This is a genomic window from Streptomyces sp. NBC_01288 (assembly GCF_035982055.1).
Classification (GTDB): domain Bacteria; phylum Actinomycetota; class Actinomycetes; order Streptomycetales; family Streptomycetaceae; genus Streptomyces.
This window is the reverse complement of sequence record NZ_CP108427.1, coordinates 6,117,560-6,173,217: the sequence shown is the minus strand read 5'-3', so window position 1 is coordinate 6,173,217 and position 55,658 is coordinate 6,117,560. Positions and strand designations below refer to the sequence as shown.

The 55,658-nt window shown below is 70.2% G+C and carries 56 protein-coding genes, 1 tRNA gene and 1 riboswitch (1 of these 58 cut by a window edge); of the genes, 29 read left to right on the top strand and 28 right to left on the bottom strand.

The genetic code is table 11. From position 1 onward, the window contains the following. Positions 1–185: 185 nt before the first annotated feature. Together OG194_RS27895 and OG194_RS27890 are read right to left on the bottom strand one after the other, a co-directional pair. Positions 186–713, bottom strand: a complete 528-nt coding sequence (locus OG194_RS27895; RefSeq protein ID WP_327403536.1) for an ATP-binding protein — start codon at positions 711–713, stop codon at positions 186–188. A gap of 208 nt (positions 714–921) precedes the next feature. Continuing rightward, the gene (locus OG194_RS27890) at positions 922–1,299 is read right to left on the bottom strand and encodes an STAS domain-containing protein (RefSeq protein ID WP_318016726.1); all 378 of its coding nucleotides are present in this window, start codon (positions 1,297–1,299) and stop codon (positions 922–924) included. A gap of 347 nt (positions 1,300–1,646) precedes the next feature. On the opposite strand from OG194_RS27890, the gene OG194_RS27885 reads away from it, so the two are divergent. Next, positions 1,647–2,528: an RNA polymerase sigma factor SigF gene (locus OG194_RS27885; protein WP_327403535.1), complete on the top strand. Its 882-nt coding sequence runs from the start codon at positions 1,647–1,649 to the stop codon at positions 2,526–2,528. Positions 2,529–2,695: 167 nt separating this feature from the next. Then, positions 2,696–3,655 carry an aminoglycoside phosphotransferase family protein gene (locus OG194_RS27880; protein WP_327403534.1) on the top strand — a complete coding sequence of 320 codons (960 nt, stop codon included), beginning with the start codon at positions 2,696–2,698 and terminating at the stop codon, positions 3,653–3,655. Positions 3,656–3,761: 106 nt separating this feature from the next. Here the strand turns inward: OG194_RS27880 and OG194_RS27875 are convergent, their stop codons facing one another. Together OG194_RS27875 and OG194_RS27870 are read right to left on the bottom strand one after the other, a co-directional pair. Then, on the bottom strand, positions 3,762–4,673 hold the full coding sequence (locus OG194_RS27875) for a hypothetical protein (protein WP_327403533.1): 912 nt from the start codon (positions 4,671–4,673) through the stop codon (positions 3,762–3,764). Between the two features lie 42 nt (positions 4,674–4,715). Next, the gene (locus OG194_RS27870; RefSeq protein ID WP_327403532.1) at positions 4,716–5,129 is read right to left on the bottom strand and encodes an ATP-binding protein; all 414 of its coding nucleotides are present in this window, start codon (positions 5,127–5,129) and stop codon (positions 4,716–4,718) included. Positions 5,130–5,326: 197 nt separating this feature from the next. Between OG194_RS27870 and OG194_RS27865 the strand changes: the two genes are divergently transcribed. The 4 genes from OG194_RS27865 to OG194_RS27850 all read left to right on the top strand — a co-directional run bounded on the left by OG194_RS27865 (position 5,327) and on the right by OG194_RS27850 (position 7,894). Then, positions 5,327–6,178: a helix-turn-helix domain-containing protein gene (locus OG194_RS27865; RefSeq protein ID WP_327403531.1), complete on the top strand. Its 852-nt coding sequence runs from the start codon at positions 5,327–5,329 to the stop codon at positions 6,176–6,178. A gap of 9 nt (positions 6,179–6,187) precedes the next feature. Then, entirely contained in the window at positions 6,188–6,388 is a 201-nt protein-coding gene (locus OG194_RS27860) for a DUF397 domain-containing protein (protein WP_327403530.1), read from the top strand. Between the two features lie 38 nt (positions 6,389–6,426). Then, complete coding sequence (locus OG194_RS27855) at positions 6,427–6,624, top strand: DUF397 domain-containing protein (protein ID WP_327403529.1); 198 nt, start codon at positions 6,427–6,429, stop codon at positions 6,622–6,624. 88 nt (positions 6,625–6,712) lie between these two features. Beyond that, positions 6,713–7,894, top strand: coding sequence for a serine hydrolase domain-containing protein (locus OG194_RS27850; protein WP_327403528.1), 1,182 nt, complete (start codon positions 6,713–6,715; stop codon positions 7,892–7,894). Here the strand turns inward: OG194_RS27850 and OG194_RS27845 are convergent, their stop codons facing one another. The 5 genes from OG194_RS27845 to hutU all read right to left on the bottom strand — a co-directional run bounded on the left by OG194_RS27845 (position 7,895) and on the right by hutU (position 14,721). Beyond that, positions 7,895–8,860, bottom strand: coding sequence for a CehA/McbA family metallohydrolase (locus tag OG194_RS27845; RefSeq protein ID WP_327403527.1), 966 nt, complete (start codon positions 8,858–8,860; stop codon positions 7,895–7,897). 35 nt (positions 8,861–8,895) lie between these two features. Further along, the gene (gene hutI, locus OG194_RS27840; protein WP_327403526.1) at positions 8,896–10,083 is read right to left on the bottom strand and encodes an imidazolonepropionase; all 1,188 of its coding nucleotides are present in this window, start codon (positions 10,081–10,083) and stop codon (positions 8,896–8,898) included. A 59-nt stretch (positions 10,084–10,142) separates the two neighbouring features. Continuing rightward, a complete protein-coding gene (locus tag OG194_RS27835; RefSeq protein ID WP_327403525.1) occupies positions 10,143–11,489 on the bottom strand; it encodes a formimidoylglutamate deiminase in 1,347 nt (448 codons plus the stop codon). Next, positions 11,486–12,697 carry an allantoate amidohydrolase gene (locus OG194_RS27830; RefSeq protein WP_327407229.1) on the bottom strand — a complete coding sequence of 404 codons (1,212 nt, stop codon included), beginning with the start codon at positions 12,695–12,697 and terminating at the stop codon, positions 11,486–11,488. Before OG194_RS27830 ends, OG194_RS27835 begins: the two co-directional genes overlap by 4 nt. Positions 12,698–13,056: 359 nt before the next feature. Continuing rightward, positions 13,057–14,721 (bottom strand): urocanate hydratase, encoded by a 1,665-nt coding sequence (gene hutU / locus OG194_RS27825; protein ID WP_327403524.1) that lies wholly within the window; start codon positions 14,719–14,721, stop codon positions 13,057–13,059. 233 nt (positions 14,722–14,954) lie between these two features. On the opposite strand from hutU, the gene OG194_RS27820 reads away from it, so the two are divergent. The 5 genes from OG194_RS27820 (at position 14,955) to OG194_RS27800 (ending at position 18,681) form a co-directional block, all read left to right on the top strand. Then, positions 14,955–16,313 carry a diaminopimelate decarboxylase gene (locus OG194_RS27820; protein WP_327407228.1) on the top strand — a complete coding sequence of 453 codons (1,359 nt, stop codon included), beginning with the start codon at positions 14,955–14,957 and terminating at the stop codon, positions 16,311–16,313. Positions 16,314–16,496: 183 nt separating this feature from the next. Beyond that, entirely contained in the window at positions 16,497–16,895 is a 399-nt protein-coding gene (locus tag OG194_RS27815) for a hypothetical protein (protein WP_327403523.1), read from the top strand. Further along, positions 16,892–17,710, top strand: coding sequence for a transcriptional regulator (locus tag OG194_RS27810; RefSeq protein WP_327403522.1), 819 nt, complete (start codon positions 16,892–16,894; stop codon positions 17,708–17,710). Before OG194_RS27815 ends, OG194_RS27810 begins: the two co-directional genes overlap by 4 nt. A 34-nt stretch (positions 17,711–17,744) precedes the next feature. Continuing rightward, positions 17,745–18,284: a roadblock/LC7 domain-containing protein gene (locus tag OG194_RS27805; RefSeq protein ID WP_327403521.1), complete on the top strand. Its 540-nt coding sequence runs from the start codon at positions 17,745–17,747 to the stop codon at positions 18,282–18,284. 22 nt (positions 18,285–18,306) lie between these two features. Next, a complete protein-coding gene (locus OG194_RS27800) occupies positions 18,307–18,681 on the top strand; it encodes a hypothetical protein (protein WP_327403520.1) in 375 nt (124 codons plus the stop codon). Positions 18,682–18,689: 8 nt separating this feature from the next. Here the strand turns inward: OG194_RS27800 and OG194_RS27795 are convergent, their stop codons facing one another. The 3 genes from OG194_RS27795 to OG194_RS27785 all read right to left on the bottom strand — a co-directional run bounded on the left by OG194_RS27795 (position 18,690) and on the right by OG194_RS27785 (position 21,851). After that, a complete protein-coding gene (locus OG194_RS27795) occupies positions 18,690–19,283 on the bottom strand; it encodes a hypothetical protein (RefSeq protein WP_327403519.1) in 594 nt (197 codons plus the stop codon). A gap of 100 nt (positions 19,284–19,383) precedes the next feature. After that, on the bottom strand, positions 19,384–20,262 hold the full coding sequence (locus OG194_RS27790; protein ID WP_327407227.1) for a MurR/RpiR family transcriptional regulator: 879 nt from the start codon (positions 20,260–20,262) through the stop codon (positions 19,384–19,386). 50 nt (positions 20,263–20,312) lie between these two features. Further along, complete coding sequence (locus OG194_RS27785; protein WP_327403518.1) at positions 20,313–21,851, bottom strand: aromatic amino acid ammonia-lyase; 1,539 nt, start codon at positions 21,849–21,851, stop codon at positions 20,313–20,315. Between the two features lie 142 nt (positions 21,852–21,993). Between OG194_RS27785 and OG194_RS27780 the strand changes: the two genes are divergently transcribed. From OG194_RS27780 to OG194_RS27750, 7 genes are all read left to right on the top strand, one after another. Continuing rightward, positions 21,994–23,028, top strand: a complete 1,035-nt coding sequence (locus OG194_RS27780) for an ABC transporter ATP-binding protein (protein WP_327403517.1) — start codon at positions 21,994–21,996, stop codon at positions 23,026–23,028. Beyond that, positions 23,025–23,666 (top strand): ABC transporter permease, encoded by a 642-nt coding sequence (locus OG194_RS27775; protein WP_327403516.1) that lies wholly within the window; start codon positions 23,025–23,027, stop codon positions 23,664–23,666. Before OG194_RS27780 ends, OG194_RS27775 begins: the two co-directional genes overlap by 4 nt. Next, positions 23,666–24,328, top strand: a complete 663-nt coding sequence (locus OG194_RS27770) for an ABC transporter permease (RefSeq protein WP_327403515.1) — start codon at positions 23,666–23,668, stop codon at positions 24,326–24,328. The genes OG194_RS27775 and OG194_RS27770 overlap by 1 nt, the downstream gene beginning before the upstream one ends. A gap of 19 nt (positions 24,329–24,347) precedes the next feature. Next, on the top strand, positions 24,348–25,283 hold the full coding sequence (locus OG194_RS27765) for an ABC transporter substrate-binding protein (RefSeq protein WP_327403514.1): 936 nt from the start codon (positions 24,348–24,350) through the stop codon (positions 25,281–25,283). Positions 25,284–25,408: 125 nt separating this feature from the next. After that, complete coding sequence (locus OG194_RS27760) at positions 25,409–26,089, top strand: carbonic anhydrase (RefSeq protein WP_327403513.1); 681 nt, start codon at positions 25,409–25,411, stop codon at positions 26,087–26,089. A gap of 58 nt (positions 26,090–26,147) precedes the next feature. After that, positions 26,148–27,746, top strand: coding sequence for a SulP family inorganic anion transporter (locus tag OG194_RS27755; RefSeq protein ID WP_327403512.1), 1,599 nt, complete (start codon positions 26,148–26,150; stop codon positions 27,744–27,746). Between the two features lie 19 nt (positions 27,747–27,765). Beyond that, positions 27,766–28,203 (top strand): hypothetical protein, encoded by a 438-nt coding sequence (locus tag OG194_RS27750; protein WP_327407226.1) that lies wholly within the window; start codon positions 27,766–27,768, stop codon positions 28,201–28,203. A 9-nt stretch (positions 28,204–28,212) separates the two neighbouring features. Here OG194_RS27750 and OG194_RS27745 read toward each other — a convergent pair whose 3' ends face one another. Then, positions 28,213–28,971 (bottom strand): SDR family oxidoreductase, encoded by a 759-nt coding sequence (locus OG194_RS27745; RefSeq protein WP_327403511.1) that lies wholly within the window; start codon positions 28,969–28,971, stop codon positions 28,213–28,215. A 142-nt stretch (positions 28,972–29,113) separates the two neighbouring features. Here OG194_RS27745 and OG194_RS27740 point away from each other — a divergent pair, with 142 nt between their 5' ends. Then, positions 29,114–29,335, top strand: a complete 222-nt coding sequence (locus tag OG194_RS27740) for a hypothetical protein (RefSeq protein WP_327403510.1) — start codon at positions 29,114–29,116, stop codon at positions 29,333–29,335. 10 nt (positions 29,336–29,345) lie between these two features. Beyond that, on the top strand, positions 29,346–30,224 hold the full coding sequence (locus OG194_RS27735) for a helix-turn-helix transcriptional regulator (protein WP_327403509.1): 879 nt from the start codon (positions 29,346–29,348) through the stop codon (positions 30,222–30,224). A 348-nt stretch (positions 30,225–30,572) separates the two neighbouring features. On the opposite strand, the gene OG194_RS27730 is transcribed toward OG194_RS27735, so the two are convergent. Next, positions 30,573–31,964 carry a cystathionine beta-synthase gene (locus OG194_RS27730; protein ID WP_327403508.1) on the bottom strand — a complete coding sequence of 464 codons (1,392 nt, stop codon included), beginning with the start codon at positions 31,962–31,964 and terminating at the stop codon, positions 30,573–30,575. A gap of 146 nt (positions 31,965–32,110) precedes the next feature. Here OG194_RS27730 and OG194_RS27725 point away from each other — a divergent pair, with 146 nt between their 5' ends. From OG194_RS27725 to OG194_RS27715, 3 genes are all read left to right on the top strand, one after another. Further along, positions 32,111–33,151 carry an SGNH/GDSL hydrolase family protein gene (locus tag OG194_RS27725; protein WP_327403507.1) on the top strand — a complete coding sequence of 347 codons (1,041 nt, stop codon included), beginning with the start codon at positions 32,111–32,113 and terminating at the stop codon, positions 33,149–33,151. 215 nt (positions 33,152–33,366) lie between these two features. Beyond that, positions 33,367–34,587, top strand: a complete 1,221-nt coding sequence (locus OG194_RS27720) for an acetyl-CoA C-acetyltransferase (RefSeq protein WP_019064020.1) — start codon at positions 33,367–33,369, stop codon at positions 34,585–34,587. 274 nt (positions 34,588–34,861) lie between these two features. Beyond that, positions 34,862–35,650: a hypothetical protein gene (locus OG194_RS27715; protein WP_327403506.1), complete on the top strand. Its 789-nt coding sequence runs from the start codon at positions 34,862–34,864 to the stop codon at positions 35,648–35,650. Positions 35,651–35,860: 210 nt separating this feature from the next. On the opposite strand, the gene OG194_RS27710 is transcribed toward OG194_RS27715, so the two are convergent. Beyond that, positions 35,861–36,172, bottom strand: coding sequence for a hypothetical protein (locus OG194_RS27710; RefSeq protein WP_327403505.1), 312 nt, complete (start codon positions 36,170–36,172; stop codon positions 35,861–35,863). Between the two features lie 102 nt (positions 36,173–36,274). On the opposite strand from OG194_RS27710, the gene OG194_RS27705 reads away from it, so the two are divergent. After that, positions 36,275–36,505 carry a DUF4287 domain-containing protein gene (locus tag OG194_RS27705; RefSeq protein WP_026151524.1) on the top strand — a complete coding sequence of 77 codons (231 nt, stop codon included), beginning with the start codon at positions 36,275–36,277 and terminating at the stop codon, positions 36,503–36,505. Between the two features lie 95 nt (positions 36,506–36,600). Here the strand turns inward: OG194_RS27705 and OG194_RS27700 are convergent, their stop codons facing one another. From OG194_RS27700 to OG194_RS27690, 3 genes are all read right to left on the bottom strand, one after another. Beyond that, positions 36,601–37,488 carry a Bax inhibitor-1/YccA family protein gene (locus tag OG194_RS27700; protein WP_327403504.1) on the bottom strand — a complete coding sequence of 296 codons (888 nt, stop codon included), beginning with the start codon at positions 37,486–37,488 and terminating at the stop codon, positions 36,601–36,603. A gap of 171 nt (positions 37,489–37,659) precedes the next feature. Beyond that, entirely contained in the window at positions 37,660–38,856 is a 1,197-nt protein-coding gene (locus tag OG194_RS27695) for a 4-hydroxybenzoate 3-monooxygenase (RefSeq protein ID WP_327403503.1), read from the bottom strand. A gap of 189 nt (positions 38,857–39,045) precedes the next feature. Next, positions 39,046–39,132, bottom strand: a tRNA-Leu gene (locus OG194_RS27690). Positions 39,133–39,570: 438 nt separating this feature from the next. Here OG194_RS27690 and OG194_RS27685 point away from each other — a divergent pair. Further along, positions 39,571–40,341: an ABC transporter ATP-binding protein gene (locus OG194_RS27685; RefSeq protein ID WP_327403502.1), complete on the top strand. Its 771-nt coding sequence runs from the start codon at positions 39,571–39,573 to the stop codon at positions 40,339–40,341. 119 nt (positions 40,342–40,460) lie between these two features. After that, positions 40,461–42,989: an ABC transporter permease gene (locus OG194_RS27680; protein WP_327403501.1), complete on the top strand. Its 2,529-nt coding sequence runs from the start codon at positions 40,461–40,463 to the stop codon at positions 42,987–42,989. 66 nt (positions 42,990–43,055) lie between these two features. Here OG194_RS27680 and OG194_RS27675 read toward each other — a convergent pair whose 3' ends face one another. Both OG194_RS27675 and OG194_RS27670 read right to left on the bottom strand, forming a co-directional pair. After that, the gene (locus OG194_RS27675; protein ID WP_327403500.1) at positions 43,056–44,348 is read right to left on the bottom strand and encodes a cyclopropane-fatty-acyl-phospholipid synthase family protein; all 1,293 of its coding nucleotides are present in this window, start codon (positions 44,346–44,348) and stop codon (positions 43,056–43,058) included. A 267-nt stretch (positions 44,349–44,615) separates the two neighbouring features. Continuing rightward, positions 44,616–46,001 (bottom strand): NAD(P)/FAD-dependent oxidoreductase, encoded by a 1,386-nt coding sequence (locus OG194_RS27670; RefSeq protein WP_327403499.1) that lies wholly within the window; start codon positions 45,999–46,001, stop codon positions 44,616–44,618. 487 nt (positions 46,002–46,488) lie between these two features. Between OG194_RS27670 and OG194_RS27665 the strand changes: the two genes are divergently transcribed. The 3 genes from OG194_RS27665 (at position 46,489) to OG194_RS27655 (ending at position 48,796) form a co-directional block, all read left to right on the top strand. Continuing rightward, on the top strand, positions 46,489–47,466 hold the full coding sequence (locus OG194_RS27665; RefSeq protein WP_327403498.1) for a methyltransferase domain-containing protein: 978 nt from the start codon (positions 46,489–46,491) through the stop codon (positions 47,464–47,466). A gap of 7 nt (positions 47,467–47,473) precedes the next feature. After that, entirely contained in the window at positions 47,474–47,644 is a 171-nt protein-coding gene (locus OG194_RS27660; RefSeq protein ID WP_327403497.1) for a hypothetical protein, read from the top strand. Between the two features lie 96 nt (positions 47,645–47,740). Continuing rightward, positions 47,741–48,796 carry a zinc-binding dehydrogenase gene (locus OG194_RS27655; RefSeq protein ID WP_327403496.1) on the top strand — a complete coding sequence of 352 codons (1,056 nt, stop codon included), beginning with the start codon at positions 47,741–47,743 and terminating at the stop codon, positions 48,794–48,796. Here OG194_RS27655 and OG194_RS27650 read toward each other — a convergent pair. From OG194_RS27650 to OG194_RS27615, 8 genes are all read right to left on the bottom strand, one after another. Next, positions 48,793–49,077 carry a hypothetical protein gene (locus OG194_RS27650; protein WP_327403495.1) on the bottom strand — a complete coding sequence of 95 codons (285 nt, stop codon included), beginning with the start codon at positions 49,075–49,077 and terminating at the stop codon, positions 48,793–48,795. The two genes, OG194_RS27655 and OG194_RS27650, sit on opposite strands and share 4 nt — an antisense overlap. A 160-nt stretch (positions 49,078–49,237) precedes the next feature. Next, entirely contained in the window at positions 49,238–50,209 is a 972-nt protein-coding gene (locus tag OG194_RS27645; protein ID WP_327403494.1) for a Ppx/GppA phosphatase family protein, read from the bottom strand. Beyond that, on the bottom strand, positions 50,206–50,736 hold the full coding sequence (locus tag OG194_RS27640; protein WP_327403493.1) for a DUF501 domain-containing protein: 531 nt from the start codon (positions 50,734–50,736) through the stop codon (positions 50,206–50,208). The genes OG194_RS27645 and OG194_RS27640 overlap by 4 nt, the downstream gene beginning before the upstream one ends. Before the next feature lie 107 nt (positions 50,737–50,843). Further along, positions 50,844–51,320 carry an FtsB family cell division protein gene (locus tag OG194_RS27635; RefSeq protein WP_019064035.1) on the bottom strand — a complete coding sequence of 159 codons (477 nt, stop codon included), beginning with the start codon at positions 51,318–51,320 and terminating at the stop codon, positions 50,844–50,846. A gap of 99 nt (positions 51,321–51,419) precedes the next feature. Continuing rightward, positions 51,420–52,706, bottom strand: a complete 1,287-nt coding sequence (gene eno / locus OG194_RS27630; protein WP_317881007.1) for a phosphopyruvate hydratase — start codon at positions 52,704–52,706, stop codon at positions 51,420–51,422. 315 nt (positions 52,707–53,021) lie between these two features. Further along, the gene (locus OG194_RS27625) at positions 53,022–53,717 is read right to left on the bottom strand and encodes a transglycosylase family protein (protein ID WP_327403492.1); all 696 of its coding nucleotides are present in this window, start codon (positions 53,715–53,717) and stop codon (positions 53,022–53,024) included. Positions 53,718–53,726: 9 nt separating this feature from the next. Further along, a riboswitch (cyclic di-AMP (ydaO/yuaA leader) is annotated at positions 53,727–53,908 on the bottom strand. Positions 53,909–54,101: 193 nt separating this feature from the next. Then, positions 54,102–55,079 carry a LysM peptidoglycan-binding domain-containing protein gene (locus OG194_RS27620; RefSeq protein ID WP_327403491.1) on the bottom strand — a complete coding sequence of 326 codons (978 nt, stop codon included), beginning with the start codon at positions 55,077–55,079 and terminating at the stop codon, positions 54,102–54,104. Positions 55,080–55,304: 225 nt separating this feature from the next. Then, a protein-coding gene (locus tag OG194_RS27615) for a cytochrome P450 family protein (protein ID WP_327403490.1) crosses the window boundary here: on the bottom strand, positions 55,305–55,658 show its end. Its footprint extends 1,071 nt past the window's final position; only the last 354 of its 1,425 coding nucleotides appear in the window; its start codon lies beyond the right edge, outside the window; the stop codon is at positions 55,305–55,307.

Below are 55,658 nucleotides of genomic sequence, written 5' to 3'. Positions count from 1 at the left end.
TCCTCCCCGCGCTCGGGAGGGGATTCGCCCGGGGTGCGAGGCCGCCTTCACAGCGTCGGCGGCTCTCTCGGCTCGCGGGACCCGGGGTACTCGTCTCCGTCAGCACGTTGGGGACGAGCGTAGGACCGGGTCGGGGTACGGGGAAACAAATTTCCCGACCGACCCGACCGGCGGGCGGGGGCGGGCTAGGCGGGGGCGCCCAGTTCCGCCCAGACCGTCTTGCCGGTGACTCCCGGAGCGCGGACGACGCCCCAGTCCAGGCAGAGCCGCTGCACGATGAACATGCCGTGGCCGCCGGGGCGGCCCGCGCGGTGCGGGGTTCTGGGGGCGGGCTGGCCCGTGCCGCGGTCGGAGACCTCGACCCGGATCACCTTGTTCTCGCAGGTGATCCACATCTCGTCCGGGCCTTCGGCGTGCAGACAGGCGTTGGTGACCAGCTCGGAGACGACGAGGAGCACGTCCTCGGCGGCGGCGCGCCGGTCGGCGCCCTCGGCGGGCAGCCAGCCCCAGGCGTACAGGGCCTGGCGGGCGAAGTCGCGGGCCAGCGGTACGACCCCGCTCTCGCCCGCGAAACTGAGCCTGCGGGTGTTCCGGCCCACGGCCGGTTCGGCGTCGTCCCCGACGGACGGCACGGCAGCGCCTCCGGCGGGCGCCTCCGCGGCGCCACCGGACTCCGGGCGGTCGCCCGGCGGGTAGGGCCGGGTGGTGCTCATCAGCGCTTCACCTCACCGATTCACCGGTTCACGATTCAAGAGTCGGTACGTGTTCAAGAGTCAGTACGTGGATCAGGAGCGATTTGGTCGCTCGGGGGCTCGACGGGTTCAGATGTTCTCCTGCCCGAGCGAACCGGCAAAACACCCCTTACTCGGCACGGAAGACGAGGCACGGGGAATCCGCCGGTCGCACGGGGGAGAACGGGACTCAGCCGGACTCGTCGGCGAGGGCGGCCCCGAGGGTGTCGTGGACGGTGAAGACCGCTTCCGCCCCTGTGATCTCGAACACGCGCGCCACCGCGGGCTTCATCGCCGCGAGGTGCACCCCGCCACCTGCGGCTTCCGCCTTCAGGCGCGCGCCGAGCAGCACGTTCAGGCCCGTGGAGTCGCAGAACTCCAGCCGTGAGCAGTCCACGACGAGCCGTGCGTACCCATGGGCTAGCAGGTCCTCCAGCGGCTCGCGCAACAGATCGGCGGTGTGGTGATCCAACTCACCCGCCGGTGTCACGACAGCGCTGAGGCCCTGTTTCCGCACCTCGACCAGAAGCCGGCCAGACTGTGCGCTGCCGACCGTCCCGCGGTCCATGCCGTCTCTCTCCCGAGGTCGTAGCTGTTGACCTCTCCCGAGGTCGTGGCTGTTGACGTTCGCCCTGGAACACTACGCCTTCCTCACACTCTCCGACACCCGAACAACCGCCCACAAGTGGACATATGGGTACACAACGCACTTGCGGCGGGCTCCGGAAAACGGGTAGGGCTAGTAGAGACAAGTATTTGGACATTCGATACGACGGACAAGTCCGGCCACCGACCGGCTCTCGTCCCGACTGTCGATACGACCGACCGACCGACACGACCGGCTTTGGAGGCGCCGCACTCCGCAGTGCACGCACCGGCTTCGGCAGCCATATGCCGAGAACGATGGAGGACGCCATGTCACCCCGGCTCGACGCATCGCCTACCCCGACAGCGACGTCGACACCCCCACCGGCACAACTGGATCCCAATCCCATCGAGGGGCTCCCCGAGATCCCCCCGTACGACGAGATCGGCGCCGTCGACGCACGGGCGCTCTCCAAGACCCTCTTCGAGCGGCTGGAGTCGCTCGAAGAAGGCACGCACGAATACTCGTACGTCCGCAACACGCTCGTCGAACTCAACCTCGCGCTGGTCAAGTTCGCCGCCTCCCGGTTCCGCTCGCGCAGCGAGCCGATGGAGGACATCATCCAGGTCGGCACCATCGGCCTGATCAAGGCGATCGACCGCTTCGAACTCAGTCGCGGCGTCGAGTTCCCCACCTTCGCGATGCCAACCATCATGGGTGAGATCAAGCGCTTCTTCCGCGACACCTCGTGGTCCGTGCGCGTCCCGCGCCGGCTCCAGGAACTCCGGCTCGACCTGGCCAAGGCCGGCGACGAACTGGCCCAGCAACTCGACCGCGCCCCCACCGTGGGCGAGTTGGCGGAGCGCCTGAAGATCTCCAAGGAGGAGGTCGTCGAGGGCATGGCGGCGTCAAATGCCTACACGGCCAGCTCACTTGACGCGCAGCCGGAGGAGGACGACTCCGAGGGCGCCCTCGCGGACCGTATCGGCTACGAGGACCACGGGCTCGAAGGCATCGAGTACGTCGAGTCGTTGAAGCCGCTGATCGCCGAACTCCCGTCCCGGGACCGGCAGATCCTCTCCCTGCGCTTCGTCGCCAACATGACGCAGTCGGAGATCGGCGACGAGCTGGGCATCTCGCAGATGCATGTGTCGCGGCTGTTGTCGCGGACGCTGGTGCGGCTGCGTAAGGGACTTACGGTCGAGGAGTAGGCCCGACTTGATTTTCCGGGAGCCGGTCTTCCTGGTCTTCCCCTGCCTGTGCTGAGCGCGGCGCGCGTGTGCGTGCGCCGCGCTCAGGCTGTTCCTGGTCCGTTTCGGATCATTCAGAGCGCCGGCCGGCCTTCGGTCAACTTGCCGCCCGGCTACGGTTGTTGCGCATGACGGCCACCGAGCCGGACATCGCGGACATCGACGAGGCTTTGATCCGGGATCTGCTGCGCGATCAGTACCCCGACCTGGCGGACCGCCCCCTGAAGCTCGGCGCGCTCGGCTGGGACAACCAGGTGTGGCGGCTCGGTGACGATCTCGCCGTCCGGTTGCCGTGGGCGACGGAGTCCGCGGACGCGCTGCTCCGCAAGGAACACGCCTGGCTGCCCGGTCTCGCCCCGCACCTTCCGCTGCCGATCCCGGTCCCGCAGCGCCTCGGTGAACCCTCCGAACGTTTTCCACGCCCGTGGCTCATCACCACGTGGGTACCGGGTGAGCCAGCCGACCGCGCCCCCGTGACACGCGGCGCGGAGGCGGCCGTAGCGCTGGCGGACTTCCTGACCGCGCTCCATCGCCCCGCGCCCGAGGACGCGCCCGAGGGTCGGGGCCGTGGGGGCCCGCTCGCCGACCACGCCGAAGGCTTCGCGAACGGGCTCGCGTCGGCCACCGAACTGGGGCTGATCCCCGACCCGGACGCCGTCCGCGCGGTCTGGGAGGACGCCGTGGCGGCACCCGAGTGTGCGGGCCCGGCGCTGTGGCTCCACGGTGACCTGCATCCGGCCAACGTCCTGACCACGAACGGCACGTTCGCCGGTGTGATCGACTTCGGCGACCTCTTCGCGGGCGACCCGGCCTACGACCTCGCCGCCACGTGGATCCTGCTGCCGGACGGCGCGGCGGACGTCTTCCACGAGGCCTACCGTTTCCACGCGGCCTACCGTCCCGCTGCCGACGCCGCGACCCTGCGCCGCGCACGGGGCTGTGCGGTGCTGCGGGCCCTCGGCGGCCTCCATATCGGCCATGCCGGTGACCACGGGCGGCCCGGGGGCAAGTCGACGTGGGGGCCGCCGGCCCGTGCCTCGCTACGACGGCTCACGGAAGGTGGGACGGGCGGTTTGACGGGAGGTTGAGAAGACGGGCTCGGCTTTCGGGGTGCGGTGGTAGGACGGGGCGGTGGAGCGAGCGTCCGCCGGGCGGGGGACGACCGGGTGATGCCCGGCGGATCAACCCTCTGCTTCAGGGCCCCTCGGTGAACAACTCCCGCGCGTCGGCGACCTCGTGGGAGCGGTCGAACCAGGTGCCGAGTTCGTCCAGGTCGGTGGAGGCGAGGATGCGGTCGCGGACGGGGTCGGGGACGTCGATCTGACGCCGCTGGAAGGTACGCAGAATGGCAGCCGCCCACCCCTCGGCGCGCCCCTCCTCTCGGCCTTCCTCCCTGCCCTCTTCCCGGCCTTCACCTCGTACCTGCTCCGCCAGCGGGTGTCGCCAGAAGTACTGGATCGCCGTCATCAGGTCCCTCCACATCTGCTGGGCCTGGCGGTCTGCCAGGCATGAGTCGACGAACTGCACGAAGACCGCGGCGCTGTCCGGGTCGATGGTCCGCAGGGCGGTGGCCAGGTTTTCCAGTATGGCGGCGGCCTGCGGACCTCGGCCATGTGTCATCGCCGAAAGCACCGCAAGGGGTACGTCCCGTTCGGCCTCGCGCTCGTCCACGATCACCGGCACGTTGTCCGGGCCGAGGACGAAGGGGCGCACCGTCAGCGAGGGGCACCCGCGCACCCCGAGATGGATGGGTTCCGCCGCCCAGCGGGCCGTAGCGCTGTTCTGGGTGATGACGATGAGCACGGGTTCGCAGCGGTACTTCTCGTGCAGGTAGCTGAGGTAGTACGGCCAGCTGCCGCGTTTCCTGTCGTCCGGCTTGCCCTGTGATTCGACGACCAGGAGGTAGGCCCCGTCGTCGGTCTCCGCCCGGAGCAGCGTGTCCACGCGTTTCTCGACCGGTTCGATCTCGGTGAGGTCCACGTTCATGGCGGCGAACTCACGTGGTTCCGGGAAGGGGATGCGTAACACGCTTTGCAGGGCGCGGGTCAGAAGCGCGGGGTCCTTCTGGAAGATCCGGTGCAGCGCCTCGTGCGACGAGCTGACCATCAACTCTCCTTTCTGTCCGATCTATTCGACGTGATCAACGATCTAGGCGGCGTCCAGGTCACACCACACGTACTTGCCGCGCTGCCCGTTCCTGGACAGCGGCTGCCACCCCCAGGAGTCGGCGCAGGCCCGCACCAGCGCCAGCCCTCTCCCTGCCTCGGCGTCCAACAGGTTCGCCAACTGCCCCGGCGGTTCAGGGGGTTCGGGGTCCGCGTCCCACGCCCCGACGCGCAGCACCCCCGCCGACCACCGCACACGGAGCATCACCGGCCCCTCTGTGTGCAGTACGGCGTTGGCCACCAGCTCCGTCGCGAGGAGTTCGGCGGTGTCCACGACCCGGATGAGGCCGTGTGCGGTGAGCACCAGGCGCAGGGTGCGGCGACAGACGGTGACGGCACGGCGATCGTGCGGGACGGAGAGGGAGTACTCCCAGGGCTCGGGCTCGGTTTCGGGCATGGGGCAGCTCCGGACGGGGTGAGGTGGGTGATGGGCGCGGGCGGTGGCATTGCCGCAGCCGTCATGGCAGGACGAAGCGGTGCGCTTCCGCAGCGTGTACGTCGCATCACTGAAGGTAGGGTAGTAATTCCAACCCAAGCAAGCGGTTCGCGTAATCTGACACCCGAACGAGGAGTCCCAGAGAGGCAGTTACCGGAATGACCATGCGGAACCAACCCACCGCACGCCAGGTGCGCCTAGGTGCCGAGTTGCGCAGGTTGCGGGAGGCAGCCGGATTGTCGGCCAAGGAGGTTGCAGGCCTGCTGAATTCGAGCTCGACGCACATGAGCCAGATCGAGGCAGGCAGTTCCGGCATCAGCGAGGAACGTCTGCGCAGGCTGGCAGCGCACTGCGCCTGCGCGGACGAGTCGCTGGTCGAAACCTTGGTGGCAATGGCGGCCGATCGGACCCGGGGTTGGTGGGAGGAGTACCGAGGTGTCCTGCCGCCGGTCTTCCTAGACGTAGCCGAGTTGGAACACCACGCGACCTTCTTGAGGGAGGTCGTGATCACCCATGTGCCGGGGCTGATGCAGACGCCGGACTACGCCCGCGCCGTCTTCGGGTACATGGTCCCGGAGCTGCCTCCGAGCGAACTTGCCCCACGTGTCGAGCACCGCATGCGGCGCAGAGCGGCTCTCGAAGGCGCCGACTCAGCCACGTACGAGACAGTCATCCACGAGTCGGCGCTGCGGATCCGCGTCGCCGACCGCAAGGTCGCCCGGACCCAACTCCTCGAAGTCCTCCGGAACATCGAGGAGGAGCAGGCAACGGTACGCGTCATCCCGTTCGACACGGACGGATTCGCCGGCGCGAGCAGCGCAATGATGTACATCGGCGGACCGATCGCTCACCTGGACACAGTTCTGCGGGACTCACCCCACGGCACGGCCTTCGTGGACACCGGATCCCAGCTGGAACGCTTCCGACAACTGTTCCATAAAGTGGAAAAGACAGCACTTGGCCCGGCCGCATCCCGGGACTTCGTCCACCGAATCGCAAAGGAACTGTGAGGCGTCAGCATGACTCAGGCCGCCCAGTGGCAGAAGTCCTCCTTCTCTGAAGGCGGGGACGGCAACACCTGCGTCGAACTCGCCGCCACCTCACCTGCCACTCTCCACCTCCGCGAGAGCGACACCCCCGACACCCAACTCACCACCACGCCCGCCTCGTTGACCCACCTCATACGCGGCATCAAGTCAGGTCGATGCATACTCGGCTGACCAGCGGCACCCTGACAGGAGGAACCGTGAGACCCCACATGCCCCAGCCCAGGAACTGGCAGAAGTCCACCTTCTCCGACGGCGGCGACGGCAACACCTGCATCGAACTCGCCGCGACCTCACCAACCACCCTCCACCTCCGCGAAAGCGAAACCCCCCACACCCAACTCACCACCACCCACACCCCGTTGACCCACCTGATACGCGAACTCAAGTCAGCCCGACCCCACACCTGAGCACGCCCCCGCCCGGGGGCTATCCCCCACCTCGATCCTGAGGCTCACCGGATCGCCTCCCACCGGACCCCGAACCTAGCGTTCGACCATGACTCCGGCCCTGCACAAGCCCCTCGCCCTGGCCCTCGGCATCGCCACCCTGCTAGCCGCCGCGACAGGCACCGCCGTAGCCGAACCCACCACCCCCTCCCCCACAGAACAGCTACGTCAGGACACCAAGGCGATCCACGCCCTCGGCGTCACCGGAGTACAGGCCCGCACGGTCGCGCCGAACGGCAGGGAGTCCGTCGCCAGCAGCGGTACCGCCGAACTGGGCACCGGCCGCCCGGTCCGCCCCGACGGCTACTTCCGTATGGCCAGCACGTCCAAGACGCTGGTCGCCACCGTGGTGCTGCAACTGGAGGCCGAGGGCAGGCTGTCGCTGGACGACACGGTCGACCGCTGGCTGCCGGGCGTAGTACGCGGCAACGGCAACGACGGCACCCGCATCACCATCCGCCAACTGCTCCAGCACACCAGCGGAATCCACGACGACCTCCCCGGATACACCACCCCGGAGGAGTACTACCAGCAGCGCTACGACATCTACCGCCCCGAGCAGTTGATCGCCCGCGCCATGACCCACGCGCCGGACTTCCAACCCGGCGAGGGCTGGAGCTACTCCAACACCGGTTACGTCCTGCTCGACACCATCATCCAGAAGGCCACCGGTCAGCCCGCCCACCAGGAGATCGATGACCGTATTCTCCGTCCGCTCGGCCTCAACCAGACCCGCTGGGGCGGTACTTCGTCCACCCTGCCCCGGCCCCACGCGAAGGCCTATCAACTCTTCGGGCCCGATTCCTTGGTGGACGTCACCGAGCAGATACCGGTGGACTACGAGAACCTCTCTTACATCACGACCACCCGCGACGAGAACACCCTCCTCCGCGCGCTGCTCGCCGGCCACCTGCTGCCGCCGCGGCAACTCGCCGAGATGAAGCGGACCGTCCCGGTGAGCCCGGAGGTCCAACTGTTGTGGCCCGGCGGCCGATACGGGCTCGGCCTCGCCGAACGCCCCCTGAGCTGCGGAGGAACCTACTGGAGCCACGAGGGCGGAGACGGCGGCTACATCACCCTCAACGGCGTGACCGGCAACGGCGGTCGAAGCGCCGTGGTCTCCATGTCCGAGGCCCGCGGCGACACCCTGGACCACATCCTCGCCCAGGAGAACGCCGCCAGCGCCCTGATCGACCACGCGTTGTGCGCAGGGAGCCCCAACACCCCGTAGTCAGAGCAGAGTTACCGGGTTGCTCAGCGCCACCATCCGCCCTCCCGGATGCCGTACCTCGACCCGGACGAACGCCGACTCCCGCGCGTCGGTACGCCATTCCACCGCACCCACTCCCGCGGCTGACAGCGAAGCAACGTGCACCTTCCCCGCCCCGGTGTGAAAATTGACCACCCCCGAAGGCACGCCGCGCACACCCACCCGAGCCACCACCGGCCCGCCGCAACTCTCCAACTTCCCGCCGACACCGACCTGTTGAGCGCCCGCAGCAACCGTGAACGACAACTCCACGGCAGCCGACTCAGCGATCCAACTCCGCCCGGCACGAATCCCGGCGAGCACCGCATCCGTACTCAACTCCTCGGCCCGCACGACCGTATGCGGAACACCGATCTGGCCCGACAGATGCGCGTCACTGTTCCCCATCGCCGGCCGCCACCCGCCCTGCCGCCGGATGTCCGTGCCGAGACTCCGCCCCCACTCCGCCAACGCCGCCTCGTTGTCGGCCTGCCAGGGCAGATCCGAACTCCACGGCCCGTTCCAGACCTCGACCGCGTCGAACCCCTGGTACGGGTACAGGAACGTGCCCGAGTCGTACGGCGCGTGCGGATGAGCCGCCACACACAACCCACCACCGCGACGGACCTCGTCGAGATGCCGGCCGACCACCCCGTCCCGCACGCCGTACCGCCAGTCGACCACCTGCCCCGGCCGAACCCCCAGCGCGAGCCAGTGCCCGGTCCGGGTGGTGACCTCCTGTCCCAGGATCACCAGCAGATCGTCCCCGGCGTAACGGCCCCAAGTGCCGTGCGTGTCCGCGTTGTTGTGCTCGGTGGCGGCCACGAAATCCAACCCCGCGGCACGGGCCTCGGCAGCGAGCCGTTCCGGCGTCAGCTCACCACCGTGCGAGCACGTCGAGTGCACGTGACAGTCGCCTCGGTACCAGCCGCCCGCCCTACCGGCCACCCGCTCCCCACCCCTCCCCCGAGCCCCGACATCAGTCAGACAACCCGTGCCCCCTGCCGCCACACCCCACTCACCAACGGCACCCCCGGCCGATACGCCAGATGCACATGGCTCGGCGCATCCAGCAGCATCAGGTCCGCCCGCGCCCCCACCGCCACCCGCCCCACGTCGTCCCGTCGCAGCGCCGCCGCCCCGCCCGCAGTGGCCGCCCACACCGCCTCGTCCGGGGTCATCCCCATGTCCCGTACCGCGAGCGCGATGCAGAAGGGGACGGAGGACGTGAAGGACGAACCCGGGTTGCAGTCCGTCGACAACGCGACCGTGACGCCCGCCTCCAACAGGCGGCGCGCGTCCGGCCATTGCGCGCGGGTCGAGAACTCGGCGCCGGGGAGCAACGTGGCGACCGTCGCGCCGCTCGCCAGCGCGTCCACGTCCGCGTCCGTGAGGTGGGTGCAGTGGTCGGCGCTCGCCGCGTCCAGTTCTACGGCGAGTTGGACGCCGGGGCCGTAGGAGAGCTGGTTGGCGTGGATGCGCGGGTGCAGGCCCTTCGCCCGCCCCGCCGTGAGGATCGCGCGCGCCTGGTCTCCGTCGAACGCGCCCTTCTCGCAGAACACGTCGATCCAACGGGCGTGCGGGGCACAGGCGTCGAGCATCTCGCCGGTGACCAGGGACACGTACGCGGCGGGGTCGTCGGCGTAGTCCGGCGAGACGATGTGCGCGCCGAGGTACGTCACCTCGTCCGTGTGCGCTGCGGCGATGCGGAGTGCGCGGGACTCGTCGGCGACCGTCAGGCCGTAGCCGGACTTCGTCTCGAAAGTGGTGGTGCCCTGGTGGAGGGCCTCGGTCAGGTAACGGGTGAGGTTCGCCTCCAGTTCCGCGTCGCTCGCCGCGCGCGTCGCCGCGACCGTCGTACGGATGCCACCCGCGCTGTACGCCCGCCCGGACATGCGGGCGTTGAACTCCTGCGTGCGGTCGCCGGCGAAGACGAGGTGCGAGTGGGAGTCCACGAAGCCGGGCAGGACCGCCCGCCCACCGGCGTCGACCCGATTGTCAGTGGCGGGTGCTTTGCTTGTTTCACCGGTCCACGCGATGCGGTCGCCGTCGATGACGACGGCCGCGTCCTGGATCAGACCGAGGGGAGATCTGTCACCGAGGGAGGGGTCGTTGGTGACCAGCGTGGCGATGTTGGTGATGACGGTGGTGCTGGTGCTGGTGCTGCTCATCGTGTCCTCGTGGGTGCGGGGAGTCGTGGCCTCGTGGGTGCGTGGGGCGGCGATCGGCTCTACGCGCGCAGGGCTTCCACAGCTGCGGCGAGCGCCTGCGGTACGTCCGGTACCAGCGCGTGCGCCCCGTCGCGTACGACGTGCCGGCCGCCCACGACCGTGTGCCGTACGTCCGCTGCCGTCGCCGCGAATACGGCCGTCTCGGCGCCGAGCCTGGGCACCGGCCCCGCTGTTCTGACCGAGTCGAGCGCGATCGTCGTGAAGTCGGCGAGCGCGCCTGCCTCAAGCGTGCCCGCTTCCTCCCAGCCCAGCGCCGCGTGGCCGTCGGCCGAGGCCGCGCGGAGCAGTGCCGCCGCCGTCCAGTGACCTCTTGTGCGGGTGCGGAGGCGCTCGTTCAGCTCCATCGCCCGTGCCTCTTCGAGGAGGTCGATGACGGCGTGGCTGTCGGAGCCGAGGGAGAGAGGTGAGCCGGCTCGTTGGAGGGCGACCGCCGGGCCGATGCCGTCGGCCAGGTCGCGTTCCGTCGTCGGGCACATGCAGGTGCCGGTGCCCGAGCGCCCCAGCAGCGCGATGTCCTCATCCGTGAGGTGCGTGTTGTGGACGCCGGTGGTGCGGGGGCCCAACACCCCGTGGTCGGCGAGGAGTTGGGTCGGCGTGCAGTCGTGGGCCGTGCGGCAGGCGTCGTTCTCGGCGGTCTGCTCGGAGAGGTGGACGTGGAGCGGGGCCCGACGCTCCTCGGCCCACCTCGCCACCGTCGCCAACTCCCGTGCGGGCACGGCCCGTACGGAGTGGATGGCGGCACCGATCCTCGCGTGATCCCGTTCCTTGAGAAGTGAACAGCGTTCGGCCCAGGCGTCCGCGCTTCCGTCGGAGAAGCGGAGCTGGTGGCGGTTGGGGGGCTGTCCGAAGCCGGAGGAGAGGTAGGCGGTGTCGAGGAGGGTGATGCGGATACCGGCTTCGGAGGCGGCGGCGATGAGGGCCTCGCCCATGGCGTTGGGGTCGGCGTACGGGGTGCCGCCGTGGGCGTGGTGCACGTAGTGGAACTCGCCGACCGCCGTGATCCCGGCCAGCGCCATCTCGGCGTACACCGCGCGGGCGAGGGCGTGGTAGGTGTCCGGGGTCAGCTGGTCGGCGAAGGAGTACATGAACTCCCGCCAGGTCCAGAAGGTGCCGGAGCCGACCTGGACAGTGCCGCGCAGCGCGCGGTGGAAGGCGTGGCTGTGCGCGTTGGCGAGACCTGGGAGGGTGAGGCCTCGGAGGGGCTCGGCGCCGGGGGGTGGGGCTTCAACTCCGGTGCGGACGGCCGCGATCCGTCCGTCACTCACCTCCAGGGCGACGCCCGGCTCGACGTTGGTGTCGAGCCAGGCGTGTTCCAGCCAGTACGTCCGCGTGGTGGGGTGCGTCACCTGCAAGCCAGCCCTTCCAGTACGTCGGCGAGTGCGGTCACCCCGGCCACGCAGTCGTCCTCGGCCGCGAACTCGGCCGGGGAGTGCGAGACGCCCGTGGGGTTGCGCACGAACAGCATGGCGGTCGGGATGCTCCCGGAGAGGATTCCGGCGTCGTGTCCGGCACCGGTGCCGAGGACCGGGACGGTCAGGTGCGTGTCTTCGCCGGTCTTCCCCAGGACCCGGGCGAGTTCGTCGCGCAGGGCGTGGTCGAACTCGACGACCGGGGTGAAGGACTCCCGGACGATGTCCAGGTCGACGCCGTGGGCCTCCGCGTACTCACGGGCCTCCTTCTCGACGCCGGTGACCACGGTGTCCAGGGTCGCCTGGTCGGCGGCGCGGGAGTCGAGCCAGCCGCGCACCAGGGAGGGGATCGCGTTGACGCCGTTCGGTTCTACGGCGATCTTCCCGAACGTGGCGACGGCGCCCGCGAGTTGGGCCTCGCGGCGGGCGGCGAGCACGGTCTCGGCGTACGACAGCATGGGGTCCCGCCGGTCCACCAGCCGCGTCGTACCGGCGTGGTTGGCCTCGCCCCGGAAGTCGAACCGCCAACGCCCGTGCGGCCAGATGGCGCTGGCGATGCCGACCCGGTCGCCGGAGAGGTCGAGAGCGCGGCCCTGTTCGACGTGGAGTTCGACGAACGCGCCGATACGGGCGAGCCGTTCGGGGTCGGGGCCGATGGCGTCGGCGTCGTAACCGGCGGCCGCCATGGCCTGCGGCAGCGTGACCCCGTCCCCGCCGGTCAGCCGGTGCGCCTGCTCGACGGTGAGCTGCCCGGCGGTCAGGCGCGACCCGACGCAGGCGAGCCCGAAGCGGGCGCCCTCCTCGTCACCGAAGTTCACGATGGCGAGCGGCCTGGTGAACTCCGCTCCCCTGCCCCGCAGTTCGTCGAGCGCGGCGAAGGACGACACGACCCCGAGGGGCCCGTCGAAGGCCCCGCCGTCCGGCACCGAGTCGAGATGCGATCCGGTGACGACAGCGTCCCCGGCGACGGGATCCCCGAGCCAGGCCCACTGGTTGCCGTTGCGGTCGAGCTCGTAGGTCAGCCCGCGTGACGTGGCCTGCTCCTCGAACCAGGCCCGGCACTCGGCGTCGGCACCGGTCCAGGCGAACCGTCGATACCCACCGGAGTCGGCGTGCCGCCCGATGGGCCGCAGCTCGCGCCACATCTCGTGGAAGGAGGGCGGGGTGTGGGCCGGGCCTGCGGGCGACACGGACTGAGCCCAGCCGTCACTCGCCGCCGGGCGCGGCTGCCCCGCACCAGCAGCAGGCTGCGGCTGAGCGCCGCCTGTCGCGGGCTGCGTGGTACCGCCGCCCGCGACAGGCCGCAGGCTGCCGTCACCCGGCGCGGACTCCGGACCGCCGTCACTCGCCACAGGCCGTGCGAAGTCGTTCCGCATGGCGATGGGGGACCCCCCGCTCGAACGAAGTTGAGAGTGGGGGAGGGTGGGCGCGGTCGGACCCGCACCCGGCGACGAAGGACCCGCCCCCACCGAGGAGTTGCCGCCCCGCTCATCTCCCGGAAGGGTCACGCGTCGTCACCCTCGCGCATCGGCACCCGCACGCCCCGCTCGTCCGCGACCCGCTCCGCGATGTCGTACCCGGCGTCGACGTGCCGGATGACGCCCATGCCGGGGTCGTTGGTGAGGACGCGGCGGATCTTCTCACCGGCGAGGGCCGTGCCGTCGGCGACCGTCACCTGGCCGGCGTGGATGGAGCGGCCCATGCCCACGCCGCCGCCGTGGTGGATGGAGACCCAGGAGGCTCCGGAGGCGACGTTGACCATCGCGTTCAGCAGGGGCCAGTCGGCGATCGCGTCGGAGCCGTCGAGCATGGCCTCGGTCTCGCGGTACGGGGAGGCGACGGAGCCGCAGTCGAGGTGGTCGCGGCCGATGACCAGCGGGGCCGCCAACTCGCCGGAGGCCACCATGTCGTTGAAGCGCTCGCCGGCCTTGTCGCGCTCGCCGTAGCCGAGCCAGCAGATGCGGGCCGGGAGGCCCTGGAAGTGGACGCGTTCGCCGGCCAGCTTGATCCAGCGGTGGAGGGACTCGTTCTCCGGGAAGAGGTCGAGGATCGCCTTGTCGGTCTTGTGGATGTCGGAGGCCTCGCCGGACAGGGCGGCCCAGCGGAAGGGGCCCTTGCCCTCGGAGAAGAGGGGGCGGATGTAGGCGGGGACGAAGCCGGGGAAGGCGAACGCCCGCTCGTACCCGGCGAGTTGGGCCTCGCCGCGGATCGAGTTGCCGTAGTCGAAGACCTCGGCGCCTGCGTCCATGAAGCCGACCATCGCCTCGACGTGCTGCGCCATGGACTCACGGGCGCGGGTGGTGAAGCCCGCCGGGTCCTTGGCGGCCTCGTCGGCCATGTCCTCGAAGGCCATGCCCACCGGAAGGTAGGCGAGAGGGTCGTGGGCCGAGGTCTGGTCGGTCACGATGTCGATGGGGGCGCCCTCGGCGAGCATCTGCGGGAGCAGTTCCGCCGCGTTGCCGAGGAGGCCGATGGAGAGCGGGCGGCGGGCGTCACGGGCCTCGACGGCGAGCTCCAACGCATGGCGCAGGTTGTCGGCCTTGACGTCGAGGTAGCGGTGCTCGATGCGGCGTTCGATGGCGCGCGGGTCGACGTCGACGCAGATCGCGACGCCGTCGTTCATAGTGACCGCGAGGGGCTGGGCGCCGCCCATGCCGCCGAGGCCGGCGGTGAGGGTGATGGTTCCGGCGAGGGTGCCGTTGAACTTCTTCGCGGCGACGGCGGAGAAGGTCTCGTAGGTGCCCTGGAGGATGCCCTGGGTGCCGATGTAGATCCACGAACCGGCCGTCATCTGGCCGTACATGGTGAGGCCGAGGGCCTCCAGGCGGCGGAACTCCTCCCAGTTCGCCCAGTCGCCGACCAGGTTGGAGTTGGCGATGAGGACGCGCGGTGCCCACTCGTGGGTCTGCATCACGCCGACCGGGCGGCCGGACTGGACGAGCATCGTCTCGTCCTGCTTCAGGGTGCGCAGCGTGCGGACCATGGCGTCGAAGGAGCGCCAGTCGCGGGCGGCCTTGCCGGTGCCGCCGTAGACGACGAGCTTGTCGGGGTGTTCGGCGACCTCGGGGTCCAGGTTGTTCTGGAGCATCCGCAGGGCGGCTTCCTGCTGCCATCCCAGGGCGCTCAGTTCCGTACCGCGGGGTGCTCGTACGGGGCGGGGTCCTGACATGGTCTGCCTCCTAGCGGACTGCGTTCAGCGGATTTCCTACTACAGCTATTCACATCCTGACTTCGTGAATAGAACTAGTCAATACATCAGGGCGTCTCTGTGGGCAGGCTCTGAGTGTTTGGCCGGATGTACCGACCGTGGGCGACGACATGACGGGGGCTCCAGTGAACGACGGAAACCAGGGTCACACGGACGGCATCGATCCCGGCACGGATCACGGCACGGATCACGGCATGGAACCCGGCGCCGAACGCACCGCCCGCCGGGACGACGCCGTCCGGGCCGCCGTGGAGCAGGGGCTGCTGGGGCCCGGCGCCCCCATCGCCGCACTGCTGGACGTCACCGGTATCCGGGAGTCGGCGGCGGCACTGCGCGCGGCGTTCGACGCGGTGACGGCGCCCGGGACGCCCGTGCTGCACGCGTTCGCCGTGAAGGCGAGTCCGCTCGTGCCGGTGCTGCGGCTGCTGCACGAGGAGGGCATCGGCGCGGAGGTGGCGAGCCCGGGTGAGCTGGCCCTGGCGCGGGCGGCGGGGGTACGGCCGGAGCGGACGGTGCTGGACGCGCCCGCGAAGACGCCGGCGGAGCTGCGGGAGGCGCTGGCGCTGGGGATCGCGGTGAACGCCGACAATCCGCAGGAGTTGGAGCGGATCGACGCGCTGATGCGGTCGGCGACCAGTCGCTCACCGCTCGGGATCCGGGTCAATCCGCAGATCGGCGGCGGGTCGATCGCCGCGCTGTCCACGGCGACGGCGACCTCGAAGTTCGGGGTGGCGCTGCGGGACGAGGGGGCGCGGGAGTGGGTGGTGCGGGCGTTCGCCGAGCGGCCGTGGCTGACCCGGCTGCACGCGCACACCGGGTCGCAGGGCATCCCGCTGTCGCTGCTGGCGCGGGGCGTCGCGGAGACGTACCAGCTGGCCGAGGAGATCAACGCGCGGCTCGGGCGGCCGCAGATCGACACGCTCGACATCGGCGGCGGCCTGGGGGTGAACTTCGGTTCGGACGCGACGACCCCGACGTACGCGCAGTACGCGCGGCTGCTGCGGGAGGCGGTGCCGGGGCTGTTCGACGGGCGGTACGGGCTGGTGACCGAGTTCGGGCGGTCGATGCTGGCCAAGCAGGGGACGGTGGTGGCCCGGGTCGAGTACGCGAAGAGCGCCGGCGGGCGGCCGATCGCGATCACGCACGCGGGCGTGCAGGTGGCGACGCGGACGGTGTACGCGCCGCAGTCGTGGCCGCTGCGGATCGCCGCCTACGACGGGAAGGGGCGGCCCAAGTCGGGTCCCGAGGTGGTGCAGGACGTCGCCGGGCCCGCGTGCTTCGCGGGGGATCTGCTGGCCGAGGGGCAGGCGTTGCCCTTGCTGGAGCAGGGTGACTACGCGGCGGCGCTGGACACCGGGGCGTACTACTTCGCGGTGCACTACGCCTACAACTCCCTTGCCCGGCCGGGTATTTACGGCTTCGTGCGGGACGGTGCCGGGGGCGTGTCGTTCGCGACGGTGCGGAAGCCGCAGACGGTCGCGGAGATCGTGGCCGAATCCGGCGGGGCGCACGCCGCCGCGCTCACCACCCTGCGGGCGCCCGGGAGCCGTTGACGCACGCCCGTGCGAGCAGGGTTCAACTGACCCATGCAACTCGTGTGAAAACGGGGTCAGTTGACCCACCTTAGTCACTCGGGGGCATGTTCCACCGGAAAATGCCAGATCCCTCACCCCTCGGCCACACGGTGCGTAGCTTCGTCGTCACTCAGCCGAACCGCAGGCGGGAGGGGAGCCACGGTGCCCGGAATCGACGAGTGCTTACTGGAGGCCATGCGACTGCCCGGTGCCCGGGGCGCCGCGCTGGTCGACTGGACGAGCGGGCTTGCCCTGGGCGTCGTAGGAGAGTCGCCCGGGGGTGACCAGGAGGCCAGTGCCGCCGAGGCCGCCGAGCTGGCGCGGCTCGCGGCGGAGCACCGGGCGTTCGCGTCCGTCGGGGAGGACGGTGAGGCGGCCGACGATCCTCCGCTGGAGGATCTGATCGTCAGCAACCGGGACAGCTATCACGTGCTGCGGTTCGTGCGGACGTCGTTCGACAGCAGTGTGTTCCTGCATCTGTGGCTGACCCGCGCGGAGGGCAACCTCGCGCTGGCCCGCATCCGGCTCGGCGAGATGGCCGGACGGCTGGTGCTGGGATGACCGCGGTCAAGGCAACGCCCACCACCCCGCCGCCCCGGCTGCCGGTGCGGGCCAAGGCAGCGGCCGGCGAACGGGGTTGGGGCGGCGTCTCGCCGATGCTGACCCGGCTCGCCGCCGAGGAGGCCACCGGTGTCCTCGTCCGCGAGCGCGGCAGCCTGCACCTCGTCGACGGCCACGTCGTGCACGCCGAGAGCCCGTCCGCCCCCGGCCTCGACCTCCTCCTCACCGCGCACGGCACCCTGCGCGCCGGTGCCTGGGAGGCCGCGGCCAGGGCGACCGACGAACGGCACGCCACGACCCGACTGCTGCTGGACGGCGGCCAGTTGAGCTCCGGCGCGCTGGAGCTGTGCCATCTCGGGGCGCTGTACGACGCGGCGTACTTCGTGCTCGCGCCGAGCAGCACCCCGGGCCGGTTCCGCTACGGCGTCACGCATCCGCTCGGAGGTGTGCGGCCGGTTCCGGTGGCCGCACTGGAGCGGGAGACGCTGCGCCGCCGCGATCTGCTGCACCGGGTGTGGCCGGACGCGGCGACGGACGGCGCGCCGCTGGTGCGGGCCGACCCCGTCGCGCCCCCGCCGGTCACCGCCCGGCAGGCGGCGGTGCTGGCGCGGGTGGACGGCGTCCGTACGGCGCCGGACATCGCGCGGGTGCTGGGGCGGCGGGCGTACCCCACGCTGCTGGACATCCGGCGGCTGGTGTCGGCGGGGCTCGTGTCGCCCCGGCCGCCCGCGCCCGCCGCCGATCCCCTGCCCGACGTCACCGATCCCGACATCACCTTGCTGAAGAGGCTCAGAGATGCGCTGGAGGCCCTTTGAGTGGCAGCGAGCACGCGCCGAGAGGAGAGAGCCGATGGCCTCCGAGGCAGAGATCCTCGACGAGCTGCGCCGGTTGAGAGCCCGCGTGCCCCAGCTGACCGGGGCGCTGGCGACGGGCGTCGACGGTCTCGTCCTGGCGCAGGACACCCCGGGCGTCGAGCCGGAGCGGGTGGCCGCGCTCACCGTGACGGCGCTCGGCGTGGCCGTACGGATGGCGGACGCGACCGGGCAGGGCGACTTCCGCGAGCTGATCGTGCGCGGGGTCTACGGCTATGTCGCGACCTACGCGGCGGGCCGCGGCGCCGTGCTGACCGTGCTCGCCCAGGACCGGGTCCATGTCGGCCGGCTGCTGCTGGAGGGCCGCCGCGCGGGGGCCCGGATCGGAGAACTGGTCGACGCCGAGGCGGCTGTCGCGGCAGAGAAGGCAGAGACCGAAGCCGTCGTGCCCGAGGAACGGACCGACCCGGCGCCGCCCGCCAAGGCGCCCCCGAAAACCACCACCGCACGAACGAGAACAGCGCGCGCACCACGCACCACCACAGGCACCAACGCGCGTACCACCACGGAAAGTTGAACGGAACCAAAGGAGCACTGTCATGGCCAACACCGAAACCTCCCTCAAAGAGGCGCTGACCTCCATCGAGGGCGCGACCGGGGTCGCGCTCGTCGACTACACCAGCGGTATGGCGCTCGGCACGATGGGCGGCAGCAAGACCTTCGACCTCGGCGTCGCCGCCGCCGGGAACACCGACGTCGTGCGCTCCAAGCTGCGCACGATGGAACACCTCGGCCTGAAGGGCGAGATCGAGGACATCCTGATCACGCTGTCCAGCCAGTACCACCTGATCCGCCTGATCAAGGGACGCGGCGGCAACGGCCTCTTCCTCTACCTGGTCCTGGACTCCAACCGGGCCAACCTGGCGATGGCCAGGCACCAGTTGAAGAAGATCGAGACGGACCTGGAGGTATAGGCCCCCGGTCAGGCGAAGACGTCGCTGCGGCGGCGCGCCCCGCCCGGGGTCGCGTCGCCCGCGGCGATGCCGGTGGAGCGGTAGCCCTTGACCGGCTTGCCGGCGGGGGCGCCGTCGCGCTTGTCCAGCCAGTCCACGCGGATCCACAGCAGGACGTCGTCGGCGCGTTCACGGCGACCCAGCCAGGCGGCTTTCAGTCGCAGCCCGGTACCGGCACCGGCGAGCAGCATCCCGCCCGCCGCGGGCACGGCGAACCCGCCGGCCAGCGCGAGGGCGAAGGCGAGGACGAGCCACCAGCGGTGGGCGCGGCGCCAGTTCCGGGTGCTCACCGCGCGGTCCTGGAGCACGTCGTGCTTCCCGGCCCGGGCGGCACCGCGGGCCAGCGCGTTGTAGCGCCCGCGGCGCGTGTACGACACCACGGCCGCCGCGAGAATGAACAGCGCGGCCCCGGCCATCACCCCGATCCGGCGCCCGGTGATACCGGGCAGCAGCACCCCGACACCCGCCGCGAGCACCCCGAACCACCACATCGGGGCGGCTCCGGCCCGTACGACGACTGCCACTCGGGCCAGCCCCTGGACTCTGCGATCTCCGCGTGCCACGTCCCGCCTCCTGGTCGTGCCGGCACAGTTCTGTCCGGCGGGGAGACTAGTGAGCGAACGTGAGACGAGTCTGAGAAGACACCGGACGGGACGGGGCGTCTCACTCCACGAACAGCCCCCGCGCCGCCGCCCGCGCGTCGAACTCCTCCAGCCTCGCCTGCGCGTCCGGCAGGTCGTCGCACATCGCCTCCAACAGCACCCGGCCCAGCAGCATCGGCGCGCAGGCCGTGTCGAAGGCGAGGCCGGTGCCGACGGCGGCCGGGATCAGCAGGTCGGAGACCTTGGCGACCGGGGCGAACGCCGAGTCCGCGACGGTGACGACGGTCAGGCCCGCCTCCCTCGCGTACGCCAGCGTGTCGACGACCTCGCGCGGGTGCCGGGGCAGCGCGAAGCAGAGCAGGGTGGTGGCGCCGGCCCGGACGGCCGCGTCGATCCGGTCGTGGATCATCGTGCCGCCCTCGTTGAGCAGCCGTACGTCCGGATGGACCTTGGCGGCGAAGTACGCGAAGCCGTACGCCTGGGAGGCCGCCGCGCGCAGGCCGAGGACGGGCAGCGGGCGCGAGGCGGCGAGCAGCCGGCCGGCCTTGGCGACCGGCCGGGGGTCGGCCAGTATCTCGGCGAGGTGCTTCAGGTTCTCGATCTCGGCCTCTACGGCCTGCTGGTACTCGTTGTACGACGCGGTGTCCGGGGCCGACTCGGCGGGCGCGACCTCGCGGAGGTGTTTGCGCAGCGCCGGGTAGCCGTCGAAGCCGAGGGCGACCGCGAAACGGGTCACGGAGGGCTGGCTGACGCCGGCGAGTTCGGCGAGTTCGACGCTGGAGAGGAACGGCACGTCGGCGGCGCGGCGCACCATGCTGTGCGCGATGCGCCGCTGGGTCGGCGTGAGCCGGTGCCCCTCGAAGAGCGCCTGTAGCCGTGCGGCCGGGCTGTCGGTCACACCCACACTCCTGTCCACGGCCGAGTCCACGCCCGAGTCCATGCCCGCATCCGCGTTCCCCTCCACCATCCCGTCCACACTCCTGTCCACGCTCATGACGTGCTCCCCCTCCAGATCTCGGTGAACCGGTCCAGCAGTCCCGCCGCCGCCGTCACATCGTCCGTGAGCGGCCGGTCCGCCGTCTCGTCGTCGAGCACCGATTCGGCCAGCTCCAGCGCGCGGCCGACCGGGAGTTCCGGGTCGGGCCGCAGGTCGCGCTGGCGCAACGCCCGTACGGCGGCGACCAGTTCGCAGCCGACGACGAGACGGTACGCGCGGCAGGCGCGCAGTGTCTGACGTGCGGCGAGCGAGGCGAAGCTGGCCTGTTCCTCGACGCCCCGGGAGAGTACAGCGTGGCCGAGCGAGGCGGGAGCCGAGAACGCGCGCAGGTCGCCGAGGGCGGCGGCAGCGGCGTACTCCAGGATCATCACCCCGGAAGACGCGGCCTCGTTGTCCGCGAGGAACGGCTTGAGGCGGGTGAACGCGGGCTCGTTCAGCGAGGAGAGCCGGGACGTCGACAGCCGGGCGACCTGGGTGAGCGCGAGCCTGAAGTGGTCCAGGGCGAGGACGAGTTGGGCCTGGTAGAAACCGCCGTGGTGGTAGGCGGTCATGTCCTCGGCGGAGATGAAGGGGTTCTCGGCGGCGGCGTTGATCTCGATCGCGAGCACCGCCTCCAACGCGTCCGCCGCGTCATGCGCGGGACCGTGGATCTGCGGCAGACACCGGAACCCGTACGGGTCCTGAATCCGCCCGAGGGGTGGGGTGGGCCGGTCGGCGGCCCCGATCAACTCCCGCATGCGCCGGGCGACTTCGGTCGAACCCCGGTGCGGCCGAGCGGCGTGCACGGGCGCGGCGAACGGCTCGTGCGACCCGTCGACGGCGAGGAGGGAGAGCGCCCCGACGACCTGGGTCGCCCCGATCAGCCCCCGCAACTCGTGCAGGGCGAGGGCGGATTGGCCGAGGGTGAGGGCGTTGCTGCTGATCATCGCCAACGCGTCGTTGTTGTCGAGGGGTTGGGGCTCGGGGACGCCCGCAAGACCGGGACCACCGAAGACGCTCCGCCAAGGATGCTCCCCCACCAGCGCCAACCCCACCTGAGCCAGCGCCGCGATGTCCCCCGTCCCCACCGACCCGAACTCGTTGACGACCGGATACACCCCGTTCTCCAGCGCCTCGCACAGCGCCGTGACGACCGTCGGCCGTAGCCCCGCGCCCCCCGCCAGCAACTGGTTCGCGCGGACCGCGAGCATCGCCCGGACCTCCCGCGCCGGGAGCTCGTCGCCGATCGCGCCGGCATGGCTGCGCAACAACCTCAACCCGTGCTCGGCGGCCGCCTCCGTGGGCACGTCTTCGTTCCGGTTGGCGCCGACGCCGGTCGAGCGGCCGTAGACGCGGCCGGTCGCGGCGATCTGGCGGGCCGCGTCCCAGGACTCGGTCGCGCGCTTCATCGCGTCGGTGCCGGGGACCGGGCGGGCGTCCCCGTCGGCGAGGCGTACGACGTCGGTGACCCCGAAGCCGACCCCGTCGAGGACGACCAGATCGGTGCCTCCGGACAGCGCCACATCGGAGGCGTCCACGATCTGAGACGACATAAGTCGACGAACTCCCCTCAATCAGGACACTCGATCTTGCCTGCCGGGCATCCGTTACTTCGGATTAACGCGGAGACATTGACAAACTATTCAGACACCGAGAACTCTGCATGACGTTATACAGCCGGGCAAGGGACAACTCATGATCCAGTTCGACGCGGTCCACAAACGCTTCCCCAACGGCACGACAGCAGTTCACGACCTCTCCCTGGAGATGCCGGAAGGCGGGGTCACCGTACTGGTCGGTTCCTCCGGTTGCGGCAAGACGACCACCCTTCGGATGATCAACCGGATGATCGACCCGACCTCGGGCGTCATCAAGGTCGGCGGCAAGGACGTCACCCAACAGGACGCGGCCGAACTGCGCCGCTCCATCGGGTACGTCATCCAGCAGTCGGGGCTCTTCCCGCACCGCACCGTCCTCGACAACATCGCCACCGTGCCGCTGCTCCTGGGCCACGGACGGAAGAAGGCCAGGGCCCGCGCCGCCGAACTCCTTGAGACCGTCGGGCTCGCCGCCGACGCCGGGAAGCGGTACCCGCACCAGCTCTCCGGCGGCCAGCAGCAGCGCGTCGGCGTGGCCCGCGCGCTCGCCGCCGACCCGCCGGTGCTGCTGATGGACGAGCCGTTCGGCGCCGTAGACCCGGTCGTGCGCACCCAGCTCCAGGACGAACTGCTCAGGCTCCAGAAGGAGTTGAACAAGACCATCGTCTTCGTCACGCACGACGTCGACGAAGCCGTACGGCTCGGCGACCGCATCGCGATCTTCCGCACCGGCGGTCACCTCGTCCAGTGCGCGGCCCCCGCCGAACTCCTCGCCCGCCCGGCCGACGACTTCGTCGCCGACTTCCTCGGCGCCGAACGCGGCCTCAAGCTGCTCTCCCTGAAGACCCTCGCCGAGGTCCCGCAGGGCCCGGCCCCCGAGGGCGGCACCTGGACCCTGGTCGTGGACGAGGCGCGCAAGCCCCTCCACTGGGCGGCGAAGGACGCCGAGATACCCGTACGACCCCTGACGGACGGCGACTCCCTCCTCGCCGCCCTCAACGAGTCCGTCGCCTCCCCGAACGGCCTGATCGCCCGCGTCGACGCGGCCGGCGTCCTCACCGGCGTCTCCTCCCGCGACGACATCCACACCCACGCGGGCCAGGTCCATGCGGAAGCGCGAGTGGCGGCGTGACCATCGACTGGTCGTGGATAGGCGACCACACCGACGACCTCACCAGCCTCACGCTCTCGCACCTCCAGGCCGCGATGACCGCCGTCTTCTTCGGCCTGCTGATCTCGCTACCGCTGGCCGTGGTCGCCCATCGAGTCCGGCCGCTCCGAGGCTTTCTGCTCGGCCTGTCGAACGTCCTCTTCACGATCCCGTCGATCGCGATCTTCGTGCTGCTCCTCCCGATCAGCGGCCTGACCCGCACCACGACCGTGATCGGCCTGACGGTCTACACGCTGGTCGTGCTGCTGCGGAACACGGTCGAGGGCCTCGACTCGGTGCCCGCGAAGACGAAGGAGGCCGCGAAGGCGATGGGTACGCGCCCCCTGCGCACGCTCCTCACCGTCGAACTCCCCCTCGCGCTCCCGGTGATCATGGCCGGCGTCCGCATCGCGACCGTCATGTCGATCTCCCTCGTCTCGGTCGCGACCTACATCGGCGACGGCGGCCTCGGCCAGCTCTTCACCGACGGCTTCCAGCGTGACTTCCCGACGCCGGTGATCGTGGGAGTGGTCCTCACCCTGCTGCTCGCCGTGGTCGCGGACGCGGCCCTGGTCGCCCTCCAGTACGTACTCACCCCGTGGAAGAGGCGGCGAGCCTGATGTTCGAACTCTTCAAGAACCTCGGCAAGTGGCTGACCAGCGGCTCCCAGTGGGCCGGTACGGACGGCATCGCGCACCGCCTCGCCGAGCACCTCCAGTACTCGCTCCTCGCGACCCTCATCGCCGCCGCGATCGGCCTCCCGCTCGGCCTGCTGATCGGCCACACCGGCAAGGGCGCGTTCCTCGCGATCAACCTCGCCTCCTTCGGCCGCGCCCTGCCGACCGTCGGCCTGGTCGTCCTCGTCTTCCTCGCCAGCGGCCTGTCCATGTGGCCGGTGTACATCGCGCTGGTCGCCCTCGCGGTCCCGTCGATCGTGACGAACACCTACGCCGGCATGACGGCCGTGGACCCGGACGTGAAGGACGCGGCACGCGGGCAGGGCATGCGCGGCCACCAGGTCCTCTTCCAGGTCGAGTTGCCCCTCGCGCTCCCCCTGATCATGACCGGCCTGCGGCTCGCGCTCATCCAGGTGGTCTCCACGGCAACCGTCGCCGCGTACGTCTCCTTCGGGGGCCTCGGCCGCTTCGTCTTCGACGGACTCGCCCAGCGCGACCTCGTGCAGGTGCTCGGCGGTGCGGTGCTCGTCGCCGTCGTGGCCATCGTCCTGGACCTCGGCCTCTCCGGCCTCCAGCGCTTCCTCTTCCGCCACCGCACCGCCTAGGGAAACCGGGAACCCCGAAATGAACCGTCGCACCCTCCTCGGCGCCCTCGCCGGAACGGCCGTCGCCGTCCCCGTCCTGTCCTCCTGCGCGAGCGGCGTCACCTCGCTCGACGGCGGGGGCTCCAGCGGCGGTGGCAGCGCCTCCAGCAAGAACGGCGTCACCATCGGCACCGCCAACTTCACCGAGAACCAGGTCCTCGGCTACCTCTACGCCGCCGCCCTCGAAGCGGCCGGCGTGAAGGTCAAGGTCCGCCCCAACCTCGGCACCCGCGAGATCGTCTTCCCCGCTCTCAAGAGCGGCGACATCGACCTCCTCCCCGAGTACCAGGGCTCCCTGCTCACCTACCTCCAGCCCAAGTCCAAGGTCGCGGAGGCGGGCGAGATGCAGAACGCCCTCACCCTCGCCCTCCCCTCCGGCCTCCAGGTCCTGCCCTACGGCATCGCCGAGGACGCGGACTGCTTCGTCGTCACCCGCGCGACCGCCAGGAAGTACGGCCTCACCTCACTGGCCGACCTGGCGAAGCACAACGGCAAGCTGACCCTCGGCGCCTCCGCCGAGGTGAAGACCCGTCAGGTGGGCGTCGTAGGACTGAAGGACGTGTACGGCGTGGAGTTCAAGGAGTTCAAGTCCCTTGATTCCGACGGGCCGTTGGTGAAGGGCGCGCTGAAGAAGGGCGATGTGGACGTGGCGAACCTGTTCACCACCGACACCGACATCAAGGCCAACGACTGGGTCGTCCTGACCGACCCGAAGACCCTGATCCCCAGCCAGCACATCGTCCCGCTGATCGCCGACCGCGTGGCCGACCCCACCGTCCGCAAGGCCCTCGCGCGGCTCGGCAACCTCCTCACGACGGCCCAACTCACCGAGCTGAACCGCCAGGTGGACAAGGACAAGAAGGACCCGGAGGACGTGGCGAACACGTACGCGAAGCAGCACGGCATCACGAAGTAGTCGCCGGGCGAAGTAATGACCGGTCGATGATCTGACGACGAATCACCCAAGCGTCGTTAAATCGGCACTCTGGGTAACTAGGCGCATGCGTAGGGTGATTTCACGCTCACCACCTGAGGAAACGCATGGCCTCGAACCGCAGGGCCTTTCTGACGGCCACCGCCGTCGGCGCGCTGGCCGCCGCACCCGCGACCACCCCTACGACCGCCACCGCCGCCGTCGGTCCACCGCCCCACCCGACCACCGCTCCCGCCGCGCTCGCCGAACTCCTGGACGGCAACCGCCGCTACGCCACCGACCACTCCCGCCACCCGGACGAGAGCCGCCGACTCCGTCACCAACTGGCCGTCGCGCAGCACCCGTTCGCGGTGATCGTCGGCTGCATCGACTCCCGGGTGCCGCCGGAGCTGGTCTTCGACCAGGGCCTCGGCGACCTGTTGTGCATAAGGACGGCCGGCGAGGTCCTGGACGAGGCGGTGCTCGCGTCCATCCAGTACGGGGTGGAGGAACTGCGCATCCCCCTGGTGCTGGTGCTCGGCCACGAGCGCTGCGGCGCGGTGGCGGCGACCCTCGCGCACCTGGAGACCGGCGCCCCCGTCCCGGGTCATCTCGCCCTCCTGGTCGACGAGATCAGCCCGGCCGCGCGCCGCACCCGCGCCCTGCCCGGCGACTGGGCCGAGCACACCATGCGGGCCCACACGGCCTGGGTCCGGGACGCGATCCGCGCCGACCCCGCCTTCACCTCCGCGCATGTCGTCGCGGCCCGCTTCGACCTCGACACGGGGCTCGTGTCGATGCTGCCGTAGCCCCAACTCCCGCTGCCGCAAGCCCACTTCCCCCCACGCTCCTGACGCGAAGAAGCTCATGAACATGAACGGCGTGCTCTCCGTCCTGCCCTCCCCCGCCGACTTCCGCACCATGACCCGCGCCCCTCGCCGCGACCTCCTTTGCGGCCTCACGGTCGCCGTCGTAGCGCTCCCGCTCGCCCTCGGTTTCGGGGTGACGTCCGGTCTCGGCGCCGCCTCCGGCCTGATCACCGCGATCGTCGCGGGCTCGCTCGCCGCGCTGTTCGGCGGCTCCGCGCGCCAGGTCAGCGGGCCGACCGGCGCGATGACCGTGGTCCTCGTCCCGATCGTCCACGAGTACGGCGCGAACGGCGTCCTGACGGTCGGTCTGATCTCCGGCTTCATGCTCCTCGTGCTCGCCTTCGCCCGCGCGGGAGCGGCGATGGCCTACGTCCCCGCACCCGTGATCGCCGGTTTCACGATCGGCATCGCGTGTGTGATCGGGCTCCAGCAGGTGCCGTCGGCGCTGGGCGTGCCCACCCCGAGCGGTGACCAGGTCGCGGTGGTCGCGGCCCGGGCGGCGGAGGAGTTCGACGCGACCCCGCACTGGGCCGCGCTGCTGCTGGCCCTCGGCTCGGCCGCGCTGATGCTGGCCGGGGCGCGCTGGAAGCCCACGGTTCCCTTCTCCCTGGCGGCAGTTGCCGTGGCGACGATCGTCTCGGAGGCGCTGCACCTGCACGTGACCCGGCTGGGCACGCTCCCGGCGTCGATCCCGGCGCCGTCCCTCGCCTTCCTGGACGTCTCCCGGGTTCCGTCCCTCCTGCTCCCCGCAGCGGCGGTGGCGGCACTGGCCGCCCTCGAATCCCTCCTGTCGGCCTCCGTCGCGGACGCGATGCGGCCCGGTGAACGGCACAACCCCGGCAAGGAACTCTTCGGCCAGGGCATCGCCAACCTCGCGGCCCCGCTGTTCGGCGGAGTCCCGGCCACGGGCGCCATCGCCCGCACCGCGGTCAACGTCCGCACCGGCGCGACCTCCCGCCTGGCCGCCCTCGCGCACGCCGTGATCCTCGCCGGGATCGTCGCGGTCGCGGCGCCGCTGGTGGGCCGTATCCCGCTGGCCGCGCTGGCCGGAGTGCTGCTGGCGACGGCGATCCGCATGGTGGAGACGGACGCGGTCCGCGCGATGGCCCGCTCGACGCACGGCGACGCCCTGGTCCTGGTCCTCACCGCGGCCGGCACCCTCGCCCTCGACCTGGTGCGCGCGGTGCTGATCGGCCTCGGCGTCTCGGTCCTGCTCGCCCTGCGCGCGGCGATGCGCGGCACCCACCTGACCCCGGCCACGACCGACGGACTCCCGGGCGCGGCAGGCACGGTGACCTACCGCTTCGACGGCCCGCTCCTCTTCGCCGCCGCCCACCGCTTCCGCCGCAGCCTCGCCGACGTCCAGGACGTGACGGCCGTGGACCTGCGGCTGTCGGGGCTGACGGCGGTGGACGCGACGGGCGCGCTCGCGCTGAAGGACGCGGTCGGCGAGCTGCGGGACCGGGGTATCGAGGTCAGCATCACGGGCGTCGAGCACGGTCATCGCCGGGTGCTGGAGTCGCTCGGGGTGCTCCCGGTGAACCCGACGTCCAACAGGGGGGCTATCCCCAGTGCAGCGGGCGCGGCGGCTCCCTAATCTGAGTCGCATGACGGGAATGGACGCGAACGACGTCGAACTCAAGAAGGAACTCAACGCCACCCTGCAAGCGCGCAGGGAACTCGGCGACGAGTACGAGTCGGCGCTGGTCGACTCGTTCCTGGAGAAGGTCGACCAGCGGATCGACGGCGCGGTGGAGCGCCGGGTGCGCCGGCAGATGGCCGAGCAGCAGATGGTGGTGGCGCGCGGTTCCCGCGGGCCGAAGGCCGCCAACGACTCCTGGGGCGAACGCTTCGGGTTCGGCATCGTCTCGATGGTCCTGGCGATCCCGCTGTCCGCGATCGGCGGCGGCATCGCCCACCTCCCCGGCCTCCTGGTGGCCTGGGCCGGCATCGTCGGCGTCAACGCCGTCCAGGCCGCCCGCACGAACCCGGGCCTCTTCGGCGGCCGACGCCGTGGGTCCTCCCGGTCCGATGACGACGCGTGGGAGGACTGACCGTGCCGGTCACGCCTGGCGGGTCGGCAGCACCACGATCTGCCGCAGATTGACGTGCCGGGCGCGGCTCGCCGCGTAGGCCACGACGTCGGCGACCTCCTCGGCGGACAGTCCGCCCAACGCCCCGAACAGCTCGTCCAGTTGGGCGCTCATCTCGGGGCTGCCGACGTGCGTCCCCAGCTCGGTGTCGGTCAGCCCCGGCTCGATGTTGGTGACCCGCACGTCACGGGGCCCGAACTCGGAGCGCAGCGACTGGGAGATGTAGGTGACGGCGGCCTTGGTGGCGCCGTAGACCGCGTAACCGGGGAACATGACGTGCGCGCCGATGGACGAGACGTTCACCAGGTCCGCGGTACTGCCCTCCCCGGCCGCCGCCAGGTCCCCGGTGAAGGCGCGGATGACGCGCAGGACGCCGGTCACGTTGGTGTCGAGCATCCGCCGCCACTCGTCGATCCGCCCGTCGTCGACGGGGTGCGGCAGCATGACACCGGCGGCGTTCACGACCAGGTCGACGCCTCCGAACGTCTCGTGGACGCGCACGGCGGCCGCCTCCACGGACGCGTCGTCGGTGACATCGGCGACGACCGCGAGGGCCTGTCCCCCGTCGGCCCGGATCTTCCCGACGATCGCGTCCAGCCGTTCCCCGCGCCGGGCCAGCAGCGCCACCCGCGCCCCGTTCGCGGCCAGTTGAACGGCCACAGCCTGGCCGATCCCGCTGGCGGCCCCGGTGACGACGGCGGTACGGCCGGCCAGATTCTCGTACGACATGAGGTGCTCCTGTGATGGGTGCCACCGGGGCGGTTCCCCGGCGGCACCCACCACACTGGTCCGGTGCGTCGGGGCTACCCAGGGATGCGTTTTTCCTGGGTCTGGCAGTACCAGGTTGGGAAGCGGGCGAGGGTGTGGTGGGGTGACCGCCCCTGGTTCGCCCCTCGGCTTCCGCCTGATCGGCGACCAGGACGATGCCGCCGCGGAAACCACCTTGCGCCAGCAGGGTGTGCGCTTCGGCGACCCGCTCGAACGGGAACATCCTGGCGACGCGCAGATCCAGCCGGCCGCCCACGACCCGAAGGTCACCGCCGCCGTGACCCAGGCCCTCGCCGCCCTCTCCCCGCCTCGAACGCGGCACTAGCATCGAACCCATGGACGGGGACATCGGAGACTTCCTGCGCTCGCGCCGTGCTCGTATCCAGCCCGAGGAGGTGGGGCTGCCCTCGCACGGGCGCCGTCGCGTCCCCGGGCTGCGCCGCGAGGAGGTGGCGCAGCTGGCCGGGGTGAGCGTCGACTACTACATCCGGCTGGAACAGGGCCGCGGGCCTGGGGGCCCCTCCCGGACGAAGTCTGGGGGAGTCTCGGACGCGGTGCTCGACGCGATCGCCCGCGTCCTGCGCCTGGACGACACGGAACACGCCTACCTGCGCACGGTGGCCCGCCCCCAGCGCGGGAAGAAGCACCGGACGCCCGCGCCCCGGGTCCGCCCCGGTGTCCAGGTGCTGCTGGACGGCATGGACCGCATGCCGGCGTTCGTGCTCGGCCCGCGGATGGACGTGCTGGCGTGGAACACGCTCGCCGACGCGCTGAGCGGCTTCAGCGCCATGCCCGCCGCCGTGCGCAACATCCCGCGCCACGTCTTCCTCGACCCGGCCTCGCGCGACCTCTACCCCGACTGGACCGCGGTCGCCGCACAGGCCGTCGCCAACCTGCGGGTGACCTCGGGCCGCGGCGACGACCCGGAGCTGAGTGCCCTGGTCGGTGAACTCTCCCTCCGGAGCGAGGACTTCCGCCGCCTGTGGGCCGACCACGAGGTCAAGGAGTGCGCCTACGGCGTGAAGCGCGTCCGGCATCCGGTCGCGGGCCTGCTGACGCTGCCGTACGAAACACTCGCGGTACCGGGGGAGTTGGACCAGACGATCGTGGTCTACACACCGGAGCCGGGTTCGGAGACGGCGGAGCGCCTTGCGCTGCTGGGGAGTTGGGCCACCACGGGGCCCGCGGGACCTACGGGGTCTGCGAGGCCGTAGCCGGTGTGGCCGGAGAAAAAGCTATGCGCGGGGACCGCCGCACCCCCCGTTGCCGGGAGGGCGGGACGACGGCGGTCCCCGCGAGGGACGCGTGCCGGGTCAGGGCCAGGCGTGCGCGTCCTAGGCGTCGGTGGAGGTCCGGGAGCCGCTCCGGAGGTCCGTGACGCCGTTTTTGTGTCGGCGAGGCGGGGAGCCGCTCCCGCCCTGCCGACATCCACCAATCTGCCCGACGCTTGTTAAGCGTGTGCTGCGTGGACGTGACGCCCTCGTACCACTTCCGCGAAGTCCACCGTTTTGGTGGGCAACCGCAAAGTCGCCGTCGACACGGGCCGTTCACCGGACGTTTTGCTACTGCTTGCCGCCCTTGGCGAGGAAGGACAGCAGGTCCTGCCGGCTGATGACACCGGTCGGCTTGCCCTCGACCAGGACGATCGCCGCGTCGGCGCCGCCCAGCACGGTCATCAGGTCGCCCACCGGCTCACCGGAGCCGACCTGCGGCAGCGGGGCCGACATGTGCTTCTCCAGCGGGTCGGTCAGCGAGGCGCGCTGGGTGAACAGGGCGTCCAGCAGCTCCCGTTCGACGACCGAGCCGACGACCTCCGCCGCCATGACGTCCGGGTGACCGGCGCCCGGCTTCACGATCGGCATCTGCGAGACGCCGTACTCGCGCAGCACCTCGATGGCCTCGCCGACCGACTCCTCCGGGTGCATGTGCACGAGGGACGGGATGGCGCCGTGCACCTTGTCGTTGAGGACGTCGGCGACGCGGGCGCTGGGACCCTCGTCCTCCAGGAAGCCGTAGTCGGCCATCCACTCGTCGTTGAAGATCTTCGAGAGGTACCCACGACCGCTGTCGGGCAGCAGCACGACCACGACGTCGTCGGGGCCGAGCCGCTCGGCGACCCGCAGAGCGGCCACGACGGCCATCCCGCAGGAGCCACCCACGAGCAGCCCCTCCTCCTTGGCCAGCCGGCGGGTCATCTGGAAGGAGTCCTTGTCGGACACGGCGACGATCTCGTCGGCGACGGTCCGGTCGTAGGCGGTCGGCCAGAAGTCCTCACCGACGCCCTCGACGAGATACGGCCGCCCGGACCCGCCGGAGTACACGGACCCCTCGGGGTCGGCGCCGACGACCTGCACCCGGCCCTCGCTGGCGTCCTTGAGGTAGCGCCCGGTGCCGGAGATGGTCCCGCCGGTGCCCACACCCGCGACGAAGTGGGTGATCTTCCCCTCGGTCTGCTGCCACAGCTCGGGGCCGGTCGAGTGGTAGTGGGAGAGCGGGTTGTTGGGGTTGGAGTACTGGTCCGGCTTCCAGGCGCCCGGCGTCTCGCGGACCAGCCGGTCGGAGACGTTGTAGTACGAGTCCGGGTGCTCGGGGTCCACCGCGGTCGGGCAGACGACCACTTCGGCGCCGTACGCGCGCAGCACGTTGATCTTGTCGGTGGACACCTTGTCGGGGCACACGAAGATGCAGTGGTACCCCTTCTGCTGGGCGACGATGGCCAGGCCGACGCCGGTGTTGCCGCTGGTCGGCTCGACGATGGTGCCGCCGGGCTGAAGCTCCCCGCTCTTCTCGGCCGCCTCGATCATGCGCAGCGCGATGCGGTCCTTCACGGATCCGCCGGGGTTGAAGTACTCCACCTTGGCCAGAACGGTCGCCTGGATGCCCGCGGTCACGCTGTTGAGCCTCAGCAGCGGGGTGTTGCCGACGAGGCTGATCATCGAGTCGTGGAATTGCACCGTTGTCTCCGGTTGCTGCAAAGAAGTGTCGTGAATGGTCCTGTCAGCGTAAGGCCCGGAAATGACGTTCACCGCCCGTTGAGATTGGACGACGTGCTGTTCGGGGCAAGGAGTGGATGACGGCTTAGAGGAGGTGGCGGCGACGTATGACGAGGATGTCGAGGGCGCGGGTGGCCCGGCGGATCGCGGCCGGTGCGGCGTACGGCGGTGGCGGGGTCGGACTGGTGGGTGCGGCGGCGATCGGGCTGGTGCTGGCCGAGGTCCGCTTCGTGAAACGGCATGTGGGCAACGACCATGCGCCGGGCAGCAACCATGTGCCGAGCGCGGACGGCCGGTACGGACATGTCTACGACACCCCGGGTGAACCCCCGATCCGGCTGACCATGCTCGGCGACTCCACGGCGGCGGGCCAGGGTGTCCACCGGGCGGCCCAGACCCCGGGCGCGCTGCTGGCGTCCGGGCTCGCGGCGGTCTCGGAACGCCCGGTCGAGCTGCACAACGTGGCCCTCCCGGGCGCCCAGTCCGACGACCTGGACCGCCAGGTGGCGCTCGCCCTCGCGGACACCACCCGGGTGCCCGACGTCTGCGTGATCATGATCGGCGCGAACGACGTCACCCACCGCATGCACCCGACCAGATCGGTCCGCCATCTGTCGGCGACGGTACGACGGTTGCGCACGGCCGGCGCCGAGGTGGTCGTCGGCACCTGCCCCGACCTCGGGACGGTCGAGCAGGTCCAGCAGCCGCTGCGCTGGCTGGCCCGCCGGGCCTCGCGGCAGCTGGCGGCGGCCCAGACGATCGGCACGGTCGAGCAGGGCGGCCGCACGGTGTCGCTGGGCGACCTGCTGGGCCCCGAGTTCGCGGCGAACCCCCGCGAGCTGTTCGGCCCGGACAACTTCCACCCCTCGGCGGAGGGCTACGCGACCGCCGCGATGGCCATCCTCCCGACCGTGTGCGCCGCGCTGGGCCTCTGGCCGGCCGAGGAGGACCGCCCGGACGCGTCCCGCCGAGAGGGCTTCCTGCCGGTGGCACGGGCTGCCGCGGAGGCGGCTTCGGAGGCGGGGACGGAGGTCACGGCGGCGATGCCTACGGGGCCGCGGGGGCCGTGGGCGTTGCTGAAGCGGCGGAAGAGGAGGCGGGTACCGGAGCCGGAGGCGGCGACCCCCTCCAGCCCGTCCGGCGTTTGAGGACGAGGCCCTTCGGGGCCGACGGGGGGTCTGGGGACGCAGCCCCCAGGGACGCCCGCCCCCACCGGCCCGCCCGCTCATCCGCCGGAGGCCCAAGCAAGCGCTTAGAAAACTGCGGCCAGGGTCACACCGCGATCCCCGTGACCTGCGCCATACGTACGGGTAACTTCCCAAGAAGCCCCGCACATCACCGTACGTACGCCAATGGAGCCGTGATGCCCGAAGCCGTCATCGTCTCGACCGCCCGCTCCCCCATCGGCCGCGCCGTCAAGGGCTCCCTCAAGGACCTGCGCCCCGACGACCTCACCGCCACGATCATCCAGGCCGCCCTCGCCAAGATCCCCGAGCTGGACCCGAAGCTCATCGAGGACCTGATGCTCGGCTGCGGCCTCCCCGGCGGCGAGCAGGGCTACAACCTCGGCCGGATCGTCGCCGTACAGATGGGCATGGACCACCTGCCGGGCTGCACGATCACCCGCTACTGTTCCTCGTCCCTCCAGACCAGCCGCATGGCCCTGCACGCCATCAAGGCCGGCGAGGGCGACGTCTTCATCTCGGCCGGCGTCGAGATGGTCTCCCGCTACGCCAAGGGCAGCTCCGACGGCCTCCCGGGCACCACGAACCCCCTGTTCGACGAGGCGCAGGCGCGCACCGTCGCCACCGCCACGTCCGAGGGCTCCACCTGGCACGACCCGCGTGAGGACGGCCTGCTCCCCGACCCGTACATCGCGATGGGCCAGACCGCGGAGAACCTCGCCCGGATCAAGGGCGTCACCCGCCAGGACATGGACGAGTTCGGCGTCCGCTCGCAGAACCTCGCCGAGGAAGCCATCAAGAACGGCTTCTGGGAGCGCGAGATCACCCCGGTCACGCTGCCCGACGGCACGGTCGTGTCGAAGGACGACGGCCCGCGCGCCGGCGTCACCCTGGAGGGCGTCTCCGGCCTCAAGCCGGTGTTCCGCCCCGACGGCCTGGTCACGGCCGGCAACTGCTGCCCGCTGAACGACGGCGCCGCGGCGGTGGTCATCATGAGCGACACGAAGGCCCGCGAGCTCGGCCTCACGCCCCTCGCCCGGATCGTGTCGACCGGCGTCTCCGGCCTCTCCCCCGAGATCATGGGCCTCGGCCCGGTGGAGGCGTCCAAGCAGGCGCTGGGCCGCGCCGGTCTCACCGTCGACGACATCGACCTGTTCGAGATCAACGAGGCGTTCGCCGCCCAGGTGATCCCGTCCTACCGCGACCTGAACATCCCGCTGGAGAAGCTGAACGTGAACGGCGGCGCGATCGCCGTCGGCCACCCCTTCGGCATGACCGGCGCCCGCATCACCGGCACGCTGATCAACTCCCTCCAGTTCCACGACAAGCAGTTCGGTCTGGAGACGATGTGCGTCGGCGGCGGCCAGGGCATGGCGATGGTCATCGAGCGCCTCAGCTGACCAACTCCCCGTAATCGCGCGGGAACTTTGCGTCACCACTTGGCCCGGAACCCAGTAACCACCTGGGTTCTGGGCCGATTTGTGATCCAATCTCCCCCAGGATGTGACCTATCTCCCTTCGAAGAAGGATTTTCCCAGGTCAGGACCGTTTCACCACCAAACATCGGGCCCAAAGTCCTGCCCGTTTCGTGACGTTACGCACTGACAGCTGGTTAGTCCGCCCTTCAAGCTGATGTAGGAAGTCGGGGGTCGACTTTGAACCGGGAGTACGTCAGTGAGCGCCATGCCGATCGCTTTGCTGCTCACCACGGCCGCCACAGGCGCCGTGGGCGTCGCCGTCCTGCGCACCCTCTTGGTGCTCCGTCGACAGGTGGCGGACCTGCACACCGAACTGGCCGAGGGCCGGGCCGCCGCCGTACGGGCGCTCGTGCCCGCCGCCCGCAGCCACACCGACGCGGATGAGATACGCGCGGCCGTGGCCGAGGCGCTGGCCGAGGAGCGGGAGCGGGAACTGGCCGAGGCACGGGCCTTCTGGGCCGCCCAGGAGTCCCGCGACACCGAGGTGCCGACCCTGCTGGGTCTGCCCGACAGCGAGCTGTTCCTGCCCCGCCAGAGCGACTTCGTGGGCCTCGAACCGCTGGAGCCGGTCACCGAGTTCTCGGCGGACGCCGACGAGTTCGCCGGCGAGTCCCCCGAACTGGCCGCGGCCCGCCGCCGCCACCCGTCCCACCCGGACTTCGTCCCGGCCCAGTCACCGGTGGCGAACGACCACGAACGCACGGTGGCGACGCTGGAAGAGCTGGCCGAGTCCGCCGTGGAACTGGCCGACGTCCGCCCCGGCCCCCTGGGCACCCTCGATGTCTACGTCTTCGCCGACGGCACCACCCTCTGCATGACCCCGGGCCACCGCGAAACCGCCGAACGCCTAGCAGCGGCCCTCCACGCCGGCGAAACCCCGTTCCTCCTGGGCGGCTCCGGAGTCTCGGGCGCCTACACCCTGACCTTCGCGTGCGGCGAGGAGAACGTGTACATCCTGGCGGACAGGGTCATAGCGTCACTTTGACCGTCGAGTACGGGCCCGGTGGGGGCTGGTCGCGCAGTTCCCCGCGCCCCTAAAAGAACACGGCGGGCGTACGTTTTCAGGGGCGCGCGCGACAGACCGCAAGCCGCAAACGGCGGGCCGGCGGTCTTTAGGGGCGCGGGACTGTGCCAATCTGCGGCTCCGCCGCGCGGGCGCGACCAGCCACGACGCACCGCAGGCCGCCAACGAACCTCAGACCCCCGCCCTCTTCTGCGCCTCCGCGACCAACCCCACCGCCCGCTCGACCTCTGCGTCGTTCACCAGCACAACCGCCAAGTCATGCACAGCAACGGTGATTTGATCCGCCGCGGCGAACATCCCCGCATCCGGCATCTCCCGAGGCACCCCCAAGGGATCCTCGACCCGCTGCGCCCACAGGGCGAACTCCCTGGCCAGCCCCAAAGCCTCAGCGGCAGCGCCCCGTTGCAATCGGCTCTGCGGCGCAGCCCTGAGCCGATCCGCAAAGTGATCCACCGCTTGAGTCAACCGCGTCGTATCCACCACGCCGCGAGACTACGCGCCGTACCGGGACTGTTGCCAACGGGCGAACGCTCAGGCACGGTGACTTGAAGGACCGGCTTACACCCCATGCGTCCGGAGGCGCCGATGTCCCAAGTGTTCTCCCAGGAGACCCACCGCAACATGCTCGCCCGCATCCCTCACTGCACCGGTCGTGAAGTGTCCGACTGGCTGCGCACCGTCGACGAAGGCCCCGCCCTCTTCCGCTTCGAGGAGAAGGTCAGCTGGCTCCGCGCCGAGCACGACCTCGCGTACGGCCACGCCAAGGCGATCATTCACGAGTACGACCTGAGGAGGGCCGCGCGCAAACTGCTCTAGGCGCGCACCACGGACCGACCCATCACGGACATGACGAAGGGCCCCGGGAACGAACCCGGGGCCCTTTCGCGCACTACAGACGTGACCGCTGTCCGCTAGTTGTTGCTGTTGAGGATCGAGATGAGTCGCAGGAACTCCATGTAGATCCACACCAGCGTCAGCGTGAGCCCGAAGGCCGCGAGCCAGGCCTCTTCCTTGGGCGCGCCGTAGGCGATCCCGTCCTCGACCTGCTTGAAGTCGAGGGCGAGGAAGCACGCGCCGAGGATGATGCCGACGACGCCGAAGAAGATGCCGAGCGGGCCGCTGCGGAAGCCGAGGCCGTCACCGCCGCCGAACACCGAGAACAGCAGGTTCACGACCATCAGCATCACGAAGCCGAGCGCGGCCGCCATCACGAAGCCGTAGAACCGGCGGTTCACGCGGATCCAGCCCGCGCGGTACGCGATGAGCACGCCGGCGAAGACCGCCATGGTGCCGATCACGGCCTGCATGGCCGCGCCGCTCGCGATGCGGTTGTCGACGACGCTGGAGACGACGCCGAGGAAGACGCCTTCCAGTGCGGCGTACGACAGGATCAGCGCCGGGACGGGCTTGCGCTTGAAGGACTGGACGAACGCCAGGACCATCGCGACCAGCGCGGCGCCGATCCCGATGCCGTACGAACGGTTGATGTTGGCGTCGTCGACCGGGAGCAGCGCCCAGGCGAGGGCGGCCGTCACGATCAGCGTGCCGAGGGTGGTGCCGGTGCGCAGGACGACGTCGTCCATGGTCATCCGGCCGGTGGTGGCCGGGGCCTGCGGCGGTGCACCCTGCTGAAGGTCCTGCTGGGCGTACGGGTTCTGCGCGTACGGGTTACCGCCCGCGTAGGGGTTGCCCTGCGTGCCCACGGCGGGGCCCCCGGCCTGCGGCGCGGTGTTGAAGCCCGCGTAGCCGTTGTCGCGGCTGAACCCCCGTCGCGAGAAGACCGGGTTTCTGCTCCTCATTTCACTCCTCCATGGCCGCCTCGCGCGGCCTTGGGCTCAAGAGTAATAGGTAGGCAAAGGATTGACCCTACCTCTTGGGGAGGATCTTCCCCTCGTCCTGACAAGGTACGCGGTGGATCGCACGCCGTGCGAACACTGGTACCAAGCCGTGACGCCCCCCTTAGAGCCCCCTTATCTCCGCCCGTCTCCTTGTTCATCCAGGGGGAACCCGGTGTACGCCTCGGCAAGATCCGTCTCGGCCGCCTTCGACGCCGCGATCCGCTCCAGCCGGGCCAGTTGGAGCCGCCCCTCGAAGGGCGTCGCGTCGGGCGCGCGGTGCAGGAGGCTCGTCATGTCGTAGGAGAACCGCTCGGCCTGCCACACCCGCCGCAGACAGGTGGCGGAGTACCCGTCGAGCCGCTCCTCGCTCCCCGTCTCCTTCTTGTACGTCAGCGCCCTCGCGAAGGTGACGACGTCACCGACGGCGAGGTTGAGCCCCTTGGCTCCGGTCGGCGGCACGATGTGCGCGGCGTCCCCGGCGAGGAAGAGCCGGCCGTGGCGCATGGGCTCATGGACGTACGACCGCATGGGGGTGACGGACTTCTGGGTGATGGGACCGCGGTCGAGCTTCCAGCCGTCCTCCGTCTCGAACCGGCGCTCCAGTTCGGCCCAGATGTCGTCGTCGCTCCAGCCCTCCGCGTCCGCGCCCTCCTCCACCTGGAGGTAGAGACGGGAGACGGACGGGGAGCGCATGGAGAGGAGGGCGAAGCCGCGCTCGTGGCGGGCGTAGACCAGCTCGTCGTGGGAGGGCGCGACGTCGGCGAGGATGCCGAGCCAGGCGTAGGGGTACGACCGTTCGAAGACGCGGGTGAGTTCGGCGGGGATGGCGTTGCGGGCGACGCCCCAGAAGCCGTCGCACCCGACGACGTAGTCGCAGTCGAGGACGTCCTCGCGGCCTTGGTGCCGGAAGCGGACGCGGGGGTGGTCGGTGTCCGCGCCCTCCACCTCCAGCGCCTCCGCCTCGAACAACAGCGGTCCGCCGTCGGCGAGTTGAAGGGCGATCAGGTCCTTGCACACCTCGGTCTGCGCGTAGACCGTGACGCTACGGCCGCCGGTGAGGGCAGGGAAGTCGACGCGGTGCCGCTTCCGGTCGAACCGCAGCTCGATCCCGTCGTGCCGCAGCCCCTCCCGGTCCATCCGCTCACCGGCGCCGGCCGCCCGCAGCACGTCGACCGTGCCCTGCTCCAGGATCCCGGCGCGCTGCCGGTGCTCGACGTACTCCCGGTCCCGGCTCTCCAGCACGACCGAGTCGATCCCGGCGTTGTGCAGCAGCCGGGCGAGGAGGAGACCGGCGGGGCCGGCTCCGATGATGCCGACGGTGGTACGCATCGGACGTTCCCTTCGAGCGGGCGACAGTCACCTGGGTTCGCCTGGTGAAATTCTCTTCACTTGATCGGTACGACTCAAGTCTCCGACCGCACGGGCCACCTGTCAACGGTCGGGAAGGGGGTGGCGAGGACCACCGAGGGGACGCTACGGCAACTCACCGTTCCCGTGCGTCACGCCGAGTAACTGCGATGGTGCCCGGAGCCGGACTTGAACCGGCACGCCCGCGAAGGGGCAGCGAGGTTTAAGCTCGCCGTGTCTGCATTCCACCATCCGGGCAGGCCGTGGGCTCCGCATCGAGGTCACGAGCCTATCGGGACGCGCGTCCCCAACAGCGGGCAGGCGGACCGATGTTGTCTTATTTTATTGATGTCTGAGGGTGCATCAGACCACGGAATGCGCCATCAGCACTTGCCAACAGCCTTGCGTGCGATCTGGTGCCTCGTATGCGGAATGACGGAATTTCACCGCCCGAACGAGGGTGCTCCACCGGTTCTTGACGTGATCGTTCACAGAGGTGGGCCCAGGCGCCGTCTCGGGGGTCGCCCCAGGGGTCGCCTCGGGGGTGATCCTCATCCCCAGGTATGACAGCGCTGAGCGCAGTCCGACTGAAGGCTGCCCCCGGAACCGGAACAGCGGCTGACTACACGGCGCGATGGGGCAGAGAGGATGGGTGGCGTATCCAGCAATACCGTCGTCCCGACAGGAGCGCCCTCCGTGACCACCACCCCCATCGCCGACCGGACCACATCCGTGGCCGCGCGTGCCACGGATCTTTCCAAGATCTACGGACAGGGCGAGACCCAGGTGGTCGCCCTCGACCGGGTCTCCATCGCCTTCCGGCAGGCCGAGTTCACCGCGATCATGGGCCCCTCGGGGTCCGGCAAGTCCACGCTGATGCACTGCGTGGCCGGCCTGGACACCTTCTCGTCCGGTTCCGTGCGCATCGGTGACACCGAGCTGGGTTCCCTGAAGGACAAGCAGCTCACGAAGTTGCGCCGGGACAAGATCGGTTTCATCTTCCAGGCGTTCAACCTGCTGCCGACGCTGACGGCCCTGGAGAACATCACGCTCCCGATGGACATCGCGGGCCGCAAGCCGGACAAGCAGTGGCTGGACTCGGTGATCACGATGATCGGTCTCGCCGACCGGCTGAAGCACCGGCCGTCCCAGCTCTCCGGCGGCCAGCAGCAACGCGTCGCCGTGGCACGGGCGTTGGCCTCCCGCCCCGACATCATCTTCGGCGACGAGCCGACCGGAAACCTGGACTCGCGCTCCGGCGCCGAGGTGCTGGGCTTCCTCCGCAACTCCGTACGGGAGTTGGGCCAGACGGTGGTCATGGTCACCCACGACCCGGTCGCGGCGGCGTACGCGGACCGGGTGGTCTTCCTCGCGGACGGCCGCATCGTCGACGAGGTCTACGAGCCGACGGCGGACTCGGTACTGGACCGCATGAAGCAGTTCGACGCGAAGGTCCGCACCAGCTGACGTTCGGCGGATCTTCCTGACGGTCCCTCAACCCGCGGCCCCGGCAACCGACTTCACCGCCAGGGCCCCCGATTTCGCCGCCCCGCTTCGACCCTCGTAGACCTGGACTGAGACAACCCATGTTCCGTACCGCCTTGCGCAACGTACTCGCGCACAAGGCCCGGCTCCTCATGACCGTGCTCGCCGTGATGCTCGGCGTCGCGTTCGTGTCGGGGACCCTGGTCTTCACCAACACCATCTCGAACGCGTTCCAGAACAGCTCGGCCAAGGGCTTCGACCAGGTCGACGTGGCCGTCCAGGCCAAGTACCAGGACGACAAGGGCGACACGGTCGGCAAGACGCCCGAGCTGACCCAGGCCATGCTCGACACCAGCGCCAAGGTGCCGGGGGCCGCGTCCGCGACCGGGGTCGTCAACGGCTTCACCGCCATCGCCGACAAGAAGGGCAAGCTCATCGGCGGCGGCTTCCAGTCCGAGGGCGGGAATTACTGGGGTGGCAAGGACGCCCGTTATCCCCTCACCTCCGGTTCCGCGCCCCACGGTTCGGGCGAAGTCGCCATCGACTCCGAGACTGCCGAGCGCGCCGGGTACAAGGTCGGCGACACCGTGCGCATCTCGGTCGACGGCCCGGTGCTGACCCCGAAGATCACCGGCATCTTCACCACCGACGACGGCAACGTCGCCGCCGGCGGCAGCCTCGCCCTCTTCGACACCGCGACCGCGCAGAAGCTGTTCGGCAAGGCGGGGACGTACGACGAGATCGATGTGAAGGCCGCGGCCGGGACCAGTCAGGCCGCGTTGAAGGCACAGCTGGACAGTGCCCTGCCGAAGGGCCTCACCGAGACCACCACCGCCAAGAAGCTCGCCGACGACCAGGCCGAGCAGATCGCCTCCTCGATGAGCGGGCTGAAGTCGGGGCTGCTGGTCTTCGCCGGCATCGCGCTCTTCGTCGGCACCTTCATCATCGCCAACACCTTCACCATGCTGGTCGCCCAACGCACCAAGGAACTGGCCCTGTTGCGCGCCGTCGGCGCCTCGCGCCGACAGGTCACGCGGTCGGTCCTCCTTGAGGCGTTCGTCGTCGGCGCGATCGCCGCGGTGGCCGGTCTGCTCGCCGGTATCGGCATCGGCGCCGGGCTGCGCGCCCTGATGGGCACGATCGGCGCGACCGTCCCGGACGGCCCGCTGGTCATCACCTCGAACACGGTTCTGAGCGCCCTCGCGGTCGGCATCCTCATCACCATGCTCGCCGCCTGGCTGCCCGGCCGCCGCGCCGCGAAGATCCCGCCGGTCGCCGCGATGAGCAGCCTGCACGCGACGGCCACCACCAAGTCGCTCGTCCTGCGCAACACCCTCGGCGCGCTGTTCTCCGGCGCGGGCGTCGCTGTCGTCATCGCGGCCACCACGATGAGCGGTTCGGACGGCCAGGCACCCATGGGCCTCGGCGCCGTTCTCCTCATCATCGGCGTGTTCATCCTGACCCCGCTGCTGTCGCGCCCGCTGATCGCGGCCTCCGCCCCGGTCCTGCGGATCTTCGGGATCTCCGGCAAGCTGGCCCGCCAGAACTCGGTGCGCAACCCGCGCCGTACCGCCGCCACCGCCTCCGCGCTGATGATCGGCCTCACCCTCATCACCGGCATGACGGTGATGGCGGGCAGCCTCCAGCAGGCGATCGACAAGATGGCGTCCTCCGCGATCAGCGCCGACTACATCGTCTCGATGGCGAACGGCAACCAGCTCTCCCCGGACGTCGACAAGACCCTCACCACCACCTCCGGCATCACCGCCAGCAGCCCGCTGCGCAACGCCCCTTCGCGCATCGACGGCGAGTCCGAGTTCCTGACGGGCGTCAACGGCTCCGCCATCGGCAAGCTCACCGACCTCAAGGTCGACAGCGGCACCTTCAAGGTCGCCGGCTCGCAGGTCGTCGTGGACGACGACACGGCCAAGTCCTATGGCTGGAAGGCCGGTTCGACCTTCACCACGCACTACGAGGACGGCAAGGCGCAGCAGCTCACCGTCTCCGCGGTCTACGAGGGCAACGCGCTGATCAGCGGCATCATGCTCGACAACGCGACGCTCGCCCCGCACCAGACCGACCCGGCCGACATGCAGATCCTGGTCAAGACCGCCGACGGGGCGTCGAGTTCGACGAAGGACAAGCTGGAGAAGGCCCTCGGCTCCAACCCGGCGGTCAAGGTCCAGGACAAGAAGGACCTCTCCGACAGCATCGCGCAGGTCTTCACCCTGATCCTCAACATGGTCTACGGCCTGCTCGCCATGGCGGTGATCGTCGCGGTGCTCGGGGTCATCAACACCCTTGCCATGTCGGTCTTCGAGCGCTCCCAGGAGATCGGGATGCTCCGCGCGATCGGCCTCGACCGCAAGGGCATCAAGCGGATGGTCCGGCTGGAGTCCCTGGTCATCTCGCTCTTCGGCGGGGTGCTCGGCATCGGACTGGGCGTGTTCTTCGGCTGGGCGGCCGGTGAACTGATCGGCGCGAAGATGGCGACCTACGAACTGGTCATCCCCTGGGCCCGGATGGCGCTCTTCCTGCTCCTCGCGGGCACGGTCGGCGTCCTGGCGGCGCTGTGGCCGGCCCGGCGCGCGGCCAAGCTGAACATGCTGTCGGCCATCAAGTCCGAGTAGCAGAGCATGAGTTGGGGCCCCGTTCCGGTGCGGAACGGGGCCCTTTCTGTTCTCCGCCGCGCGTGCTCAGTTCCAGGTGCGGGCGCGCAACGGCATCCCGGAGCCGCCCGGTTCGAGGGTCCGGACCGCCAACACCTGGTTGACTCCTATGCGGTTGCGCTCGAAGCCGAGCACGGACGCCGCCATGTAGAGGCGCCACACGCGGGCTCGCCCGGCGCCGACGATCCCGACCGCGCGCCGCCACTCGGACTCCAGGTTGGCGACCCAGCGGCGCAGGGTGAGCGCGTAGTGCTCGCGGATCGCCTCGACGTCCCGCACCTCGAACCCGGCACTCTCCAGCTGGGTCACGGTGGTGCCGATCGGAGCGAGTTCACCGTCGGGGAAGACGTACGCGTCGATGAACTCGTCGATGTCGTACGCCGATTCGTCCTGCCACGGGCGGCGGGCGATCTGGTGGTTCAGCAGCCGCCCGCCCGGTCTGAGCAAGCCGAAGAGGTCCCTGGCGTACTCCAAGTACCGCTCGCTGCCCACGTGTTCGGCCATCCCGACGGAGGAGATGGCGTCGTAGGGCCCGTCGGTGACGTCACGGTAGTCCTGCACGCGGATCTCGACCTTGTCGGTGAGTCCCTCCTCGGCGACGCGCTTACGGGCGTAGGCCGCCTGCTCCTGCGAGAGGGTCACGCCGACGACGCTCACGCCGTACTCGCGGGCCGCGTGGATCGCCATCGAACCCCAGCCGCAGCCGACGTCGAGGAGTCGCTGACTCGGCGTCAACTCCAGCTTGCGGCAGATGAGTTCGAGCTTGTCGCGCTGGGCGTCCTCCAACGTGCCGTCCGGGGAGTCCCAGTAGGCGCACGAGTAGACCATCGAGGGGCCGAGGACGATCTCGTAGAAGTCGTTGCCGACGTCGTAGTGGTGGCTGATGGCGCGTTTGTCGGTGCGTTTGGTGTGGAGGTGGGCCCGGCTGCGGCGGACCTCCTCCGGGGGCGGGGCGGGCGGCAGCGGGAGCCCGCCGAGCTTGACCAGCCCGCGTACGGCGGACCGTACCTCGGGGTCGCGCAGGGCCTGGGCGAGGGTGCGGGCGTCGTCGCCGCGCTCCCACACGAGGGCGGACATCCGGTCGAGCCCGGCGTACAGGTCGCCCTCGATGTCCAGGTCCCCGGCGACCCAGGCGCGTGCCATGCCCAGTTCGCCGGGCTTCCACAGGAGTCGGCGCAGGGCACGGCGATTGCGTACGACCAAGGTCGGCGCATCGGGCGGCCCTGCCTCGGAACCGTCCCAGGCGCGGATGCGCACCGGGATGGGGGTTCCCAGTAGCTGTTCGAAGAGGGATTTGAGCCGCAGCGCGGCATCAGCCATGGCGCACACCTCCGTGACGCGGATCCCGGAATTGTCCATCACTACGTAAACACCGGCCAGGCCAGATCGCAGTCCTGCTTGAGCGTTACGAGTAGGCAAAATACGTGTAGCAGCCATGAAGGTGACACGTGCAGCACCGTGCAGTACGCCCGAAGGGGCCGCCCGCACCACGGATGGCGGACGGCCCCTTCGGGCGTACAGGTACTACGGGTACTACAGGCACGACGGGTGTTACGGGTGCTACGGGTCAGCGGTGACCGGAGGCGGTCAGGAGGCCTTGGCCTTCTCCTCGGTCTTCGCGGCGGCGGCCGGAGCCGGTGCCGGCTTGGCGGCCTCGTAGAACTCCTCGCGGGGGTTCTCCATGGCGCCGAGCGAGACGACCTCGCGCTTGAGGAACATCGCGAGCGTCCAGTCGGCGAAGACGCGGATCTTGCGGTTCCAGGTCGGCATGGCCAGACCGTGGTAGCCGCGGTGCATGTACCAGGCGAGACGGCCCTTGACCTTGATCTTCACCTTGCCCATGACGATCATCGCGACGCCCTTGTGCAGGCCGAGACCGGCGACCGCACCCTTGTTGGCGTGCGAGTACTCCTTCTGCGGGAAGCCCCGCATACCGGAGATCACGTTGTCGCCGAGGACCTTCGCCTGGCGCAGCGCGTGCTGGGCGTTCGGCGGGCACCAGGCGTTCTCGACGCCGGCCTTGCGGGAGGCGATGTCGGGGACCTGGGCGTTGTCGCCGGCGGCCCAGACGTAGTCGGTGCCGGTGACCTGGAGGGTCGGCTGGGCGTCGACGTGACCGCGCGGGCCGAGCGGGAGGCCGAAGCGGGAGAGCACGGGGTTCGGCTTGACGCCGGCCGTCCACACGATCGTGTTGGAGTCGACCTCAAGGCCGTTCTTCAGCACGACGTGACCGTCGACGCAGGAGTCCATGGAGGTCGAGAGGTAGATCTCGATCCCGCGGCTCTCCAGGTGCTCCTTGCCGTACTGGCCGAGCTTGGGGCCGACCTCGGGGAGGATCTTGTCGGCGGCGTCGACGAGGACGAAGCGCATGTCCTCGCGGGAGACGTTGGTGTAGTACTTGGCCGCGTCCCGGGCCATGTCCTCGACCTCACCGATGGTCTCCGCGCCGGCGAAACCGCCGCCGATGAAGACGAAGGTGAGCGCCTTGCGGCGGATCTCCTCGTCGGTGGTGGAGTCGGCCTTGTCGAGCTGCTCAAGGACGTGGTTGCGCAGGCCGATGGACTCCTCGATGCCCTTCATGCCGATGCCCTGCTCGGCGAGGCCGGGGATCGGGAAGGTGCGGGAGACCGCGCCCATCGCGATGACGAGGTAGTCGAAAGGCAGCTCGTACGCCTCACCCACGAGGGGGGCGATCGTGGCGACCTTGCGGTCCTGGTCGATGGTGGTGACCCGGCCGGTGAGGACCTCCGCCTTCGGCAGCACGCGTCGCAACGGGACGACGACGTGCCGCGGGGAGATGCTGCCGGCGGCGGCTTCGGGGAGGAAGGGCTGGTAGGTCATGTACGACCGGGGGTCGACGACCGTGACGGTCGCCTCGCCGTAGCGCATCTTCTTGAGAATGCGCCGAGCTGCGTACAGGCCTACGTACCCACCGCCTACTACGAGGATCCTGGGACGCTCCGTGGTGCTCATGGCATCGAGTATCCACCTGCCTCAGGGGGGTCGCTCGTGCGCCCCTTCACAAGCTTGGGTGGGGGGTGTGTTATCCTCCGCGACTCGCATGATCCAAGTCACTCCGCGGGCCGGGAACCACCGGTCGGTTCGCCCCGTTGTCAAGGCCGCGTGAGCTGCCGCTCTACCCCTTCGGCCCTCCTGGACCACACCTCCACGACACCCTCCCGAAACTCCCCCGAATCACTCCCGCACCACCCCGCCGAGCACGTTCCCAGGCCCGCCGGAACCCCGGAAGGGCCAACCGGGGCAGTCTCGTCGTCCAACGGGACAGAATTCCTTGTGAAGAACTTCACGAACTTTCTTACGGACGCGTTCCGGAGGGGGTCCGCGAGCGCCCCTGCAACCGCTCATACGTTATATGGGCTGCTCAGGAGTTTAATACCGGCGAGTAATAATTCGGGCCCGCGAGGGTCCGGCAGAGCGCCCTCTCCCCGTACTCGGAAGCATGGCCGTCTACGACACGCTCGGCACGACGTATGCCAGGACCCGGCGCCCGGACACCCGCATCGCCGCGCGGATCCACGCGACCCTCGGGGACGCCGAGGACGTGATCAACGTGGGCGCGGGCGCCGGCTCCTACGAACCGGCGCGGACGATCCTGGCCGTAGAACCCAGCCGGACCATGCTCGCCCAGCGCCCGCCGGGTTCCGCACCCGCGGTGTGCGCGGTGGCCGAACGCCTTCCCCTCCGCGACAACGCGGCCGACGCCGTCATGGCACTGCTGACCGTCCACCACTGGACCGACCTCGCGGCCGGCCTCGCCGAACTCCGCCGGGTCGCCCGCCGCCGCGTCGTCGTCCTGACCTGGGACCAGCGGGTCTTCCGCGAACGGTTCTGGCTCGTGCGCGACTACCTCCCCCAGGCCGCCGCCTACGACGACACCCGCGCCGTCCCGCCCGAACGGCTGGCCGCGCTGCTAGGCCGTGTCCGCAAAGTCCTGCCTGCCCCGCGACGCCCGGCACGCTCCCCCACTGCCTTAAGGGCGTGGGAGGTGCCCCCACTCGCCGCACCGGACGAAAGCCCACGTACAACCAGTACGAGGACTTCCGCCCGGCACTCCCCAGCCTCCGGCCGGGGGGACCCCCAGAGCACGCACCGGACGCCGCCGGGCCCGCCCTTCGGGCGGACGACGGGACTTTACGGACACGACCTAGGCGGGGCGCGGCTGGAGACCGTCCCGGTCCCGCACGACTGCACGGACGGTTTCGGCGCGGCGTACTGGCGCCGCCCACACGCCTACCTCGACCCCGAGGTACGCGCCGGCATCTCCATGCTCGCCCAGACCGGGGAGGACGCCCTCACCCCCGGCCTGGCGATGCTCCGGGACGACCTCACGACCGGCCGGTGGCACGACCGGTACGCCGACCTGCTCACCCACGACACCGCCGACTTCGGCTACCGGCTGCTGGTGGCGGACTTCTGACCCCGAGGTGCGCGCCAGCATCCCCATGCTCACCCAGGCCGGAACCACCACCCTCGACCCTGGCCTGACGGCACTCGCCGACGACCTCACAACAGGCCGCTGGCACGCCCGGAACGCCGACCTGCTCACCCACGACACCGTCGACGTCGGCTACCGGCTCCTGGTCGCGGACCTCTGACCCGCGCGTACAGCAACTGACCTACATGTGCGCCAACGGCCGTGGATCCAGGGCGAGTCGGGAATGAAGGTGCCGCGGCCGCATGTTGGCAGCCCCATGACGTCCTCGCCGAGCACCATGCGCGCCGTCCAGCTCTCCGGCCCCGGCCCCGTGGAGAACCTGCGGCTGACCACGCTCCCGCTGCCGCCCGTGCGGGACGGGTGGGTGCGTATCCGGGTCGAGGCGTTCGGCCTCAACCGGTCGGAGTTGAAGCTGCGGTTGGGGGTGAGCGAGGGCGTCAGCTTCCCGCGGGTGCCGGGCATCGAGGCCACCGGCACGGTCGACGCGGCCCCGGCCGGCAGTGGACTGACGCCCGGTCAGAAGGTCGTCGCGATGATGGGTGACATGGGGCGCACCTACGACGGCGGGTACGCCGAGTACACGTCGGTGCCGCTGGCTCAGGTGATCCCCGTCGAGACCGACCTGCCCTGGGAAGTGCTGGGCGCGCTACCGGAGATGGTGCAGACGGCCTACGGCTCGCTCACGGTCGGCCTGGACCTGCGGCCCGGCCAGACCGTGCTGATCCGGGGCGGCACGTCCTCGGTGGGGTTGGCGGCAGCGGCGCTGGCGACCTGGCGCGGAGCGACGGTGCTGTCCACGACCCGCCGCCCCGACCGCCTGCCCCTGCTGAAGGAGCACGGCGTCGACCACCCGCTGCTCGACACCGGTGAAGTAGCGCCCGCCGTACGGGAGTTGTACCCGGCCGGTGTCGACGCCGCCCTCGACCTCGTCGGCACCCCGACCCTCCCCGACACCCTGCGCGCGGTACGCGTCCACGGCACGGCCTGCTTCGGCGGCAGCCTCTCCAACCAATGGACGGTGCGGGACTTCTCGCCAAATGAGTACCTGCCGAGGGGAGTTCGCCTCGCGGGCTACTTCGGCGACGCGTCCGACCTGTCCCCGGCTGTCTTCCAGGAGATCCTCGACGCGGTCGCCGCCGGCCAACTCGCCTTCCCTGTCGACCGGGTGTACGACGGCCTGGAGCAAGTGGCGCAGGCCCACGGGGACATGGAGCACGACCGGGCGACCGGGAAGCTGGTGGTGCGCGTCCGGCACCAGCACGGCGGACTCGGACGCGATACCGGGGGTGCGCCCGCGTCCGCCCCTGCCTAGCGAGTGGAGACGAGGGCGATCAGGGCGATGAACAGCCCGAGGATTCCGGCGATCTCGGCAGCCACCGTCAGCATGGGACGTCGTCCCGCGTCACCGGCCGGTGAAGGTGCGGAAGGGGTACGGCCCCCTTCGTCGTGTGTCCGTGGGACGCGCGGAAGAACGGTCGGTCCAGCCCCGGCCTGACGTCGCGCTTGGGCACGTCGGCTGCTGGAACGAACCAGTGCCCAGATCAGCAACCCGATCAGGACGACGATCACGATGTCGAACGGCAACACTGCCATCACCCGCATCCCCCGACGCACACGTTCCGCTCACCGACCACAGGTCCGTGAGTTCCCTGCACCGACTATGCCCGACGGACGACGCGGGCAAGGGCCGAATCTCATCGAGCGTCGCCCCAGGGCATGAAGAGACCCCGGCCATGGCCCTGAACCTGTCGCCTCAGCCGCCCTGCTTGCCCGCCTCGGCCTCTTCCGCCGCCTTGAACGCGATCCCGTCCAGGATGTCGTGTTCGCTCACCACGACCTCCGTCGCTCCGACCCGCTCCATGATCGAGAGGAGTACGAGGGCGCCCGCGCCGATGACGTCGACGCGGCCCGGGTGCATGGAGGGGACGGCGGCGCGTTCGGCGTGGGTGGAGCGGAGGAGGGACTCCGTGATCTCGCGGACGCGGTCGTAGGAGACGCGGGAGTGGTGGATGGCGTCCGTGTCGTACTCGGGGAGGTTCTGGGCGATCGCCGAGACCGTGGTGACCGAGCCGGCCAGGCCGACCAGGGTGCGGGCCTCGCGGAGCGGGACCGTCTGTTCGGCGAGGTCGAGGGCGGCCTCGATGTCGGCGCGCATCGCCGTGATCTGGTCCGGGGTCGGCGGGTCGGTGACCTTGCCGTCGCGGACCAGGTGGCGCTCGGTCATGCGGACGCAGCCGATGTTCACGGAGCGGGCGGCGCGGACGGCGTCGTCGCCGACCACGAACTCCGTGGAGCCGCCGCCGATGTCCACCACCAGGTAGGGCTTGGCGAGGTCGTCGCGGCCGGTGAGTTCCTTCGTCGCGCCGGTGAAGGAGAGTTCCGCCTCCTCGTCGCCGGTGATGACCTCCGGTTCGACGCCGAGGATGTCCAGGACGCCACGGACGAAGTCGTCGCGGTTCGAGGCGTCGCGGGAGGCCGACGTGGCGACGAAGCGGAGGCGTTCGGCGCCGAGTTCCTTGATGACCGCCGCGTAGTCGCGGCAGGCCGCGAACGTGCGCTCCAGTGCCTCGGGGGCCAGGCGGCCGGTCTTGTCCACGCCTTGGCCGAGCCGCACGATCGTCATCCGCCGGTCCAGGTCGACGAGTTGACCCGTCGCCGGGTCCACGTCGGCGACGAGGAGGCGGATCGAGTTCGTACCGCAGTCGACGGCGGCGACACGGGTCACTTCTCGTCCTCCTTCGTCACCGTCACGCACGGCCCCTTGGCCCACCACTCCGGCAGCATCGCGATCGCCTCGTCGCCGAGCGGGTTGACGCCCGGGCCCGCGGCCAGGGAGTGGCCCACCAGGACGTGCAGGCACTTCACGCGGTCCGGCATGCCGCCCGCGCTCGGGAAGCCCTCCAGGACCTCGATGGCGTCGCGGCGCGCGATGTAGTCCTCGTGCGCGGCGCGGTACGCGGCGGCGAGTTCGGGATCGGACTCCAGCCTCGCCGACATCTCCTTCATCACGCCGTTCGCCTCAAGGGTGCCGATCGCGGAAGCCGCGCGCGGGCACGTGAGGTAGTACGTCGTCGGGAAGGGGGTGCCGTCGGGGAGGCGGGGAGCCGTCTCCACCACGTCCGGCTCTCCGCACGGGCAACGGTGTGCGATCGCGCGCAGCCCGCGCGGCGGACGCCCGAGCTGCTGCTTGAATGCCTCGACGTCCGCGTCGGTGGGCTCGGTGCGCGGAGTGGACGGCGGGGGCTTTTCCATGCCTGTACGAAAGTCTCTCTGTCAGTTCAATTCGGTTCAGCCACTGGGCAGTTCAGTCACTGATCAGGGCGGGGGCAGTCACTGATCGCGGCCTCTGCCCCGGTCAGTCACTGGTCGGAGGCGTCGGACTTGTCCACGCCGTCCCAGACGTTCGAGTACCACGGGCGGTCGGCCGCCCCCAGTTCCGCGCGCGACTGCTTGGCCGCGTCCGGGTCGATCACGATGTAGCCCGTCTCCCCGGGCATCACGTAGTGCAGCCGCTGCCGGATCTGCTGCTCCGCGTACGAGTCGTCCTGCCAGCGCGCCTTGAGGTCGCGGAGCTGCTCGACGCGCTGCCGCGCCTGCTCCTGCTGCCGTTGGAGATCGGAGATCTCGGCGCGCTGGGAGACGTACTGCCTTATCGGGTACGCCAGCGCCACGATCAGCGAGCACAGCACCAGGGCGAGGAGGGCCGCCCGGCCGGTGAGCCGGGAGCGGCGGGCCTGCCGCTTGGTCTGGGAGCGGTAGACACGGGCCGCCGTCTGCTCGCCGAGCAGCTTGAGCCTGGTCGCGGTGGAGAACCGGTCCCGGTCCTTCACGGCCATGTCCCGCCTCCCCTTCACACGTGCGTACGTCCCCGCACACGGTACGGGACCGGGTGCGGGGACGTACGTACGACTGGCTAAGGCTTAGCCCGGTATGGGTCAGCCCTTGAAGCGGGGGAACGCGCTGCGGCCCGCGTACTCGGCCGCGTCGTCGAGGATCTCCTCGATGCGGAGCAGCTGGTTGTACTTGGCGACGCGGTCCGAGCGGGCCGGGGCGCCGGTCTTGATCTGGCCGCAGTTCACCGCGACGGCGAGGTCGGCGATGGTGGTGTCCTCGGTCTCGCCGGAGCGGTGGGACATCATGCACTTGAAGCCGTTGCGCTGGGCCATCTCGACGGCGTCCAGGGTCTCGGTCAGCGAGCCGATCTGGTTCACCTTGACGAGCAAGGCGTTGGCCGTGCCCTCCTCGATGCCGCGGGCGAGACGCTCCGGGTTGGTGACGAAGAGGTCGTCGCCGACGATCTGGACCTTGTCGCCGATGCGGTCGGTGATGACCTTCCAGCCGGCCCAGTCGTCCTCGTACAGCGGGTCCTCGATGGAGACGAGCGGGTAGGCCGCCACGAGCTCCTCGTAGTACTCGGTCATCTCGGCGGCCGAGCGGGACTTGCCCTCGAACTCGTACTTGCCGTCCTTGTAGAACTCGGACGCGGCGACGTCGAGCGCGAGCCCGATCTGCTCGCCGGGGATGTAACCGGCCTGCTTGATGGCCTCGATGATGAGGTCGAGCGCGGCGCGGTTGGACTCCAGGTTCGGGGCGAAGCCGCCCTCGTCGCCGAGGCCGGTGGACAGGCCCTTGGTCTTCAGCACCTTCTTGAGGGTGTGGTAGACCTCGGCGCCCCAGCGCAGCGCCTCGGAGAAGGACTCCGCGCCGATCGGGGCGATCATGAACTCCTGGATGTCCACGTTCGAGTCGGCGTGCGAGCCGCCGTTCAGGATGTTCATCATCGGAACGGGCAGCAGGTGCGCGTTCGGGCCGCCGAGGTAGCGGAAGAGGGGGAGGTCGCTGGCCTCGGACGCGGCGTGCGCGACGGCGAGGGAGACGCCGAGGATGGCGTTGGCGCCGAGCGAGCCCTTGTTGTCGGTGGCGTCCAGGTCGAACATCGCCTGGTCGATCAGTCGCTGCTCGGTGGCGTCGTAGCCGACGAGCTCCGGGCCGATCTGCTCGATGACGGCGAGAACGGCCTTCTCGACACCCTTGCCGCCGTAGCGGTTGGGGTCACCGTCACGCAGCTCGATGGCCTCGAAGGCACCCGTGGAGGCGCCGGACGGAACGGCGGCACGACCCGTGCTGCCGTCGTCGAGGCCGACCTCGACCTCGACCGTGGGGTTGCCTCGGGAGTCCAGGATTTCCCGGGCTACGACGACGTCGATGGACGGCACGAGCATCTCCTTCTTGGGGTCTGACGCGGCTACGGCAACACCGCAGCGGCTCTGCGAGACGAGCCTAACCGGCTCGGGGCGATTGGCCATCCGGTCGGCCGCCTGATGGACAGAACCGAGAGTAAATTGTTTCCGAACGGAACAAAGCGCTTCGCTGAAGAGCGCGCAAAAAAGCCCCGCTCCGGTGCGTACGGGGGAACACGCACCGGAGCGGGGAGCCCGTGGGGGACGGGGGTGACCCTCACGAGGTCTCCATGATGGGGACCACGGATGTGAGGGCGCTGTGGTTCAGCTACGAGACCGATATGTCGTTTCGGGCTGTCACTTCAGGTGGAGCTGCTGGCCCGGGAAGATGAAGTCGGCGTCGTCGATGATGTCCTTGTTCAGCTTGAACAGCTGCTGCCAGCCGCCCTTCACCTTGTGCTTCTCGGCGATGGAGCTGAGGGTGTCGCCCTTGACGACCTTGTACTCGCCGTCACCCTTCTTGACCTTCTTGCCGGTCGGGGTGGTGACGGTCTTCTTGGCGGCCGGGCGCTCGGCGGAGCGGGAGGCGGTGGTGTCGCTCGTGGAGCGCTCGGTGGTGCTCTTGGAGGAGCTGGAGCTGTTCGAGCTGCTCGACGAGCTGGAGCTGCCGCCGGAGTACGAGGCGCCGGAGAGGCCGGTGCCGCAGGTGGGCCAGGCACCCTTGCCCTGGGCGGCGAGAACCTTCTCGGCGACGGCTATCTGCTGGGACTTGGAGGCCTGGTTCGCGGTGGAGGCGTAGGCGGTGCCGCCGTACGCGGCCCACGTCGAGGCGGAGAACTGCAGGCCGCCGTAGTAGCCGTTACCGGTGTTGATGGACCAGTTGCCGCCGGACTCGCAGCTGGCGACCGTGTCCCACTCGGACGCGGTGGCGGCGGAGGCGCTGCCGGTGGCCATCAGCGGGGCGGCGATCGCGACACCGGTGACGCCGGCGAGCGTGGCGACGCGGGTGGCCTTAGACGGACGGCGGTGCTTGCCCTTGCTGGAAAACAGCATGGAAAATCCCAATCCCCTCACCGACGCCTGCGAGGTGAGCTGTCGGGTTCGGGCCGTGTGAGTTGCCCGGCCGTGCTCGTACGTCTCGTACGCGGCACGACTTAACCCCAAGCCGGTTCCGGTCGTCTCTCAACTCCCGGGCCCGGCGCTTACCTTGGGTCCCCCGCTCCTGCCTACGGCGCTTGACGCGACGAATGTTCCCGGAGGCCGCTGGCAGGACTCGGCGTGTGCGGCAGCCGGGGCTCGTGGTGACGAGCGGCCTTGACCGTAGACACGGAATCGGCGGAATTTCAAAGACGATCAGGGCTTCTGAGACTCATCCCACACTTTGATCAAACCGGACATTCAGCTCGAAGCATGACGTGAACTCCCGCTGCTCTCTTGCTACTTTTCGTCCACTTCCGTACCGACGTCCAAGGTCTGACCGGCGGCGATCTGGGTCGGATCGGCGCCTATCACCTTTTTGTTCTCGGCGTAGAGCGCACGCCATCCGCCGTCGTAACCAAGGGAGTCGGCGATGGACGCGAGGGAGTCGCCGGCGCGGACGGTGTAGGTCTGCGGCGACACGCTCTCCTCGGCGCTGGCACCGCGATGCTTACCGGCACTCTGCTGGTCACCCTGCTGGTCGTCGGAATCGCTGAGCGCGCCGGTGTCGACGAGGCTCCATTTGCCCACCGCCTGGCCCGAGTTGTCCGATTCGTCGATTTTCGGGGAGGCGGCGACCGAGTCGTTGCCGGTCGAAGGAGTGGTTGACTTGTCGGACTTGGCGGAGTTGTCCGTCGCGGTGGGCGAGGGGCTGTCGCTCGACGAGTCGCCGCCGGACGCGTCGGACGAAGTCGAGTCCGTGGTGCCGGAGTCGGACAACCCGGAGGAAGCGGACGAGTCCGACGAACCGGAGTCGGCGTCGGAACCGGAGTCGGAGGAGCCGGTCGGAGTGGCCGACGGGGAGTCACTCGCGAGGCCGGTGTCGACGTCCGTCGAACCCGAGGTGGTGGTGAGACCGGAGAGCAGCGCGCAGGTGGTCCACGCGGAGGTGCCCTTGTCGGCGAGGATCTTCTCGGCGACGGCTATCTGCTGGGAGCGGCTGGCCAGGTCGGCGCTCGGGGCGTAGGCGAGGCCGCCGTACTTCTCCCATTCGTCCTGGGTCATCTGCAGGCCGCCGTAGTAGCCGTTGCCGTCGTTCTCGCTCCAGGAGCCGCCGCTCTCGCAGTTGGCCACCTTGTCCCAGGTGGTGCCGTCGGCGGCGTTCGCGGAGGCCGCGGCGAGAAGGGGGATGGCGATGGCGGAGCCGGTCACCCCGGCCGCGACGAGGAGAGCCGGAGCCTGACGGGGGCGACGGTGACGACCGTTCCCGGAGAGCATGCGGAGGCCTTTCGCGTGACAGCGGGGGGACCGCGCGGCGGGTGGTGCGGGGGTGCTGCGTGGGGTGGTGCGGGGCGCCGCGCTGGTACGTGAACGTACCCACAGTCGATCACTTGTCACAAGTTAATGCCACGGAGATCACGTGAAGATCACAGAGTTGAAGAACTGTCACTTTCGGGTTTAGGGGGCTGGATTGCCGGTTCAGCGGCGCTCCGGACCACCTGTTCAACGGCGTTCCGGGGTGAACTCCACGGGGAGTGTGCGCAGTCCGCGCATGATGAGGCCGCCGCGCCAGCGCAAGTCGGCCGGATCTCCGGCGAGTTGCAGGTCGGGGAGGCGGGTGAGGAGCGTGGCCAGCGCGGTCTGGCCCTCCAGCCGGGCTAGCGGGGCGCCGAGGCAGTAGTGGATGCCGTGGCCGTAGCCGAGGTGTTGATTGTCACGGCGCCCGAGATCGAGGACGTCGGGATCGGCGAACCGTTCCGGGTCCCGGTCCGCGGCGGCCAGTACGACCAGCACGGGGTCGCCGGCCGCGATGTCCTGCCCGCCGAGGGTGAGCGGACGGGTGGCGAAGCGCCAGGT

Coding starts and splice junctions, on each gene's coding strand:
- OG194_RS27860 (WP_327403530.1), top strand. CDS start 6,188: ATGACTCAGGCCGCCCAGTGGCAGAAGTCCTCCTTCTCTGAAGGCGGG.
- OG194_RS27870 (WP_327403532.1), bottom strand. CDS start 5,129: ATGCCCGAAACCGAGCCCGAGCCCTGGGAGTACTCCCTCTCCGTCCCG.
- OG194_RS27620 (WP_327403491.1), bottom strand. CDS start 55,079: ATGCTCTCCGGGAACGGTCGTCACCGTCGCCCCCGTCAGGCTCCGGCT.
- OG194_RS27725 (WP_327403507.1), top strand. CDS start 32,111: ATGACGAGGATGTCGAGGGCGCGGGTGGCCCGGCGGATCGCGGCCGGT.
- OG194_RS27705 (WP_026151524.1), top strand. CDS start 36,275: ATGTCCCAAGTGTTCTCCCAGGAGACCCACCGCAACATGCTCGCCCGC.
- OG194_RS27810 (WP_327403522.1), top strand. CDS start 16,892: ATGACCGCGGTCAAGGCAACGCCCACCACCCCGCCGCCCCGGCTGCCG.
- OG194_RS27760 (WP_327403513.1), top strand. CDS start 25,409: ATGGCCTCGAACCGCAGGGCCTTTCTGACGGCCACCGCCGTCGGCGCG.
- OG194_RS27750 (WP_327407226.1), top strand. CDS start 27,766: ATGGACGCGAACGACGTCGAACTCAAGAAGGAACTCAACGCCACCCTG.
- OG194_RS27655 (WP_327403496.1), top strand. CDS start 47,741: ATGACGTCCTCGCCGAGCACCATGCGCGCCGTCCAGCTCTCCGGCCCC.
- OG194_RS27675 (WP_327403500.1), bottom strand. CDS start 44,348: ATGGCTGATGCCGCGCTGCGGCTCAAATCCCTCTTCGAACAGCTACTG.
- OG194_RS27665 (WP_327403498.1), top strand. CDS start 46,489: ATGGCCGTCTACGACACGCTCGGCACGACGTATGCCAGGACCCGGCGC.
- OG194_RS27865 (WP_327403531.1), top strand. CDS start 5,327: ATGACCATGCGGAACCAACCCACCGCACGCCAGGTGCGCCTAGGTGCC.
- OG194_RS27790 (WP_327407227.1), bottom strand. CDS start 20,262: ATGGACTCGGGCGTGGACTCGGCCGTGGACAGGAGTGTGGGTGTGACC.
- OG194_RS27885 (WP_327403535.1), top strand. CDS start 1,647: ATGTCACCCCGGCTCGACGCATCGCCTACCCCGACAGCGACGTCGACA.
- OG194_RS27850 (WP_327403528.1), top strand. CDS start 6,713: ATGACTCCGGCCCTGCACAAGCCCCTCGCCCTGGCCCTCGGCATCGCC.
- OG194_RS27720 (WP_019064020.1), top strand. CDS start 33,367: ATGCCCGAAGCCGTCATCGTCTCGACCGCCCGCTCCCCCATCGGCCGC.
- hutI (WP_327403526.1), bottom strand. CDS start 10,083: ATGAGCAGCACCAGCACCAGCACCACCGTCATCACCAACATCGCCACG.
- OG194_RS27830 (WP_327407229.1), bottom strand. CDS start 12,697: ATGTGGCGCGAGCTGCGGCCCATCGGGCGGCACGCCGACTCCGGTGGG.
- OG194_RS27785 (WP_327403518.1), bottom strand. CDS start 21,851: ATGTCGTCTCAGATCGTGGACGCCTCCGATGTGGCGCTGTCCGGAGGC.
- OG194_RS27855 (WP_327403529.1), top strand. CDS start 6,427: ATGCCCCAGCCCAGGAACTGGCAGAAGTCCACCTTCTCCGACGGCGGC.
- OG194_RS27745 (WP_327403511.1), bottom strand. CDS start 28,971: ATGTCGTACGAGAATCTGGCCGGCCGTACCGCCGTCGTCACCGGGGCC.
- OG194_RS27635 (WP_019064035.1), bottom strand. CDS start 51,320: ATGGCCGTGAAGGACCGGGACCGGTTCTCCACCGCGACCAGGCTCAAG.
- OG194_RS27670 (WP_327403499.1), bottom strand. CDS start 46,001: ATGAGCACCACGGAGCGTCCCAGGATCCTCGTAGTAGGCGGTGGGTAC.
- OG194_RS27875 (WP_327403533.1), bottom strand. CDS start 4,673: ATGGTCAGCTCGTCGCACGAGGCGCTGCACCGGATCTTCCAGAAGGAC.
- OG194_RS27770 (WP_327403515.1), top strand. CDS start 23,666: ATGTTCGAACTCTTCAAGAACCTCGGCAAGTGGCTGACCAGCGGCTCC.
- OG194_RS27680 (WP_327403501.1), top strand. CDS start 40,461: ATGTTCCGTACCGCCTTGCGCAACGTACTCGCGCACAAGGCCCGGCTC.
- hutU (WP_327403524.1), bottom strand. CDS start 14,721: ATGTCAGGACCCCGCCCCGTACGAGCACCCCGCGGTACGGAACTGAGC.
- OG194_RS27765 (WP_327403514.1), top strand. CDS start 24,348: ATGAACCGTCGCACCCTCCTCGGCGCCCTCGCCGGAACGGCCGTCGCC.
- OG194_RS27625 (WP_327403492.1), bottom strand. CDS start 53,717: ATGCTGTTTTCCAGCAAGGGCAAGCACCGCCGTCCGTCTAAGGCCACC.
- eno (WP_317881007.1), bottom strand. CDS start 52,706: ATGCTCGTGCCGTCCATCGACGTCGTCGTAGCCCGGGAAATCCTGGAC.
- OG194_RS27650 (WP_327403495.1), bottom strand. CDS start 49,077: ATGGCAGTGTTGCCGTTCGACATCGTGATCGTCGTCCTGATCGGGTTG.
- OG194_RS27880 (WP_327403534.1), top strand. CDS start 2,696: ATGACGGCCACCGAGCCGGACATCGCGGACATCGACGAGGCTTTGATC.
- OG194_RS27640 (WP_327403493.1), bottom strand. CDS start 50,736: ATGGAAAAGCCCCCGCCGTCCACTCCGCGCACCGAGCCCACCGACGCG.
- OG194_RS27800 (WP_327403520.1), top strand. CDS start 18,307: ATGGCCAACACCGAAACCTCCCTCAAAGAGGCGCTGACCTCCATCGAG.
- OG194_RS27735 (WP_327403509.1), top strand. CDS start 29,346: ATGGACGGGGACATCGGAGACTTCCTGCGCTCGCGCCGTGCTCGTATC.
- OG194_RS27805 (WP_327403521.1), top strand. CDS start 17,745: ATGGCCTCCGAGGCAGAGATCCTCGACGAGCTGCGCCGGTTGAGAGCC.
- OG194_RS27700 (WP_327403504.1), bottom strand. CDS start 37,488: ATGAGGAGCAGAAACCCGGTCTTCTCGCGACGGGGGTTCAGCCGCGAC.
- OG194_RS27780 (WP_327403517.1), top strand. CDS start 21,994: ATGATCCAGTTCGACGCGGTCCACAAACGCTTCCCCAACGGCACGACA.
- OG194_RS27820 (WP_327407228.1), top strand. CDS start 14,955: ATGGAACCCGGCGCCGAACGCACCGCCCGCCGGGACGACGCCGTCCGG.
- OG194_RS27755 (WP_327403512.1), top strand. CDS start 26,148: ATGAACATGAACGGCGTGCTCTCCGTCCTGCCCTCCCCCGCCGACTTC.
- OG194_RS27695 (WP_327403503.1), bottom strand. CDS start 38,856: ATGCGTACCACCGTCGGCATCATCGGAGCCGGCCCCGCCGGTCTCCTC.
- OG194_RS27890 (WP_318016726.1), bottom strand. CDS start 1,299: ATGGACCGCGGGACGGTCGGCAGCGCACAGTCTGGCCGGCTTCTGGTC.
- OG194_RS27895 (WP_327403536.1), bottom strand. CDS start 713: ATGAGCACCACCCGGCCCTACCCGCCGGGCGACCGCCCGGAGTCCGGT.